Annotated in this window: 51 protein-coding genes (1 of these 51 cut by a window edge); 36 read left to right on the top strand and 15 right to left on the bottom strand. The window is 52.3% G+C overall.

Translation table 11 applies throughout. The features are described 5' to 3' along the window. Positions 1–6 precede the first annotated feature (6 nt). A complete protein-coding gene (locus tag BMX22_RS10840; RefSeq protein WP_074742467.1) occupies positions 7–1,638 on the top strand; it encodes a recombinase family protein in 1,632 nt (543 codons plus the stop codon). 183 nt (positions 1,639–1,821) lie between these two features. On the opposite strand, the gene BMX22_RS10835 is transcribed toward BMX22_RS10840, so the two are convergent. The 6 genes from BMX22_RS10835 to BMX22_RS10810 all read right to left on the bottom strand — a co-directional run bounded on the left by BMX22_RS10835 (position 1,822) and on the right by BMX22_RS10810 (position 8,086). Then, the gene (locus BMX22_RS10835) at positions 1,822–3,879 is read right to left on the bottom strand and encodes a cellulase family glycosylhydrolase (protein ID WP_081349173.1); all 2,058 of its coding nucleotides are present in this window, start codon (positions 3,877–3,879) and stop codon (positions 1,822–1,824) included. Between the two features lie 179 nt (positions 3,880–4,058). Then, positions 4,059–4,400, bottom strand: coding sequence for a phenylpyruvate tautomerase MIF-related protein (locus BMX22_RS10830; RefSeq protein WP_074742466.1), 342 nt, complete (start codon positions 4,398–4,400; stop codon positions 4,059–4,061). A gap of 12 nt (positions 4,401–4,412) precedes the next feature. After that, on the bottom strand, positions 4,413–5,186 hold the full coding sequence (locus tag BMX22_RS10825; protein ID WP_074742465.1) for a type III pantothenate kinase: 774 nt from the start codon (positions 5,184–5,186) through the stop codon (positions 4,413–4,415). A 101-nt stretch (positions 5,187–5,287) separates the two neighbouring features. Beyond that, positions 5,288–6,961 (bottom strand): ATP-binding protein, encoded by a 1,674-nt coding sequence (locus BMX22_RS10820; protein ID WP_074742464.1) that lies wholly within the window; start codon positions 6,959–6,961, stop codon positions 5,288–5,290. Then, positions 6,954–7,631 (bottom strand): response regulator transcription factor, encoded by a 678-nt coding sequence (locus BMX22_RS10815; protein ID WP_074742463.1) that lies wholly within the window; start codon positions 7,629–7,631, stop codon positions 6,954–6,956. The genes BMX22_RS10820 and BMX22_RS10815 overlap by 8 nt, the downstream gene beginning before the upstream one ends. Positions 7,632–7,651: 20 nt before the next feature. Further along, on the bottom strand, positions 7,652–8,086 hold the full coding sequence (locus BMX22_RS10810; RefSeq protein WP_074742462.1) for a GNAT family N-acetyltransferase: 435 nt from the start codon (positions 8,084–8,086) through the stop codon (positions 7,652–7,654). 565 nt (positions 8,087–8,651) lie between these two features. Here BMX22_RS10810 and BMX22_RS10805 point away from each other — a divergent pair. The 7 genes from BMX22_RS10805 (at position 8,652) to BMX22_RS10775 (ending at position 15,117) form a co-directional block, all read left to right on the top strand. After that, complete coding sequence (locus BMX22_RS10805; protein ID WP_074742461.1) at positions 8,652–9,578, top strand: magnesium transporter CorA family protein; 927 nt, start codon at positions 8,652–8,654, stop codon at positions 9,576–9,578. Positions 9,579–9,676: 98 nt separating this feature from the next. Further along, a complete protein-coding gene (locus tag BMX22_RS10800; protein ID WP_074742460.1) occupies positions 9,677–11,134 on the top strand; it encodes a spore germination protein in 1,458 nt (485 codons plus the stop codon). Further along, positions 11,127–12,137 carry a hypothetical protein gene (locus BMX22_RS10795; RefSeq protein ID WP_074742459.1) on the top strand — a complete coding sequence of 337 codons (1,011 nt, stop codon included), beginning with the start codon at positions 11,127–11,129 and terminating at the stop codon, positions 12,135–12,137. The genes BMX22_RS10800 and BMX22_RS10795 overlap by 8 nt, the downstream gene beginning before the upstream one ends. Then, entirely contained in the window at positions 12,124–12,654 is a 531-nt protein-coding gene (locus BMX22_RS10790) for a hypothetical protein (RefSeq protein WP_074742458.1), read from the top strand. The genes BMX22_RS10795 and BMX22_RS10790 overlap by 14 nt, the downstream gene beginning before the upstream one ends. 37 nt (positions 12,655–12,691) lie before the next feature. After that, positions 12,692–12,874, top strand: coding sequence for a DUF6472 family protein (locus BMX22_RS10785; protein ID WP_074742457.1), 183 nt, complete (start codon positions 12,692–12,694; stop codon positions 12,872–12,874). A gap of 73 nt (positions 12,875–12,947) precedes the next feature. Then, complete coding sequence (locus tag BMX22_RS10780; protein WP_318259730.1) at positions 12,948–13,217, top strand: sporulation transcriptional regulator SpoIIID; 270 nt, start codon at positions 12,948–12,950, stop codon at positions 13,215–13,217. A gap of 334 nt (positions 13,218–13,551) precedes the next feature. Further along, a complete protein-coding gene (locus BMX22_RS10775) occupies positions 13,552–15,117 on the top strand; it encodes a sodium/proline symporter (protein WP_074742455.1) in 1,566 nt (521 codons plus the stop codon). 486 nt (positions 15,118–15,603) lie between these two features. Here BMX22_RS10775 and BMX22_RS16505 read toward each other — a convergent pair whose 3' ends face one another. Further along, entirely contained in the window at positions 15,604–15,747 is a 144-nt protein-coding gene (locus BMX22_RS16505; RefSeq protein ID WP_177173016.1) for a hypothetical protein, read from the bottom strand. Between the two features lie 583 nt (positions 15,748–16,330). Here BMX22_RS16505 and BMX22_RS10770 point away from each other — a divergent pair. The 8 genes from BMX22_RS10770 to BMX22_RS10735 all read left to right on the top strand — a co-directional run bounded on the left by BMX22_RS10770 (position 16,331) and on the right by BMX22_RS10735 (position 31,766). Then, positions 16,331–16,846: a GtrA family protein gene (locus tag BMX22_RS10770; RefSeq protein ID WP_074742454.1), complete on the top strand. Its 516-nt coding sequence runs from the start codon at positions 16,331–16,333 to the stop codon at positions 16,844–16,846. Next, a complete protein-coding gene (dusB, locus tag BMX22_RS10765; protein ID WP_074742453.1) occupies positions 16,839–17,855 on the top strand; it encodes a tRNA dihydrouridine synthase DusB in 1,017 nt (338 codons plus the stop codon). The genes BMX22_RS10770 and dusB overlap by 8 nt, the downstream gene beginning before the upstream one ends. A 207-nt stretch (positions 17,856–18,062) precedes the next feature. After that, on the top strand, positions 18,063–19,334 hold the full coding sequence (locus BMX22_RS10760; RefSeq protein WP_074742452.1) for a CapA family protein: 1,272 nt from the start codon (positions 18,063–18,065) through the stop codon (positions 19,332–19,334). Between the two features lie 437 nt (positions 19,335–19,771). Beyond that, positions 19,772–20,653 carry a cohesin domain-containing protein gene (locus BMX22_RS16875; protein ID WP_074742451.1) on the top strand — a complete coding sequence of 294 codons (882 nt, stop codon included), beginning with the start codon at positions 19,772–19,774 and terminating at the stop codon, positions 20,651–20,653. Between the two features lie 113 nt (positions 20,654–20,766). Then, positions 20,767–22,419, top strand: coding sequence for a dockerin type I repeat-containing protein (locus tag BMX22_RS10750; protein WP_074742450.1), 1,653 nt, complete (start codon positions 20,767–20,769; stop codon positions 22,417–22,419). Positions 22,420–22,474: 55 nt separating this feature from the next. Further along, positions 22,475–27,931 carry a cohesin domain-containing protein gene (locus BMX22_RS10745; RefSeq protein WP_074742449.1) on the top strand — a complete coding sequence of 1,819 codons (5,457 nt, stop codon included), beginning with the start codon at positions 22,475–22,477 and terminating at the stop codon, positions 27,929–27,931. A gap of 493 nt (positions 27,932–28,424) precedes the next feature. Next, positions 28,425–30,641, top strand: coding sequence for a cellulose-binding protein CttA-related protein (locus BMX22_RS10740; protein WP_074742448.1), 2,217 nt, complete (start codon positions 28,425–28,427; stop codon positions 30,639–30,641). Positions 30,642–30,740: 99 nt separating this feature from the next. Beyond that, positions 30,741–31,766 (top strand): NPXTG-anchored protein, encoded by a 1,026-nt coding sequence (locus BMX22_RS10735; protein ID WP_074742447.1) that lies wholly within the window; start codon positions 30,741–30,743, stop codon positions 31,764–31,766. A gap of 43 nt (positions 31,767–31,809) precedes the next feature. Here the strand turns inward: BMX22_RS10735 and BMX22_RS10730 are convergent, their stop codons facing one another. Next, positions 31,810–32,550 carry a tRNA 2-thiocytidine biosynthesis TtcA family protein gene (locus tag BMX22_RS10730; RefSeq protein WP_074742446.1) on the bottom strand — a complete coding sequence of 247 codons (741 nt, stop codon included), beginning with the start codon at positions 32,548–32,550 and terminating at the stop codon, positions 31,810–31,812. Between the two features lie 265 nt (positions 32,551–32,815). Here BMX22_RS10730 and BMX22_RS10725 point away from each other — a divergent pair, with 265 nt between their 5' ends. The 6 genes from BMX22_RS10725 to BMX22_RS10700 all read left to right on the top strand — a co-directional run bounded on the left by BMX22_RS10725 (position 32,816) and on the right by BMX22_RS10700 (position 38,430). Next, entirely contained in the window at positions 32,816–33,325 is a 510-nt protein-coding gene (locus BMX22_RS10725; RefSeq protein ID WP_074742445.1) for a DUF2500 family protein, read from the top strand. Between the two features lie 55 nt (positions 33,326–33,380). After that, positions 33,381–34,052, top strand: a complete 672-nt coding sequence (locus BMX22_RS10720; protein WP_074742444.1) for a uracil-DNA glycosylase — start codon at positions 33,381–33,383, stop codon at positions 34,050–34,052. 10 nt (positions 34,053–34,062) lie between these two features. Continuing rightward, positions 34,063–34,923, top strand: a complete 861-nt coding sequence (metF, locus tag BMX22_RS10715) for a methylenetetrahydrofolate reductase [NAD(P)H] (protein ID WP_074742443.1) — start codon at positions 34,063–34,065, stop codon at positions 34,921–34,923. Further along, a complete protein-coding gene (locus tag BMX22_RS10710) occupies positions 34,920–35,597 on the top strand; it encodes a vitamin B12 dependent-methionine synthase activation domain-containing protein (RefSeq protein ID WP_318259728.1) in 678 nt (225 codons plus the stop codon). Before metF ends, BMX22_RS10710 begins: the two co-directional genes overlap by 4 nt. A gap of 322 nt (positions 35,598–35,919) precedes the next feature. Continuing rightward, entirely contained in the window at positions 35,920–37,323 is a 1,404-nt protein-coding gene (locus BMX22_RS10705) for an ABC transporter substrate-binding protein (RefSeq protein WP_074742442.1), read from the top strand. A 153-nt stretch (positions 37,324–37,476) separates the two neighbouring features. After that, positions 37,477–38,430 carry an NAD-dependent epimerase/dehydratase family protein gene (locus BMX22_RS10700; RefSeq protein ID WP_074742441.1) on the top strand — a complete coding sequence of 318 codons (954 nt, stop codon included), beginning with the start codon at positions 37,477–37,479 and terminating at the stop codon, positions 38,428–38,430. Between the two features lie 368 nt (positions 38,431–38,798). Here the strand turns inward: BMX22_RS10700 and BMX22_RS10695 are convergent, their stop codons facing one another. The 6 genes from BMX22_RS10695 to BMX22_RS10670 all read right to left on the bottom strand — a co-directional run bounded on the left by BMX22_RS10695 (position 38,799) and on the right by BMX22_RS10670 (position 43,242). After that, positions 38,799–39,041 (bottom strand): RNA-binding S4 domain-containing protein, encoded by a 243-nt coding sequence (locus BMX22_RS10695; protein ID WP_031559902.1) that lies wholly within the window; start codon positions 39,039–39,041, stop codon positions 38,799–38,801. 48 nt (positions 39,042–39,089) lie between these two features. After that, complete coding sequence (locus BMX22_RS10690; protein WP_074742440.1) at positions 39,090–39,398, bottom strand: HU family DNA-binding protein; 309 nt, start codon at positions 39,396–39,398, stop codon at positions 39,090–39,092. A gap of 1 nt (position 39,399) precedes the next feature. Continuing rightward, the gene (gene mazG, locus BMX22_RS10685; protein WP_074742439.1) at positions 39,400–40,209 is read right to left on the bottom strand and encodes a nucleoside triphosphate pyrophosphohydrolase; all 810 of its coding nucleotides are present in this window, start codon (positions 40,207–40,209) and stop codon (positions 39,400–39,402) included. Between the two features lie 144 nt (positions 40,210–40,353). Further along, positions 40,354–41,355 carry a tryptophan--tRNA ligase gene (gene trpS, locus BMX22_RS10680; RefSeq protein ID WP_074742438.1) on the bottom strand — a complete coding sequence of 334 codons (1,002 nt, stop codon included), beginning with the start codon at positions 41,353–41,355 and terminating at the stop codon, positions 40,354–40,356. A 12-nt stretch (positions 41,356–41,367) separates the two neighbouring features. Beyond that, on the bottom strand, positions 41,368–41,883 hold the full coding sequence (locus tag BMX22_RS10675; RefSeq protein WP_318259727.1) for a hypothetical protein: 516 nt from the start codon (positions 41,881–41,883) through the stop codon (positions 41,368–41,370). Positions 41,884–42,048: 165 nt separating this feature from the next. Then, entirely contained in the window at positions 42,049–43,242 is a 1,194-nt protein-coding gene (locus BMX22_RS10670; protein ID WP_074742436.1) for a PLP-dependent aminotransferase family protein, read from the bottom strand. Positions 43,243–43,534: 292 nt separating this feature from the next. On the opposite strand from BMX22_RS10670, the gene BMX22_RS10665 reads away from it, so the two are divergent. From BMX22_RS10665 to BMX22_RS10655, 3 genes are all read left to right on the top strand, one after another. Beyond that, entirely contained in the window at positions 43,535–44,509 is a 975-nt protein-coding gene (locus tag BMX22_RS10665) for a dockerin type I domain-containing protein (protein WP_074742435.1), read from the top strand. A gap of 257 nt (positions 44,510–44,766) precedes the next feature. Beyond that, the gene (locus tag BMX22_RS10660; RefSeq protein WP_074742434.1) at positions 44,767–46,371 is read left to right on the top strand and encodes a polysaccharide biosynthesis C-terminal domain-containing protein; all 1,605 of its coding nucleotides are present in this window, start codon (positions 44,767–44,769) and stop codon (positions 46,369–46,371) included. A 74-nt stretch (positions 46,372–46,445) separates the two neighbouring features. Beyond that, entirely contained in the window at positions 46,446–47,045 is a 600-nt protein-coding gene (locus BMX22_RS10655; RefSeq protein ID WP_074742433.1) for a DUF4352 domain-containing protein, read from the top strand. A 66-nt stretch (positions 47,046–47,111) separates the two neighbouring features. Here BMX22_RS10655 and BMX22_RS10650 read toward each other — a convergent pair whose 3' ends face one another. Then, on the bottom strand, positions 47,112–47,282 hold the full coding sequence (locus BMX22_RS10650; protein ID WP_074742432.1) for a DUF362 domain-containing protein: 171 nt from the start codon (positions 47,280–47,282) through the stop codon (positions 47,112–47,114). Positions 47,283–47,550: 268 nt separating this feature from the next. On the opposite strand from BMX22_RS10650, the gene BMX22_RS10645 reads away from it, so the two are divergent. The 11 genes from BMX22_RS10645 to truB form a co-directional block, all read left to right on the top strand. Continuing rightward, entirely contained in the window at positions 47,551–48,954 is a 1,404-nt protein-coding gene (locus BMX22_RS10645) for an ABC transporter substrate-binding protein (protein ID WP_074742431.1), read from the top strand. 209 nt (positions 48,955–49,163) lie between these two features. After that, positions 49,164–49,748 carry an Ig-like domain-containing protein gene (locus BMX22_RS10640; RefSeq protein ID WP_074742430.1) on the top strand — a complete coding sequence of 195 codons (585 nt, stop codon included), beginning with the start codon at positions 49,164–49,166 and terminating at the stop codon, positions 49,746–49,748. A gap of 241 nt (positions 49,749–49,989) precedes the next feature. After that, positions 49,990–50,466, top strand: a complete 477-nt coding sequence (gene rimP, locus BMX22_RS10635; RefSeq protein WP_074742429.1) for a ribosome maturation factor RimP — start codon at positions 49,990–49,992, stop codon at positions 50,464–50,466. A gap of 55 nt (positions 50,467–50,521) precedes the next feature. Next, positions 50,522–51,697 carry a transcription termination factor NusA gene (nusA, locus tag BMX22_RS10630; protein WP_074742428.1) on the top strand — a complete coding sequence of 392 codons (1,176 nt, stop codon included), beginning with the start codon at positions 50,522–50,524 and terminating at the stop codon, positions 51,695–51,697. Beyond that, entirely contained in the window at positions 51,687–51,965 is a 279-nt protein-coding gene (gene rnpM / locus BMX22_RS10625; protein WP_074742427.1) for an RNase P modulator RnpM, read from the top strand. Before nusA ends, rnpM begins: the two co-directional genes overlap by 11 nt. After that, positions 51,934–52,248, top strand: a complete 315-nt coding sequence (locus BMX22_RS10620) for a L7Ae/L30e/S12e/Gadd45 family ribosomal protein (protein ID WP_031559883.1) — start codon at positions 51,934–51,936, stop codon at positions 52,246–52,248. Before rnpM ends, BMX22_RS10620 begins: the two co-directional genes overlap by 32 nt. A 61-nt stretch (positions 52,249–52,309) precedes the next feature. Then, positions 52,310–54,970 carry a translation initiation factor IF-2 gene (gene infB / locus BMX22_RS10615; protein WP_074742426.1) on the top strand — a complete coding sequence of 887 codons (2,661 nt, stop codon included), beginning with the start codon at positions 52,310–52,312 and terminating at the stop codon, positions 54,968–54,970. A 147-nt stretch (positions 54,971–55,117) separates the two neighbouring features. Continuing rightward, entirely contained in the window at positions 55,118–55,504 is a 387-nt protein-coding gene (locus tag BMX22_RS10610; RefSeq protein WP_177173014.1) for a hypothetical protein, read from the top strand. A 12-nt stretch (positions 55,505–55,516) separates the two neighbouring features. After that, positions 55,517–55,855 carry a 30S ribosome-binding factor RbfA gene (gene rbfA, locus BMX22_RS10605; RefSeq protein ID WP_074742425.1) on the top strand — a complete coding sequence of 113 codons (339 nt, stop codon included), beginning with the start codon at positions 55,517–55,519 and terminating at the stop codon, positions 55,853–55,855. A 184-nt stretch (positions 55,856–56,039) separates the two neighbouring features. Further along, positions 56,040–56,990, top strand: a complete 951-nt coding sequence (locus BMX22_RS10600) for a DHH family phosphoesterase (protein WP_074742424.1) — start codon at positions 56,040–56,042, stop codon at positions 56,988–56,990. Next, positions 56,990–57,671, top strand: partial view of a tRNA pseudouridine(55) synthase TruB gene (gene truB / locus BMX22_RS10595; protein WP_074742423.1) — the 5' portion only. 212 nt of this gene lie beyond the right edge of the window; the window shows 682 of its 894 coding nt (coding positions 1–682); its start codon is at positions 56,990–56,992; its stop codon lies beyond the right edge, outside the window. The genes BMX22_RS10600 and truB overlap by 1 nt, the downstream gene beginning before the upstream one ends.

The raw sequence follows: 57,671 nt of genomic DNA, 5'->3' as shown, positions 1-57,671 counted from the left end.
TAAATTATGACAGACAAGATCACAGCATTATATTGTCGTCTGAGCCAGGACGATATGCTTGATGGCGAGAGCAACAGCATCACCAATCAGAAAGCTATCCTCCGGAAATTTGCTGATGATAACGGGTTCCGTAATCCGGTTTTCTACGTTGATGACGGAGTTTCCGGAACGACGTGGGAGCGTGAGGGCTACAAGGCAATGATGGCTGATGTGGAAGCCGGAAAAGTCGGAATTGTAATCACGAAGGATTTGAGCCGTCTCGGTCGTGACTATCTCAAAACGGGTGAACTGATTGAAATGGTATTCCCCGATTATAATGTCCGCTATATCGCCATCAATGACAATGTAGACACGGCAAAGTCCGAAAATGAGCTGCTTGCGTTCAAGAATATTTTCAACGACTGGTATGCCCGTGATACAAGTAAGAAGATCCGGGCGATCTTCAAAGCGAAGGGACAGTCCGGAAAGCCCCTATCCAAGCCGATCTATGGCTACAAGACATCTGCCGGGGACAAGCATCTCTGGGTCATTGATGAGGAAGCAGCCGAAGTTGTTCGCAAGATTTTCCGGCTCTGTATCGACGGATATGGACCGGCCCAGATCGCCAGGATTCTGACTGAGCAGGGTATCCCCACGCCGACTGCCTACGCATTGTCGCAGGGCAGGGACAACGGTCACAAGAATGCTAACCTTAATCGTTGGGGTATGGAGACTATTTCGGGTATTCTCGAAAAGCCAGAATATGCAGGTCACACTGTCAACTTCCGTACTCATGTGAAGTCCTACAAAAACAAGAAGCGTGTGAATAACCCAAAAGAGGATTGGCTGATTTTCGAGAACACTCATGAAGCTATTGTCACTCAGCAGGAGTTTGACTTGGTTCAGGAGCTTCGCAAGAACAAACGCCGCCCGACAAAGCACGAAGAAGTCAATCCGTTTTCAGGCATCTGTTACTGTGCCGACTGTGGAAAGAAGTTGTATCTGTGCCGAGCGACAACCATGACTGCCGACCAGGAACATCTGAAATGTGGAACTTACGCCAAGGATAAGAATGGCTGTACTATTCACTTCATCAGGACGATCGTGCTGAAAGAGATCATACTCGGTGAACTGAACAAGATGATTTCCTTTGTCAAGGAGAATGAGGACGAGTTTGTGCAGGCAGCGATGGATAATTCCGTTCGGAAGCAGTCCTCAGAACTTACCAAATCCAAGAAAAAGCTGAAAGAAGCAGAGAAGCGTATTGCAGAACTGGATCGACTGTTCACAAGGCTCTACGAAGACAATGTATCTGGCAAGATATCCGATGAGCGCTTTTCTATGATGTCCACAGGATATGAGGACGAGCAGAAAAAGCTGAGAGCAACCGTAGCAGAGCTGACTGCTTACATTGATACTGCCGAACAGAAATCCGCCGATGTGTCAGCTTTCATAAGGGCAGTACAGAAGTATGAGCATATTACGGAGCTGACACCTGAGATCATGCACGAACTGATTGAGAAGATAGTCATTCACGCTCCCGACAAGAGCAGTGGGCATCGTACTCAAGAGATTGAGATTCACTATCGTTTCGATGCTGCTGTAACGACTGCCGTTGCAGACAGTATGAAGTATGACAAAAAGAGAAAGGCTGCGTAACCGTATTGGTTACGCAACCTGATCTTCAAATCATAAAAACTTCTTTATTAGTACCCGCCTTTATGCAGTACTCACATATATTATAGCACGGTATTTATTACCTGTCAATAAAAGAAAAATCCCGCTGTAAAGCGGGATTTTTTATTGTAGTTTAAAGTCATCTCTTACATGAAAACAATATTCTTACCAATCACCATATTCAGAAGAGTCTTCAGGAGGCAAGACGATAGGTGGTTGATTAGCATAAACTGGAAGCTCACTGATGTTCTTTGCATCGAGCATCTGTATCGCAAGGGCGTCCTTGGCAGTAACGCCGTCGCCTACATTGTAGCAGTCCGCGTTCTTCTTAGCTTCGTCTGTGAGCTTGAACTTGTCACCGTTAGCGATGTTCTGGAGTATCGCTACCGCGTCCGCGACCGTAACTTTTTTATCAAGATTAGCATCCCCGTACAGAACAGTACCAACAGAAGGAGTATCATTGCTGCTGCTACTACTGACGATACCTGCGGTGGTAGTAGATGTGGTAGTTGTTTCGGTAGGGTCGGGAGCTCTCGTGCCGATGTAAGCGCCGTTTTCGTAGCACTCTTTACATACGGGGAATCCGAGAGGGCCGTAGATAGCCTCAGATTTGAGTATCTCCTTGCCGCAGTGCTCGCAATTCACCTTATCCTCACTTATAGTAGTAGTTGTTGTTGCTGTGGTAGTAGATGCAGCAGTTGACTTAGCGGAAGCAGTAGTGCTGCTTGCGGGGTCAACGCTTATGGGAGTACCGCTGCCCTTCTTGCCGCCGTCGAGGTTGCTTCCCTCGGTGTTTGCGTAGTTGGAGTAGAAGTCGTTGAGGGAAATACCGTTCTTGCCGAGAGCGACCTGATGGTCGAGACCGATGTACTTGCCCGAAGAAGCGGTCTGCCAGAGAGCCTCCTCAAAGAGCTTATACTTGGGCTCGTTCCACTTGATGGATGTGCCGGAGCCCTGTGTGAAGCCGAGGCTGTCCCAAAGTCCGCCCGTATCGCCGGAGTTGGTGTTGAGGCACCAGAAAGTGTGGTTGATGTGGTGCTTTATCATATAGTCGCGGAGGAGAGTCATCCATTTCTGGTTCTCGGCACCGTCCATGTGACCGCCCCACTCGCCGATGAGCTCGGGACCGATCTCCTCAGCGTTGATGTAAGCCCATGTATCGTACCAGTAATCGTCGAGAAGGGTCTTCTCGGAGAAGTCCTTGTCGAACCATGTCTGCGCATAGACCGACGGACCGTAATCGTGCGGAGAGTAAACTATCTGTGAAGTACCCTGCTTGGGCTTGATGGGATACTTTCTTGCGCCGCGGAAGTTACCGCCCCACCATGCGCCGATGTAGGGGGAGTTGTCACGTCTGTCGGGCATACCCCAGTAGTCGCCCTCCATAGCGCCGCTCATAGACTGCTCAACACCCTCTACGAGGATAAGCGCCTTGGGGTTAACGTCGAGGATAGCCTCGGCGCACTTAGTAGCCGCATAAGCCCAGTTGTTCTCGTCGGTAGAGCCGTCCCACTTGGCAGCGTCCTTGCCTTCCTGACCCTTGCCGTGAGGCTCGTTCTTTAGGTCGAAAGCGAGGAGCGTGTCATCGTTCTTGTACTTGTCGGCGAGCCATACGAGTGAGTCTATCCACACATCGGTGGTGACGCCTGCCTTGCCGTACCAGAGGTTGTAGTTATGACCCGAATTGTCGGTATGCGGGCTGTGGATATCGATGAAAGCCTTGATACCGTGCTCCTTACACTTCTTCATCATGATGTCGAAGACCTGCATGGAGTCAACGGGGGTCTTGCCGTCCTCCGAGCAGAAGTCGGGGTTGATAGTGAAGGACGGGTCGTTGTTGCAAGAGAAGCTGCTTACTGCATTGGGCTTGCCTTTCATCCAAGAAACGATGAGTTCGGTGGATATCGGGAAGCGAATGATGTTGATACCGCGGTCGGCTATCTCGGTGAGACAGTCGTCGGCGTCGGCACTCCAGAGGTAGTGCGGGCACGCTTCGTTGCAGTTGAAGCCGAACCAGTTAGCGCCCGTGAGCCAGACCTCGTTGCCGTTCATGTCGTAGAGACGGCTGCCCTCAGCGTGGAGCCAGTCGTCGTTTCCGTCATCCACCGCGGACGCCGTCACAGCGGGCGATGACAGGACTGCCTGAAAGCTCGAAGCGGCGCCTGAAACGGTCAGCGCGCCCGCCGAGGCAACGGCAGTCATTGCCTTGAATAATTTCTTCATGGTTAATTTCCCCTCTCGTGGACGCCGAGATATTTTTGTGCAGCGTCCTATCACCTTCATTGTAACATCTGAGAGCGGAAATGTCAACAAAAATATGCAATATTTCCGCATTTTTTCATCTTTGTCCACGCGATAAAAAAGGGGCGGTGTCAACATCGCCCCATGGTGTTTCGCTTTTATCAGAAATTCGAGCCGTTCCAGCCCCAGCTCTCGGTTTCGATGTATTTGACATAGACTCTGTCGGTGGATATGCCGAGTTCATTGGTGAGTATGCCTGTGATATGGCTGGTGAGAGTAGTCTTGGCGTTGTGCGAAGCTCCGCCGTAGAGGCTCACGTCCACCATTGCAGCGGGCTCGTTGGTGCCCTTGAACCAGAGCAGGTAGTCGGGCTCGATACCGACCATGAGCCAGTCCTCTGACTTGCCTGGGATAGCGGTGATAGCCTGACCGAGAGCGGACTTGATATCCGAAGCGGCGTCGGGAGAAACGGACACATTAGTTTTAACATTTATGAATGGCATAGTGATTACCTCCTATTTTTTCTTGTTTTTATTGTAGATTATCGCAAGTCCCTTTATGAGGAGGTCCTTGTCGAGGATGACCTTTTTATTGCAGAGGGGAACAACTACCTCCGCGAGACCGCCTGTGGCGACTGCCGTACAGCTCTCACCCATTTCAGCCTCGATACGCTCGATGATACCGTCGAGAGCGCAGGCGTTTGAGTAGAGCGAGCCGCTCTTCATGCAGTCGATAGTGTTCCTGCCGATGATATTGGGCGGGAGCTCAAAGTCTATCTTCGGGAGCTGTGCGGTGCGGTTGATGAGAGCATCGGTGGAGACCCCCATACCCGTGAAGATAAGACCGCCCAGGTAGTTTTTGTTGCTGTCAACGACCGATACCGTCGTAGCGGTACCCATGTCGATGATTATCAGGGGAGTGGGGTACTCGTTTATGGCGGCTACAGCATCAACAGCCTGGTCGCTGCCGAGCTGGCGGGGATTGTCGATGAGGATATTCAGTCCCGTCTTGACACCGGGGCCTGCCATCATTACCTCAACGCCGAAGAGCTTGCGGATAGCCTCCTTGACGGTATTTGTCACGGACGGCACGACTGACGACATTATCGCGTCGTGGATATCGCCGCACATGAAGTCGTTCATTTCGAGGATATTGCGGATAAGAACAGCATACTCGGTGGCGGTGGCGTTGTGGTTGGTGGAGATGCGCTCGAAAACGAGTATCTTGCCGTCGTTATCCACACAGCCGAAAACGATGTTTGTGTTGCCTATATCAACTGCTAAAAGCATGGTCAACCTCCTTTGGCAATTACTGTAAGCATATTATATCACAGAATTTCGGTAATAGCAAGAGTAATTTCCGTTTTAGTCAGCTTTTGACGCGGCACACCTCATGTCCGTCTTTTTTCTATTGGTATCTCCACAGTGAAAGCCGTGCCTTTGCCGACGGTGCTGTCCACGCGGACCGTGCCTCCGTGGTAGCTGACGCCGTGCTTGACTATCGAAAGTCCGAGACCCGTCCCCTTTATCTTGCGGGAGCGGCTCTTGTCCACGCGGTAGAAGCGCTCGAATATACGCCCGAGGTGAGCCTCGGGGATACCCGTGCCCGTATCGCTGACAGTGACTATCGCCTTCATCGGGATATGCGACACTTTCACGGAGAAGCTGCCGCCCTCGTTGTTGTATTTGATAGCATTGTCGCAGAGGTTATAGATGACCTCGTCGAGAATGGTGCGGCTGCCGGATACGGTAACGTGGTCGCCTGTGAGCTCTGCCGTTACGTGCTTCTCGTCCGCGCTCATTCTCAGGCGGGAGATAACGTCTGCGGCGAGGTCGTAGAGGTCGACTTCCTCGTCCTGTCTCGGAGCGCACTCCTCCTCGTCGAGTTTGGAGAGCGACACGATGTCGTTTATGAGTGTGATAAGGCGGTCAGCCTCGTGGCGGATATCGCTGCTCAGCGCGGTCACATCCTCGGACTTGACCATGCCGTTTGCGAGCATATCCGATATGCCGTAAATAGTGGTGAGCGGAGTCTTCAGCTCATGTGACACGTTCGAGGTAAACTCGCGGCGCATGGTTTCAAGCTGCTGCTGCTCGGTTACGTCGAGGATGAACACGACTATACCGTTGACGGTGTCGGGGCTGTTCGCGGGGGAGGCGATGACCCTGCGCTCTCCGCCGTCGGTGCTGATGAGGCATTCCGCACGTCTGCCGCCCATTGCGTTCTGTATGCAGTGTCGGAACTGCTCCGTTCGGCAGAGCGAGAATATGGTGTGGTCGCTTTCATTCTTTTCTGTCCCGAGGAGAGCGTACGCGCTGGAGTTGCTTGTGAGGATATTCGCCTTCTGATCGGCTACGACGAGTCCCTCGCTCATGCTCTCGGTGATGAGGCTGAACTGCTCACGGCTCTGTCGGAGCTCTACCATCTGACGGTTGATCCTGCCGTTCTGCTTGCGGAGCTTTTTCAGCAGCGGAGCGAGCTCCTTGTAGCTTTTTTCGGTCATGGGACGGTCGAGGTCGATATTGTTTATCGGGCGGACGATATGACGCGAGATAAGTATCGCCGCCGCCAGAGAGCACGCCCACAGCGCAGTCAGCATCACCGCGAGGGGCTGAAGATTTTTCAGCAGCAGTGCCGTGAACGACCGCTGAACGCCTGATACGCGAATGACGGAGCCGTCAGAGAGACGCCGTGCTCGGTTGACGGTCTTGGTCATAAGGGTGTCCGAATAGCGTTCCGACTCGCCGTTCCCCGAGCGCATAGCCTCCTCGACCTCCTGTCTGTCGGAGTGGTCGTCGAGCTTTAGCGGGTCGTGCTGGGAGTCGAAAATGACGCGTCCGCTGTCGGATATCCACGTAACGCGGAGGTCGCCGAAGTCGGTCTCATCGAGGTATTTCCTGCCGCTGTGCTCGACCGCTGAGGTTATCATCGTGCAGCTCTGCCGCAGGTGCTCGGAGGATGTCTCTTCGCTGTACTTGTAGGAAACACCCGTAAGCAGGAATATTGCCGCCGCAGCTGCCAGAAACGAGACGAGCATAATGCTCAGGAATATTTTTTTAGTCATTTGCGTCACCTATCCTGTAGCCCACTCCGCGGACGGTTTCTATAATATTACCGCTCTCGCCGAGCTTTGCGCGGAGGGTGCGTATATGCACGTCGAGGGTTCGGCTCTCGCCCGTGAAATCGAATCCCCACACGCTTCTGAGGAGCTCATCGCGGGGTATGACCCTGCCACTGCTCTTCATCAGCGCAGCGAGCAGCTCATACTCCTTGAGCGTCAGGGATATGCGCTCCTCACCGCGCAGCACCTCTCTCCGCGAGGGTATCAGTGTGATATCGCCCGCAGTTAGCGAGCTTCCGCTGTCAGAACTGCCGACACGTCGGAGCAGGGCGTTTATGCGGGATATTAGCTCGATAGCACCGAAAGGCTTGGTGATGTAGTCGTCAGCGCCGCTGTCGAGCCCGTTTGCCATATCGAATTCGGTCGACTTGGCGGTTAGCATGATTATCGGCAGCCTGTGCGTTTCATTCGAGGCGCGGAGCTTTTTCAGTATGGATATGCCGTCCTCCTCGGGCAGCATGATGTCGAGCAGGAGCAGGTCGGGCAGCCGCTCGCTCATCGCCCTGCGGAATGCGGACGGGGTCTCGAAGCCCTCCGCCTCAAAGCCCGAGCTGCGCAGTGCATACAGCACGAAATTCTGAATGCCGCTGTCGTCCTCAAGCAGGTATATCATGGTATGTCACCTCCGTGGATTTACAGCCACTGTATGAATGCGGTCTTGTCGTTTCTGTTGTAGCCGGCACGCTCATAGAAGCGGAGAGTGCTCTCCTCCTTCGAGCCTGTGAGCAGCATCATCTTGTAGCAGTTCTCACGGCGGGCAATATCGCGCGCGAAGCCGAGGCAGGCAGTCGCGAGCCCTCTGCCGCGGTATGCGCTGTCGGTGACGACGTTCTCGATGAAGGCGTAGGGACGCTGCTCGTGAGTGAGGTTTGGGATAATGACGCACACGCAGGTCGAGACTATCTTCCCGTCCTCTTCCGCGACGATGATGTGGTGGTTCGGGTCGGCGAGAATACTGTTCCAGACGCCCATAACACGTTCGTCCTTTTCGGGGAAGGGGTTGCCGTGGAGCTGGTCGTACAGAGTCATCAGCCCGTCGAAGTCTGCTGCTGTTATCTCGCGTATCATATTGGAGCCTCCTATTGATTTTATCATATATAGTATAAGCGATTCGGACAAAAAATGCAAGCACCCCGCAATCGGCTGCGGATACGTTTGTAGGGGCTGCCTTTGGCAGTCCGTGTTATTATGCACGGGTATTATTTTGCGCGGACGCCCAAAGGGCGCCCCTACACAGCAAAATGTGACCGAAACATATCGTAGGGGACGGCGTCTTCGACGTCCCGCGAATTTGTTGGTAATTATTGGGCGCACGGATAAGCAGCACACCAAATCTTCGATTTGGATTGTGATGCTATATGCAGCTTTGCTGTAATGCGCCCCTACATTTGATGTTGAAAAAAATATCGTCCGCCTGTTGCATTCTTTAGGTAAGTGTGGTATAATAAATATACTTTGATTTTGGAGGTGCATTTATGAGTTCAGACCCTTATGGGAATTGTATGGATCATCCCATGCTGCGAAGAGCTGTATGCGTGCCTCCGTTTTTGTGCCCTGACGCCTGATCTCCCGCGCAGGACAGCACGGCGGTGAAGCTTCTTCGCAGTAAATACTGCGAAAGGAGATATATCCGATGATAAACTACTACACCTCCGATAACGGCAGGCTCGACCCTTTAGATTCCATTGAGAGCGGCTGCTGGGTATCGGTGATAGACCCGTCTCCGCAGGAGATAAAGATGCTTATCGACGACTTCGGGCTCGACAGCGGCTTCGTCAAGTCGTCACTCGATGAGGAGGAGTCTTCGCGTATCGAGCGCGAGGACGACCAGACCCTCATCATCGTAGACACGCCCGTAGCCTCGACCGAGGAGGACGAGACGAAGGTGTTCTACACCATGCCTATCGGCATAATAATCACAGATGAAAACGTGTTTACGATATCGCTGCACGCTACGCAGATAATCGACGAGGCGGTGCGAGGTACGATACGCAACCTACGCCCGACGTTCAAGACGCGTTTTGTATTGCAGCTCCTGCTGAGGATAGCAGCGCTGTTCCTGTACTACCTGAAGCAGATAGATAAGCTGTCATCCGCAGCCGAGCAGCAGCTTCACGACGCGATGAAGAACGAGCTTCTCATGCAGCTTCTGGCGCTTGAGAAATCCCTCGTATATTTTTCGACTTCATTGAAGGCGAACGAGGCAACGATAGAGAAGATATTCCGCGGGCGCGTCATCAAGCTCTACGACGAGGATCAGGATCTTCTTGAGGACGTACTCATCGAGATGAAGCAGGCGATAGAGATGTCGAGCATATATTCGGGCATTTTGTCGAGTATGATGGACGGCTTCTCGTCTGTAATATCGAACAATCTGAACATCGTGATGTGGCGCCTGACTATCGTCACCATTTTAATGGAGATACCGAACATCATCTTTGCGCTGTACGGTATCAACACAGTGGACCTGCCGCTGCCATTCACATGGTTCCCGATATCGCTGGCAGTGTTCCTGACGGCGGTCGCAGCTGTGATACTGATAAAGTGGAAGAAGAAATAGCTGTTAGGGCGGATATTATCCGCCCTTTTTACTTGTCGCAAGGCATACTTTACGGATAATATCCTCATCTCGTAGCATACTACTCTCGAGGTGAGAAAATGATACGGAATGAATGCGAAAATCAGCCGATAGAGTCGGTGCTTCGCGAAAATATCGCAAGGATAAAGCAGCTTTCGGGCGGCTCGTCGGATGTGCTCGTCAACGAGTTCACGACGGGCGGGATAGCCTGCGCACTGATATGCTGCGAGGGCATGATGTCGTCGCAGACAGCCGCTGAGCTGGTACTTGGTCCGATAACGGGCATAGCTCCGCAGGGCAGCGCAGCCGCCTTGTTTCACTATATACAGACCGAGCTCCTGCTCTCGACCGACCGTCCCGAGGCACATGATTACGACACTCTCTTCCGCCTGCTGAATTCGGGCTTTGCGGTGCTCATTGCCGAGGGAGCCGACCGAGCGCTTGCTTTCGGAGTGCAGGGATATGCCTCCCGCGGGATTCAGGAGCCCTCGGGTGAGGGCAACATCATGGGCAGTCACGAAGGCTTCACGGAGACAGTGCGGACGAATATGTCGCTGATACGGCGGCGGCTGAAGTCCCCCGAACTCGTAATGGAGCTGTCGGTCAAGGGCGAGCGCTCACGCACGGACATCTGCCTTTGCTATATGCGCGACCGCGTGCCGAAGCGTCTGCTCGACCGCATACGCCGCTCTCTCGCAGATATCAGGCTGGAATCGGTGCTCTCGACGGGCTATATCCGCCCGTTTTTAGAAAAGCGCAGCTTTGAGCTGTTCAGCTCGTCGGGCATAACCGAGCGTCCCGATGTTCTCTGCTCGAAGCTGATAGAGGGCAGGGCAGCCGTCCTGATAGACGGCGTACCCTACGCGATAACGGTGCCGCGGCTGCTGTGCGAGAGCTTTCACACGCTCGACGACTACGCCTACAAGCCGTACTACGCGGTCTTCGGACGCTGGCTGAGGTACGGAGCTTTCATCATCGCGGTGCTGCTGCCCGCGGTCTACACCGCGATAGTCATGCACCACCCCGAGCTTCTCAACAGCACGCTGCTGATGCTTCTTGCGGACGCGGAAAAGAGTGCTCCGCTGCCTATAATGGCGGAGGCGCTCATCGTGCTGATGATGTATGAGATGATACGCGAGGCGGGAATACGACTGCCGAAGCCTGTCGGCGGAGCTGTCAGTATAATCAGCGGACTTATCGTCGGCGACGCTGCCGTAAAATCTGGGCTGGTGAGCACTCCGCTGCTGACGATGACGGCACTTGCCGTACTTGGCGGACTTGTCGTCCCCGACCTTGCACCGCAGGTTACGGTGCTGAGGCTCGCCTTCCTTGTATCGGGCGGTATCATGGGTGTTTTCGGTATAAGTCTGCTGGCGTGCGCCGTGCTGACCAACATCTGTGCGACCGAGGACTACGGCTTCCCGTTTACAGCTCCGCTTTCGCCGTTTACGGCGGCTGGGACGGGCGACACGGCAGTACGGCTCGGTATGCGAAGGATGCTGCGCCGCGGATTTACGGTGGAGGCTTACCATGAATAGGATAAGTAAGCTCCAGCTCGCGGCTCTGCTGCTCATCGGGGACGCATTTGCGCTATTCTGCCTGCACGGCAGGATATGTGTGATGACGGCTGTCGGTTTCTCGGCGGGCAGCCTTATGCAGCTGTTTCTCGCGCTCCCGCTCGCGAGAGCATACGACCGCGGACGCACACTTGCGGACTGCGGCACGATTGTCCGCCTTGTACTGCTCGCCTGCGTGCTCATGTGGGGCGGAGCACTGTTCGCCATGCTGCGCGAGGCGAGCGAGGTCATCTATATTCCCTATGAGCGCACAGGCATATTCGGGCGGCTCGCGGTCGCGGGACTGGTCGCGTCGGTGTGCGTGTATGTCTCGTCCTCGGGGATAAAGGCACTCGCGAGGTCCGCCGTCATCGCGGCTGGGCTCGGAGCGGTATGCGTGGTGATAGTGACCGTCAGCGCGGCGTTACAGTCGGACATGGGAAACGTCATCCGTCCCGCGGGGAGCAGTCTTTGGCGCGAGCTGATACGCGGCTTCGGAGCAAGCGGCGGTCTTGGCAGTTTTGCCGTGCTGCTCGGCTTCACAGCCGACGACAGGACTGACACCGCCGTCCTCTATTTTACGTGCAAAGCGGTGCTCTCGGGGGTGGTGCTGTTCACGGCAGTGCTCGTGACGGGCGGTATCATGGAAGTGCTCGGCTTCCCCGTGATATCGGCGGCTCAGCTCTCGCAGCCCTTCCCCGTACAGCGCACAGATTCGCTGTTTCTTGTTGTGTTCTCGGTGTTCGCTGTCTACACTGCGGCGGTGCAGGCATCGGCTGCGGAGTACCTTGCCGCGCGGACTTTCCCGAAACTGAAGCGCTTCCGCTGTACGCTCGCACTTGTGATAATGGCGGCAGCGGGAGCAGTAATGAGCGCTCCCTCGCGGAATACGGAGCTGTACGCAGCGGCGTCACTCACAGCGCTGCTCATCGTGCCCGCAGAGGGATTGCTGAAGGGAGGTGTCCGCAAGCGTGAAAGGGCTTAAAATAGGGCTCGCGCTCATGGCAGCGGGTCTGCTTGCGAGCTGTGCGTCCGACGGAAATGTCAGCGACAAGAGTTACCTGCGCGTGGCAGTTATCGGAGCTGATTCCGTGACGATGTCCTTCTTCTCGGAGGAGGACGAGGTCGTGACCGTCAGCGCAGATTCGCCCGAAGAGGCACTTTCCGCAGCTGAACTTCGCGGCGGGAAAAAGATATTCACGGGCTATACCGAGCTTGTACTGCTCGACGGCTGCGACTGCACCGACACACTTGAGCGAATGCTCCGCGAGTGGAAGGTGTCGCCGTCGTGTATCGTGGCTTGTCCGCGTGGGAGCGGTGCGGGATTCCTCGCTGCGAGGACAGCGGAAGAGCTTGAAGGAGCGGTCAGAGTCGCGCAGGAGCAGGAGCTTATCGGCAGGTGCGACATCGTGACCGTCCTCGGCGAGCTGCTCGGAAGCGGTAGCGCCGAGGTTCCCGAGCTGTCGCGTGACGGCTTCATCGGAACGGTATATATCGGATAAACGGGACGGTATGTCCCGATACATAAGGAGGATACATATGAAAACTGCAACAAACTGCGAGACCTGCACCAATTACGTCTACGACGACGACTGCGACTGCTATGTATGCATGGTCGACCTCGACGAGGACGAGATGGCGCGCTTTATACAGGGCACAAACTATGCCTGCCCGTACTATCGCCTCGACGATGAGTACGGAGTAGTACGTCACCAGAACTGACAAGATACGTTATTTTCTTCGCCTATCCTGCATATATATTATTGTCCGCAGAATAGACGAAGGAGTGATGCGTTTGAAAATACCACCCGCTCAGCGGGCTGTGACACTCGGACGGTACATACTCGAGAAAAAGGCGACCGTCCGCGCCGCTGCAAGGCAGTTCGGCATATCCAAAAGCACGGTACACAAGGACGTCAGCGAGCGGCTGAAACGGGAAGATCCCGAGCTGTACTCGCAGGTCAAGGACGTACTCGAGATAAACAAGCAGGAGCGGCATATCCGCGGCGGGCTCGCTACCCGCGAGAAATACAGGGAAATCGCAAAACACAAGCGGGGATACTGAGGGGAGCCCCTCGGGCAGTTTCGTGGGTCACTGAGTTCAGAACGCAAGTTTGAGGCTCGGTGACCCGCTTTTTCGGTCAAGGAAAGCGTACAGAGGGGAGCCCCCTCGGGCAGTTTCGTGGGTCACTGAGTTCAGAACGCAAGTTTGGGGCTCGGTGACCCGCTTTTTTCGGTTAAGGAAAGCGTACAGTGGGGAGGCTCTTCCTCGATTAATACTCCGTATTGCTTCTGTATCGCAAGTTTTTCGCCGCGTCCCCTTGCTATTTATATAAATATATGCTATAATCAAAGAAGCTTTTTGCCGAAAAATAACAGAAAAGGAGTAAAAATCTGGCATGACAAACATCATCATTATCGGAACGATAATCGCCTATCTTGTTGTTATGGTCGCAGTAGGCTTTATCTTTTCCAGGAAAAACGACAACGTCGGTGACTTTTATCTCGGCGGACGTAAGCTCGGACCGCTCGTAACAGCTATGAGTGCAGAGGCTTCCGATATGAGCAGCTGGCTCCTGATGGGACTCCCGGGTGTTGCCTATCTTACCGGCGGTGCGGAGGCTGGCTGGACCGCTATCGGACTCGCTGTCGGAACATATCTCAACTGGCTCTTCGTTGCAAAGCGCCTGAGGGTATACAGTCAGCGCTGCGGTGCTATCACTATCCCGGATTTCTTCTCGGTGCGCTACAAGGACAAGAGCAGGATACTTATGGGCGTTTCGGCTCTGATAATCCTCATCTTCTTCGTACCTTACACAGCCTCGGGATTCTCGGCGTGCGGCAAGCTTTTCAGCTCGCTCTTCGGCTGGGATTATCATTTTGCAATGATAATCAGTGCCGTCATCATCATCTCCTACACCTGTACAGGAGGTTTCCTTGCAGCAAGTACGACTGACCTCATTCAGAGCATCATTATGACTATCGCTCTTGTCAGTATCGTTATCTTCGGCATCAGTGCTGCCGGCGGACTCGGAAACGTTATCGACAATGCTCAGTCGCTCGAAGGCTACTTCTCGCTCAGCAATATCCATAATACCGAAACAGGCGGCGCAGACAAGTACAGTCTGCTGACTATCGCTTCTCTCCTTGCATGGGGACTTGGCTATTTCGGTATGCCTCATATCCTCCTCCGCTTTATGGCTATCGAGGACAAGAACAAGATAAAGACCTCAAGAAGGATAGCTTCCGTATGGGTAGTTATCTCAATGGCTGTCGCAATCTTCATCGGCTTCATCGGCAACGCACTCACAAAGAGCGGAAAGCTCGAGGTCCTCACGAGCAGTGATTCCGAAAAGGTTGTTATCAAGATAGCTCAGTATATGAGCGAGCACCATTTCGGTCTTGCGGTTATCGCAGGTCTCGTTTTCGCAGGTATCCTTGCCTGCACGATGTCAACATCGGATTCACAGCTCCTTGCGGCTTCTTCCTCAATGTCCGAGAATATCCTCAAGAGCGTGTTCAATATCAAAATGACCGACAAGTCATCTATGATAGCGGCGAGAGTCGTTCTCCTCATCATCGCTGCACTCGGTGTTGTACTTGCATGGGATCAGAACAGCTCGGTATTCAGAGTCGTTTCATTTGCGTGGGCAGGCTTCGGCGCGACCTTTGGTCCGGTAATGCTCGCGGCACTCTTCTGGAAGCGCTCGAACAGGTGGGGCGCTATCGCAGGTCTTGTAGTCGGTGCTGTGATGGTATTCCTCTGGAAGTACGCAACAGAGCTTGCAGACTTTGCCGGCATCGAGCTCTCACAGAGCATCAGGGACCTCTTCTCGATATATGAGCTTCTTCCCGCCTTCCTGTGCGCATTTGCGGCTATCATTATCGTTTCGCTCGCAACAGGTGCTCCCGAAAAGGAGATAACCGATGAGTTTGACAGAGTAAAGGTCGAGCTCGGAGAATAACAAAAAGAAAAAAGGCTGTACCGCTTAAGGACTGTACCTATACGGAAGCATTACGGGACATATATCGGGGGAAACCTTTCTGAAGAAAGGTTCTCCCCCGAGCCCCTTTCCAAAGACTTTTAGTCCAAATTTTGCCCCTATGGGGTGCTCTCCTTGTATGGAAAGAGTTAGTCTTTTTTTTTCATGAGAGTACCCCATAGGGGCAAAATTTAAATTGAAAGTTTTAGGAAGGGAGTTTGAGGGTGACTCCCCGCAGTGCGGGGAGATGTCGCGAAGCGACAGAGGGGACCGCCGCTGTTAGCGGAACCCTTTTTCAAAAGGGTTTCCCTCAATAAATACTCCGTATTACTTCCGTATAAGTACAGCCCTTTTCCGTACTTCTGAAAGTCCCTCCTTGAAGAAGCCGTTCGGAGTTCCGTCAAGGAGGGCACACGAGGATAGCTCCCCTCGGACAGTTTCGTGGGCTGCCGAATACGCAACGCAGTGTCACGGCTCGGCAGCCCACTTTTCGTTAAGGGGAGCGCACAGATGCATCCCCTCAATATTATATCTCAAAACGGCAGTCTGACAGCACTCCGCCTCTGCGCAGCTATCCGCGGGCAGCACCGATGCATCATTGACGTCAGCCACTCCGCAGCGACCGCTGCCGCACTGTCGTTTACTTCTATTTTATGCAGAAATCCTCAAAAGGCAACAAAGAAAATTTAGGCAGCGGGAAATTTAATTGATTTAGCTATTTGTAGGGGCGAGTTCCGCTCGCCCGTGTATACCGCACGTTATTCTGCGGGCGCACGGATAAGCAGCACACCAAATCTTCGATTTGGATTGTGATGCTATATGCAGCTTTGCTGTAATGCGCCCCTACAAGGCGATATTTCCCCGTCTGTCACCGTTGTAGCTGTTTTGTAACTGCCGTATACCGAACTGTATTCAAACTTTGACCCGCCTGTTATTGCATTTGTACGCCGTATAGGATATAATGAGATCACAGAACAGAGAGATTTACATATAGCTAACAACCGATTCAGCGCTCATATACCTCCGAGCGTTTTATAAACACACCTTTTCAGATAAGAGCGGCTGCCGTGGGAATACCTGCGGCAGCTGCTCTTTTTTTGCCATTTATTGTGAACTTTTTTAAAATCACTTGAAAAATGCGGCAAATGCTGTTATTATTATAGAGTATCGCATTTGAAAGGACAAGATAATCAGAATGAAAAATCTTATCAGAAAAATCGTATCGGTCTTCCCGAAGCCGATACGCGACCTGTACTTCAAGTATGAGGACAAGTGGCTCTACATCTTCTTTGGCGGCCTGACTACCGTCGTCAGCTTCGTTTCGGCAGGTTTCGCGAAGTGGGTGCTCGAGAAGTGGGGCGGTTTCGGTACAGATGCAATAAGCGACATCAGCACGGTGTTCTCATGGGTGTGCGCGGTGACATTCGCCTACCTCACCAACAGAGTATGGGTGTTTGATTCGACCACCAAGGGCGCAAAGAACCTCGTTGTGGAGGGTGCTAAGTTCTACGGCGGACGCGTATTCACTCTCGGAGTGGAATGGGTAGTAATGCGCGTCGGATTTGCGTGGCTCGGCATCAACTACTGGGTAGTAAAGGTACTGGCGAACGTCATTGTGCTGATACTCAATTACGTCATCAGCAAGGTGTTCGTCTTCAAGAAAAAGGACGAGCCTGCGGCTGCGGCAGAAACAGAGGGCTCGGATGAGTGAGAACGTTAAAATTGGCGGAGTCGGGATAAAGCGCACAGCCGCGCTCGCACCCATGGCAGGAGTCGCGGACAGGGCTTACCGTCTCATGTGCAAGCGATTCGGAGCTGCTTATACGGTAAGCGAAATGGTCTCCGCGAAGGGGATATGCTACAGCGACCGCAAGACCGCGGAGCTGTGTACGGTAACGGACGGCGAGCGCCCCATGGCAGTGCAGCTCTTCGGCAGCGAGCCCGACTTCATGGCGGAGGCTGTGAAGATAGTGCTCGAATACAAGCCCGACATCATCGACATAAACATGGGCTGTCCCGTACCGAAGGTAGTTGGTACGGGCGCGGGCTCGGCGCTGATGAGGGACGTGAAGCTTGCGGCGGACATCACCGAGGCAGCCGTCAGGGCAGCAGGAGACGTTCCTGTGACGGCTAAGATACGCAGCGGCTGGACGGCGGAAACGGTCAACGCAGCAGAGATGGCAAAGGCTCTCGAAGCAGCGGGAGCGGCGGCGATAGCCGTCCACGGACGCACCCGCGACCAGTTCTACAGCGGAAGTGCCGATTACGGAGTGATACGCGACGTCAAGCAGGCAGTGAGCATACCTGTCATCGGCAACGGCGACGTCACGGATGCAAATTCGTGTATAAGGATGTACCGAGAGACCGATTGTGACTTGGTCATGGTCGGACGCGGCAGCTACGGCAAACCGTTCATCTTCGAGGAGATAGAGGCTGCACTCGAGGGCAGGGACTACACCCCGCCGACAGTCGAGGAGCGTATGCGCGTGATGCTGGAGCATATACGTCTTATGCTGGAGCTGAGTCCAAAGAGCGAGGAAATGGCTATGCATGAGGCTCGCAAGCACGCGGCGTGGTACATGAACGGCTTCTACGGCTCGGCAAAATTCCGCGGAAGGTGCTATCAGCTGAGTTCATACAGTGAGGCTGAAAGTCTGGCAAACGAGTTCATCGAGCTCCAATACAGCAGAATAAACAAAAATATTGAAGAAAATTCGTGAAAACTAACAAAGAGCACTTACAGCGTGATATATCAGTAGCTCAAATGGCTATAAATAGGCGAAAAGTCGCCTTAATCCAATTAATTAGCAAATAAAACTGCCTGTAATTATGCAGTCTAATCATACAATTAGTAATTGCATTTGGAAAAACAATGTGATATAATATAGTCGCGGAGGTATCCCTTCGCGCTGAAAGGGACGATTAAGATGAAGCTTAGAAAAGGTCGTGCCGCAGCTGCACTCGCAGTGCTGGCGGTCATTCTTGTATCGGGCGTGAGCTGTGCAACAAGAGTAGTCGGCGGAGGAAGCTCGGAGGAGAGCAGCTCTGAAAAGAGCACTGTCCCGCAGACCACTGAAGCTCCGACTGAGGAACCCACTACAGAGCCTGTCCCCGAGGACAAGCGCGTCCACGTGATAGCGGCGGGCGATAACCTCATACACTACTCTGTATACAAGAATGCAGAAAAACTTGCAGGTCCGGGCGAAAACTTTGATTTCAAGCCCCTCTACAAGAACGTGAAATACCTTATTGAGGACGCTGACGTTGCTATCCTCAATCAGGAGACGATAATCAGTCAGAGCAACGAGATACGCGGCGCAAACGGCGGCGCACTCCTGTTCAATTCGCCTCCCGAGGTCGCAGATGCGGTCATAGACCTTGGTTTCGACGTTTTCACAATGGCTAACAACCACCTGCTCGATTTTGGTTCGGATGCCCTTGAGGAGTCCATAAGGTTCTGGAATCAGAAGGCGGAGGAAAACGACCTCACGGTGCTCGGCGCCTACCTCAACGAGGAGGACGCCAACAACATACGTGTGCGTGAGGTCAACGGCGTGAAGATAGCCTTCCTTGCGTATGCAGAGCATATCAACGGCTTCGAGTTCCCCGCGGGCTGCCCCCTCAGAGTTGTTATGAACTATGAGGAGGATGTTATCGAGAGGCAGATAAAGGAAGCCAAGGAAAAGGCTGACGTAGTCATCGTATCGGCTCACTGGGGAGTTGAGGATACACACCTCGTCTCCGAGGACAGGATAGAGCTCGCGAACAAGATGGTAAACTGGGGCGCAGACGTTATACTCGGCTGCCATACACATACTGCGGAGACAATGGAGTGGATAACCCGCGACGACGGTACAAAGGGATTTGTGTTCTACTCCATGGGCAACTTCATCTGCTGTCAGACTGACAACTTCAACCTCGTCGGTGAGATGCCTGATTTCGACATCGTAATGGACAGCGAGACAGGCGAGATAACCCTTGAAAATGTGGGGGCGATCCCGAACATCATCCACTACGAATCCCCTGATTTTGCTAATCTCGGGGTCTATCCGTACAGCAAGTACACCCCCGAACTTGCAGCGGTACACGGAGTTCCGTATGCGATACCTCAGGGCAGTTCCACAAGCTTCAGCTGGGATATACTCAATGATATAATTAACGAGAGTATGCCGGCTGAATTTCAGAAGCTGGACAAATAATAAATTTGTTCACATTTTGTTCATAAAGACAATTTCTCGCGGGATTTCAGACAAATTCCCGATTGTGCAAACCGCGCAAAAATCAGGTTGAATGTTTAGATAAAATACCAAAAACGGAATAAACCTATTTACATTTGCTTTGACCTGATATATAATGAAATCATGAATAAATATGGATTTTGGGATTAACATCTCGTCACGGCAGTGTGATGCGTCTTACAGTTGATCACTGTAGTACGCCGGAGGGGCTGACGCGCGTGTGGTGTGTACATACTCCGCAAATTGTACGTACAGCTTTTGCCCGACGTCTGACTGTGTTTGTTCATGTCGCGGTTTATCCCGACAAGCAGCCACGGGCTGCACTTTAAGACACGATATAATAAAAGGGGCGTTCGTTCCTTTGTTATATAACATTAATGAAGAAGGAGGAAAAAATCATGAAGACAAAAAAGATAGTCATCGGAGCTATGGCTGCAGCTATGCTTTCACTTTCAGTATGCTCGATCGCTCCCGCTGTTGCGGCTGACGAAACAGTGCAGATTTCCGCCAGTCAAACAAGAGCTGAGGCAGGCAAGGAGTTTACAGTGGAGGTATCTCTGTCCGACATTCCGAGTACTGGTCTCCAGTGCTGCAATTTCGCTATCGAGTACGATTCAAAGGTTCTCAAAATCACTGACATTAAGGCAGGTACGCTGGCAGGGAGCGTGAGCGGTGATTCATCATCATCCATGCTTCCCAATTTTGGCAACTATTCAGCAGAGGGGCTTATCAGCGTAGCATGGTCGACATCAGTTGATGATTCGTCCAAGTGGCTGAAAGGTGAAGGTACATTTGTTACTATCAGCGGTACTGTTGCAAACGATGCTGCTGACGGAACAGTTTCCAAGATCAACATCGTTCCTACTGACCGCGAGACATTCTCTGGTTCAGGTGTGCAGAATGACGAGTTTGACTGCGGTTACCTTAAAGATGGCGTTAAGGTCAACTTCAATGTCAAGGCTAATGCAGGAAGTGTTACAATTGGTAGCGAATCAACGACAACTACGACAGTAACTACCGAGGCTACGACTACTGCTGCAACAACAACACAGCAGGGCGGCTCAACCCCTGAAGTAAGTCTCAAGGGCGACGCTAACGTAGACGGCAAGGTAACAGTTGCTGACGCAGTGGCTATACTCCAGTCTATCGCAAATCAGGACAAGTATGCGCTCAAGCCGCAGGGCAAGGTCAACGGTGATGTTGACGGTGCAGGCGGTATCACTGCAAATGACGCTCTGATGATCCAGAAGCTCGATGCAGGCGCTATTTCATCACTCTAAGCGATAGTTCTTGAATCCGAAGATTATCTGATTTGTCCCCCTTACAAAGGAATACAAACCCAAATCATAAGTTATTAATAGGCGTAAAAACCTAAAGAAAGGAATTATTACAAATGAAGAAACTTATTTCTGCAGCTGCTTCACTTGCTATGGCTGCATCGATGGTAAGCTCAGCTGTTCCTTTTATGACAGGTGCTGCTGACTCCAAGGGCCTCGAGCTCCGCACATATCTTGATGCCAATGGTAAAGAGGTAAGTTCAGAGATCTCTGCTGATGCTATCTCTGCCGGCGATGTTACTATCCCTGTAGGTCTTTTCCTTACAGAGGGCGCTAACGATTCCCAGACAATTTCCGCACAGTGGACAGTTAAGTCCTCTGACGGTGATGCTTCAAATACTTATGTAACTTTCAAGAAGCACAAGGTTGGTTCCGACTACTTCAAGGAGGCTAAGGATGTTACCCTGGCTGACGGAAGCAAGGGCAAGACAACTTCTCTTATCGGCTTTGCAGGTAAGATCGTAAACGATGATGAGGACGGCGATTACTTCTCGTCTTCAGTTGCAGGTCAGGAGTTCGCTCTTGAGAATTCTACTTCTGCAAACACACCCAATGCTTTCGCTTCACTTGCTTACACAGGTCCTACAAGCGGTTCCTACAAGTGGTCAGGTTCCAAGTCTGATGACTATCCTGTATACGTTGTAGACGTTATCTTCGCTAAGGGCACACCCGCAGGTACTTACACTCTCGACTTCTGTGACTACGCTCCCGATGCTGATTATCCGGACAATCTGTCCAACATGATCGAGACAGCAGGCGGCAAGCTCACTTCCAAGAGCGGTCTCACACTCAAGAGCCTCGATATCACAGTAGGCGGTGCATCAGCTGGTACAACTGCTACCACTTCAACAAATACAACTCAGACAACAACTCAGACAACAACAACTCAGACTGTCGGCACAACAACTCCTTCAGACTCCGAGATCGATGACAAGTTCATCATCACTCCTGCTGATGTTGAAGCTGCTCCCGGTCAGACAGTAAGAGTTGCTATCAACTGCGAGAACGGTAACAACCGTAAGGCTGGTCAGTTAGTTGCTCAGGTAATCGACGCTAATCTTCCTATCAAGGGCGCTACAGCTACAATGGAGAAGGTTAAGTGCTCTGCTGTTGAGGGCGGCTGCGAGTACAAGCTCATAGGCGACACATGGTACTGCGATACTCTCGATTCTGGTGAGCCGCAGGAGATCAATACTTCCAAGGCTATTGCTACATTCGATATCACAATCCCTGCTGATGCAGAGCCCGGCGTGTATGAGTGGAAGCTTGACAGATTCCACGTTGTTGAGAGCGGTTACGACGGAATCGAGTTCGACGCTGTTCTCAAGACAGGTAAGATCAATGTTATAGGTGACGGCACATCAACTGCTTCTGAGACTGATACAACAACAACTTCTGAGGCTACAACAACAGCTACAGAGACAACAACAACTGCTTCTGCTGGACAGACAACAGTTACACCCGGCACAAAGCTCTACGGCGATACAAACTGCGACGGTAAGGTAAACATCGCTGACGTAGTTGTTCTTAACAAGTACCTCAACGACGCTTCTTCTTACGACATGAAGGCACAGGGCAAGATCAACGCTGACTGCTGCGACGCTAAGGACGGCGAAGGTCTTGACGCTAACGACTCTGATGCTATCATCAAGAGCATTGTTCACCTTGTAGACATTTCTAATGGCTGCACAGCTGCTGATCTTAAGTAATCAACAACTGAGTACACAATAAAATAGAGCAATTGCTCGGAAAGGAAATGCACAAATGAAGAAACTGCTTGCGGCAGTTACGTCTTTCGCAATGAGCGCATCGCTCATGACGAGTGCATTTGCTTCTTCCTTTAATGTTAGTGCTGCCGGCAGAGTATCTGCTGTGCAGCCTAACGTTAGTATAGGAGAAGTTGCAGACGTTGCTGTCAATAAAACTGCTCAGGCTGACTTCGTTGTAACTCCTGAAGAGGTTTCTGTTAATCCGGGTGAAACTGTAAAAGTCAAGATAACTGCTGATGCAGGCTCTCACAAGGTCGCTACATTTATAGTAGGTCTTGATGATTCGGATCTCCCGCAGGGCATCACAGCTGATGTTGCTGAAGCTGATCTCCGCTGCAAGGCTGTAGACGGTCAGTTCACCTTTAAAGAACTTAACGGAAGATATTACTGCGATACGCTCGATTCGGGCGAGCCTATGGAGGTCATCTCCGGCAAGGCTGTAATCGCATTTACACTCTCTGTCCCCGCTGACGCAAAACCCGGAGATTATAACTATAATCTCTCACATTTCCACGTTGTTGAGGACGGTTATAACGGCGTTGAGTTTGACGCAACGATCAAACCCGGCATCATCCATATTCTTGGTGACGGAACAACAGCTCCTGTTACAACAGGCGCACCCACAAACACAACATCTCAGGGCGGAGATGTAAGCGTTGTCGCTACAACTAAGACTCCCGATCCGAGCCTTAATATTGACGACGGCTTCATCATCAAGCCCGAGGATGTAGAAGTAAATGCAGGCGAGACTGCCAGCATCAAAGTCTACGCTGAGAACAACAGCAACCGCAAGGTAGCTCAGTTCGTAGCACAGATAATTGATGAGAATCTTCCCATCAAGGGTGCTACTTCAACAATGTCAAGGACAAAGTGCTCTGCTGTTGAGGGCGGCTGCGAGTATAAGCTCTTAGGCGGCACTTGGTACTGCGATACTCTCGATTCTGGTGAGCCGCAGGAGATCAACACCGATAAGGCTGTTGCTACATTTGATATCAGCATCCCCGCCGGTACAGCTCCCGGAACATACACATGGTATCTCGACAGATTCCACGTTGTTGAAGACGGATACAACGGCGTTGAGTTCGATGCTACTATCAAGCCCGCTACTATCACCGTTCTTGGCGGTGACGGTACGACTACTGCACCACATGGCGCTACTACTGCTGCAACTACAGGTACAAAGCCCGCTAATGTTGACGCAGATTTCATCATTACTCCCAAGGACGTAGAGGTCGCTCCCGGTGAGGATGTAACTATCGACCTCATGTGCGAGAATGGCAGCAATCGTCTTGCTGGTCAGTTCGTTGTAAGAGTTGACGATGAGAACCTTCCCATCGACGGCGCTAAGGCAACAATGACAAGCCTCAGATGTACTGCTATCCCCGGTTCTCCCGAGTATAAGGAGATAGACGGCACTTGGTACTGTGACTGTCTCGACAGCGGTGACCCGCAGGAGATCAACACATCCAAGCCCGTAGCTAAGATCACTATCTCTGTACCTGCTGACGCAGAGCCCGGCGAGTACACATGGGCTCCCGACAGATTCCACGTAGTTGAAAACGGCTACGAAGCTATCGAGTTCGATGCAAACATCAAGTCCGGTAAGATAGTTGTTACAGGTGGTACAACTACATCTTCCGATGTAGCAACTACAACTTCAACTATAACTACGACCGCAGAAGAGATCCCCACGACCGCTGCTACAACAGTTACAGCTGCTGCGGGCGGCGTAGAGTGGAAGATACCCACAGTAAAGGCTAAGGCTGGCGAGACTGTAACAATGGATGTAGTCGTTAACGGCGACTCCGACCTTGCAGTTGCAGGCGCACAGTTCAAGATCACCCCCGCTTCAGGTATCGCATTTGCAGGCGTAAACGCAACATCTGCTGCTTACAAGGCTGATATCCAGAACAACGCTTCCACAAACGAATTCGCATTCGCTGAGGGCAAGGGCGGTGCTACAGCTGCTGCTGACGGCGCAGTTGTTCTCTCACTTTCCTACAAGGTTCCTGCTGATGCAAGCGGTACTTATGCAGTTAAGTGGTCCGACGCTTTTGTAAGCGACACAAACGGCAATGCTATCACAGATAAGGTAACACTCACAGACGGTGCTATCGTCGTTGACGCTCCCGTTGACGGCAACATCTCTTGGGAGATACCTACTGTTCACGTTCAGCCCGGCAAGACAGCTACTCTCGATGTAGTAGTAGTAGATCCCAAGGCTGAGGCACTCGAGGTTGCAGGCGCTCAGTTCAACATTGACGCTAAGGCACCTGTTGAGTTCAGCTCTGTAAAGGGCTCTGACGCATACAAGTCAGACATCGTAAACAACAAGAATGAGTTTGCATTCGGCGAAGGCAAGGGTGCAGGCGTAGCTGCTGCTGACGGCGCTACAGTAATGACCCTCAAGTTCGACGTTCCTGCAGACACAAAGGCAGGTACATATCCTGTTGAGTGGTCCAAGGCATTCGTTTCCGATACAAACGGCAACGATATCACAGCTAACGTAACTCTCATCGACGGTGCTATCATCGTTGACGGTAAGACTGACGGTGGTGTAACTTGGACAATTCCCGAGAAGCACGCTGTTCCCGGTGAGACAGTCGAGCTCGATGTACTCGTTACCGTAAACGGCGAGAATCTCGCTGTAGGCGGTGCTCAGTTCAACATTGACGCTAAGTCTCCCATCGCATTTGATTCCGCAAAGGGTTCTGACGGCTACAAGGCTGAACTCACCTATAATAAGGATACATACGAGTTCGCATTCGCTGAAGGCAAGGGCGCAGGCGTTGAGGCTGCTGACGGTTCTTCCGTTCTCAAGCTCACATACACTGTTCCCAAGACTGCTGAGCCCGGCACATATCCTGTTGAGTGGTCAAAGGCATTCATCAGCGATACCGACGGAAACGAGATCACAGCTAACGTAGAGCTTGTTGATGGTGCTATCATCATTGATTCCATTGATTCAACAACATCGAACGTCGTATCTTCAACTGAGGATACAGCGACAACTACAGCAGGTACAACACTTCCCGAAGGTTCTGACACAGGCGATGTTACTGAGACAACACCTGTTGTAACAGTTCCCGACGGCGCGATCATCTGGCAGATCCAGAGAGTTGAGGCTGCACCCGGCGAGACAGTTACAGTTCCTGTACTCGTTCTCGATCCTAACGGCGTAGCTCTTCCCGTAGGCGGTGCACAGTTCGGCGTAACAGCTGACGCTCCTATCGCTTACTCATCCATCTCGGGCTCTTCTGACGCATACGGTGCAGACGTTGTTGCAAATCCCGCAACATACGAGTTCGCATTCGCTGATGCTAAGGGCGGCGAGAAGGCAGCTGCAAACAATGCAGCAGTATTCAACCTCACCTACACAGTTCCCGAGGGAACAGATGACGGTGAGTACCCTGTAAAGTGGACAGGCGGCTTCTTCAGCGCAGCTAACTCCAAGGGCGAGGATATCTCCAATTACATCATTTGCATGGACGGCGCTATCATCGTTAAGAGCGGGACATCCACTACTACAGGTGAATCAACAACAACTGCAAACACAGAGACAACTTCCGAGCCTGTAACAACAACTGCACTCACAGTCGCAGAGGGCTCTATCATCTGGCAGGTTCCCACTGTTAAGGCTAAGCCCGGCGCAGAGGTAGCTCTTGATGTAGTTGTACTTGATCCTAACAACACAAAGCTTGAGGTCGGCGGAGCACAGTTCCTCGCAGTTGCTGAGGGCGACGTAACGCTCGTAGGCGGCGCAGGTTCCGATGCTTACAAGGCTGACATCGAGTCCGGCAAGGACGGCAACGCTAATGAGTTCGCATTTGCTCATCCCAAGGGAGAGGGCATTGCAGCTGAAAACGGCGCAAAGGTGATCACTCTTACCTACAAGGTTCCCGAGACTGCAAAGAACGGTGACAAGTATCCCGTAACTCTCAGCGAGCTTAACGCTTCTGACACGAACGGTCTTGACATCACATCGCACATCCTCGTGCTTGCAGGTGCTATCCTTGTTGAGGAAGAGACTCCTGTTTCTACAACAGAGTCTACAGCAACAGGCACAGAAACAACTACTGCTTCTACAACAACTGAGGCTGCTGTGACAGCTCCCGAGGGCGCTATCATATGGCAGATCCAGAGAGTAGAGGCTAAGCCCGGCGAGACTGTAACAGTTCCCGTACTCGTACTCGATCCTAACGGAGTAAAACTCCCGATAGGCGGTGCACAGTTCGGCGCAACAGTTAAGGCTCCCATCGCATACAGCGCAATTTCTGCTACATCCGAAGGCTACGGTGCTGACATCGTTGCAAATCCCGCAACATATGAGTTCGCATTCGCAAATGCTAAGGGTGCTGAGATGGCAGCTGAAAGCGGTGCTACAGTATTCACCCTCACCTACACAGTTCCCGAGGGAACAGCAGCAGGCGAGTATCCTGTAGTTTGGACAAAGGACTTCTTCAATGTATCTTCTTCTGACGGCGCTGATATGACAGGTCAGATCATCTGCCTCGACGGTGCTATCATCATTCCGGAGGAGACTTCCACAACAACAGGCGAAGGCACATCAACAGGTACTGATACAGAGACAACTACTGCTTCTGAGACAGGTACAGACACAGAGACATCTACTGCTTCTGAGACAGGTACAGACACAGCTACTGCTTCTGAGACAGGTACAGGCACAACAACAGCTTCTGAGACAGGTACAGAGACAGGCACTGTTACAACAGGCACCGAGTATGTACTTCCTTCGGGCGCTAAGCTCGTAGCAGAGGTTACAGCTGTTGACGGCTTCTACTTCAACCACGATCCGAGAACATTCAATATCGGTCACGTTGACGGCATGAAGCTCACAGAGGTTCTTCCTGACGGTACTGAGAATGCTCTGAATGTTGATCTTACACAGATCACCTTCAAGGAGAAGGAAAGCGGCAAGGATAATCCTATGGACGCTTACAGAGAAGAGCAGACAAACTTTACTTACATCGTTGAAGTATTCTACGCAGGCAATCCTGTAGAGGATAAGGACGGCAAGCCCGTTTCCTTCAAGGCTTACATCGGTGTAAAGGGCGACTCTAACCTTGATAACAAGGCAGACGCTAAGGATGCTACCAATGCGCTTACATTCTATGCTAAGGCATCTACAAAGGCTGAGGGCGAAAGCACTGATACAATCAGACTCAATCCTGAAGCTAATGAGGTGATCAATAACTATCCCGATCTTGACCTCGACCAGTTCGGCGCATTCCTCGTAGACGTTGATAAGGACGTATACGACGCAGACAACTGGAAGACAACAAAGAGCGGAAGAGTAATCGACGCTAAGGATGCAAGCTGGATCCTGTCATACTACTCGAAGATGTCTACTGACTATACTGATCGTCAGAAGGCATGGAACGATACGGTACTTGGCAGAGAAGAAAAGATAGCTGATTTCCTTATAAAGTAAGTCAGCTTCTATAGCAGAAAGACAAGTCGGACCTCGTGTCCGGCTTGTTTTTTTCCAATAATTTCATATTGACTTTGCAGACGCGTTATACTATAATAATAAATGCCGAGCGATGACCGTATTGATTGGTAATATGGCTTTACGCACCAATAGGCAGCAGATCGCGCGGGTCAAAGTTGTAGCTTTTGACGGGACAAGTCAGTAATATAAACACAAAATATTACAGAGAGGCAAATTATTGATAAAATAGCCCGTTATAGGTTTTACTGATTGTGAAATACGTACAAAAAAGATGATAATTAATCGTCAATTATTTTTTAGAAAATAACGTTGTTTTTCTTGACTTATTCGGTATTGTGTGATAAAATGTAGTTATGAATTTTCGGGGGGGTTATAGGCTAATTGCCTTTATTCGCCGAAAATGCAAGCTGAAATGCCGTCGTGTAAAACGATAAGCTGTTTCAGACAAAATATGTTAGAGAGGTATAGAACAATGAAGAACTCATTATTCAAGAGAGCTATCGCAGTAGCAGCTTCTGCTCCGCTCGCTCTCACTCAGTGCCTGACTGTTGCTAATGCTGCAAGCATCAACAACGCTGACATCGCGGCGGTTGCTAATGAGACATTCACAGCAGACAAAACAGTTAAGCTCAACGGCACAGACGGTCTTATCTACATTGAGCCCGGCAAGGACGACAACGATAAGGACTACTACATCACAGATGGTAAAGCACTTGCTGACATCGAGGAATTCACAGCTGATGAGTACACCATCACAAAGGATTCCGCATGGAACGAGCTCGTTTACGGTAAGCTCACATCAGAGGCTGGCAAGTCCGGTTCGTTCTCTGCGCAGGATATCCTTGCTGATGCAGCTAAGAAGGCTGGCAATTATAAGGACATCACAAGCAGAATCGCAAAGTATGTCGGCGATGTAAAGTATACTATCGCTGATAACGGTGATATCACACTTACCTGCGACCTTGCAAACATCGCTCCCGAGTTCACAAAGAGCGATAAGGTAGAGGTTGCCGGTACATTCACAGCTGTTATCAAGGCTTCCGCTCTTGAGGATGGCACAAAGGTTGAAGGCACTCTTACATTCAAGGCTGCTGACGGCAAGGAGTACAAGGGTACAGCGATCGCTGACTACTTCCTCGCTAAGATAGCTGAGGTTGAGGAGAAGTTCGGTACGGACACTCAGTACGCAGACGCACTCAACTACTACAAGAAGCAGCTCAACAGAGCTAAGACATGGTCCGCTAAGGCTCAGTCCAAGACAACAGAGCTCAAGGAGTACGGTACATTCGGCGAGGCTCTTGAGGCTGCAAAGGCAAGCAGATTCGGCAAGAAGCTTGAGGATAAGCTCAACAAGGATATCCCCGCAAGCGGTTCCGAAGCTGCGAAGGATGCTACAGCAAACAAGTACTTCGATAAGGCTATCAAGCTCATCGAGGACAACACAGCATTTGATGTACAGATCACATCTGCTGAGCTCGGTTCGTTTGCTGATTCGCTCACAAACATCACAGCACAGCTCCTCGGCGGTACTGCTACATTCAGCGCTCAGTTCGACGACGCTGAGCAGGATGCAGTTGCTGAGTACCTCCTCTCAGAGTATGGTCTCCAGCTCACAGACAGCTACAAGACCATCGACATCACAGCTGATTACTCCGCAGTAAACAACGGTGAAGCTTCTGTTGATGTTAAGATGCAGAGAATCGTTAAGGCTGTAACAACAGCTTCTACAACATCTACATCTACTGAGACAACATCTACATCTACTGAGACTGAAACAACGTCTACAGAGACTGAGACAACTTCTACAGAAACTGAGACAACTACAGCTTCTACATCTTCTGATGAGGGTACAGGTTCATCCACAACAACAACCAAGGTTGTTAAGCTGGCTGCTAACTACTATGTAACCTCCAAGACAGGCTTCTACCTCAACATAGATGAGGAGTTCAACAAGGAGCAGTTAGAGTCTGTATATGTAAGCTACGACGAGACAGAGATCTCTTACGGTGAAGCAATGGTTAACGGTCAGAGAGAGGTTGTTAGCCAGAAGGTCCTCACAAAGGGCAAGGGCGTCAACGTAACAGACAAGGTCGGTTTCGGTACACAGACACCCGCTAACGTATTCGTTAAGGGCGACTACAAGTTCTCTCACGAGCTTGCACTCTACGCTACAGAGGATATCGTTGTTAAGGATTTCGACGGCAACGACGTTATAGCAACAGCTTCCGGTGCTGCTCTTACAAATGCTGACGGTGCAACAGCTATCACAATAGCTTACGTTGGTGTCAAGGGCGACGGCGACCTCAACTACATGGCTGACGCTAAGGATGCTTCGCTCGTACTCGTATGGTATGCTAAGATGTCCACAATGGACGATCTTGATGAAAGAGCTGCTGAGGTATTCTCCAACAGCGACCAGATCACAGAGTTCGACGAGAACGGCGAGAGAGTTATCAGAGAAGAGTATGACAAGAACCTTGACCAGTTCGCTGCATTCCTCTGCGATGTTGACAACGAGAACGCTGATGACAACTGGTATGCTCTCAAGAAGGTAAGAAAGATCGACGCTAAGGACGCTTCCTTCATCAAGGTAATGTACTCATGGTCTTCTACAGGTGAGAATCCTGACAGAAAATCATGGAACGAGGTTCTCGGCGATTTTGCCAAGAAGGCAAAGACAGAGGCATAATCCCTCATCATAAGTTATCCAATATGCATTGTTAGGTCTGCCGTCGATACGGCGGCAGGCTAACATATAAATCTAAATTATCTGAAAGGAATAATCAAAATGAAGAAGAATTCATTTAAGAGAGTAGCATCTGCTCTCGCTATCGCAGCAGTTGCTGCTTCAGCATCTTCAATGGCTGCATTCGCAGACGAGTACAACGGATTCACAATGGATCAGATCAACAACTCAGAGACAAAGCCTGTAGTTTCCATCTCTGTTGATGGCAACGACAAGGGTGTTGTTTACAGCGCTGACGAGGCTAAGGGCAAGACTGTATCAGTTTCTGTTAAGGTTGACGGCGCTCAGCTCAAGTACGCTTCTACAGGTTTCCACATCTACTACAGCGATAAGCTCGAGCTTACAACTGATCCCGATTTCGGTACTATCAACGTAAACGCTGGTAAGGCTATCACAAAGCTTTCACCTGGTACTCCTAAGGAAGACCCCACAGCTGGTACAGGCTTCAAGGGCGTATTCGTTTGCACAGCAGGTGATTCCAACCTTGGTATCAACGGTGAGATGTGGAACCTCGAGTTCAAGCTCCCCGCTGACGCTGCTGAGGGCGATGTATATCCCATCGATATCATCTACAAGTCCAACGAGAATGCTGAGGACCTCTTCGTAAACACAGAAGTTAACCAGGCTGGTCAGCTCATGCAGGCTTACACATTCACAAAGGGTATCTACAACGCTAAGGAGAACAACACATTCGCTGCTGCTGCTTCTGACGTTCAGAAGTGCGCTGCTCTTGGCGACATCGACAAGAGCTACGATGGTTACATCGCTGTAGCTGGTGGTACAACATCTGCTGAGACTTCTGCTTCAACAGAGTCTGAGACTTCTACATCTACAACTGTAACAGAGACAGAGACTACAACAGCTTCTTCTTCTGTTGCTACATCTTCTACAACAAAGTCTTCTACAACAGGCACAGGCTCTACAACTAAGGGCTCATCCACAGCTTCTGGCACAGGCACAACAAAGAATCCTAAGACAGGCGTTTCGGGCACAGGTGCTGCTCTTGCAGTAGCTGGTCTTGCTGCTGCTGTTGCTACAGCATTTGCTCTCAGAAAGAAGGAGGACTAATTTAAATTAGTCACCATTCTGAATGAATAATTAAAGGCTCCCTTCAAGGGAGCCTTTTTTTGTCCTGTTTTATACCCCAGCCGTCGATATCTCCGCGGACCATAGCCCCGAAGAGACGGTCCTTGATACCGTTATCGTCGTGTTCAAGCTGAGCGATGAGGGCTTTTGTCCGCTCGCGGTTTGTATGACCGTCAGCAGGGCAAGCAGATTTCACAACAGGCAGCCCGCAGCGTCTTACGGCGCGCCGTATCTCGCGCTCCTCCGCAAGAACGAGAGGGCGTATCACAGTGATATCCCTGTCCTCAAGCATAGTCACGGGCGAGTAGCAGCCTATCCGCCCCTCCGTAAAAAGGTTCATGAGGAAGGTCTCGACAGTGTCGTCGTAGTTGTGACCGAGAGCGATTTTGTTGCAGCCGAGCTCAGCCGCCGCATTTGTGAGAGCACCGCGGCGCATACGCGAGCAAAGGCTGCAAGGATTCGGCTCCTTACGAACATCGAATACAATCTCTCCTATCTGAGTGGGAATTATCACGTGCTCGACGCCGAGTGTCCCGCACAGCTCGGTAACAGGCGAGTAATCGGTCGGAACTCCTCCGAATGCTGAGTCAATGGTCAGAGCCGTGACCTTGAAATCAATGCCGATGAAACTGCGGAGGCGAGCCAGACCGACGAGCAGAGCAACGCTGTCCTTGCCGCCCGAAACTCCGACAGCAATGCTGTCTCCGTCGCATATCATGAGGTACTGTTGAATAGCCTTTCGCATATGTCCGAGGATTTTCTGCATATTTTTGCTCCTGTAAGGTAAAAAATTTATTTATTGGTACAATAGGGAATGCGGCGCGCAAATACCGCAATAATAAAGGATCTGTGCTTCCCGAACGAAGTCAGGAACAATAACCTCCTGACAGCTGTTATCGAGAACAAATTAATTATACCGTAAAAATGAGAAATTTGCAAATATATCTTGCAAAATTTGAAATAATTTGATATAATATAAGTTAGCATATTATGGCAGGGCGAACCTTGCCTTAACTGAAAGGAAGCAACATATGACAACCCAGATAGGAACAATATTCGCGGTCACTCCGCAGATGCGCAACCTGCTCATCATGCTCGGCGCGATCGCTGTTATCCTTGTTCTCGTCATTCTTCTGTTCGGCGGAAAAAGTCCGTTCATGCGCTTCATGAATTTTTTCCTCGAGGAGAACGGAGGACAGGGTGCAGGAGCTCCTCCGACGCGTGAGGGACGTTATTCTCGCAGACCCGCCCGCGAAGATGAGCAGACACAGAAAAAGACCTCAGAGCCCATCGTTGAAATGGCTACGCTTGTCCGCAAGTCCGACGACAGACTCAGAGTTATCGAGAGCACAGGTCAGCAGAAGCTGCTCGACGAGTATTACGAGCTCCAGTTCGTAACGCGCAAGGGTCAGAAGCTGAAGATCGAGTGTTCACGCGAGGCATACGAAAAGATCCCGTTTAACCAGCAGGGCTCGCTTACATATAAGCGCAATACCCTCGTAAAGTTCAAATATTACGAGGACACGATATACAATAACTAAGGAAAGCAAAAATGGGGCAGCTTCTGCTGTCCCAAATTTTGTTTGGGAGAAAGCTATGGTCAAATTCGAGAACGACTGGGACGACCTGCTAAAGGACGAGTTCACGAAGGAATACTACCTGAAACTGCGGAAATTCCTTGTGAGCGAGTACAAAACACAGCGCATCTTCCCTGGAATGTACGACATATTCAACGCCCTGAAAATGACGTCCTACAACGACGTGAAGTGCGTCATCATCGGGCAGGACCCATACCACGGCGAGGGACAGGCTCACGGGCTGAGCTTCTCGGTGCGGAAAGGTATAGCGCCGCCGCCGTCGCTTGTGAACATTTTCAAGGAGATACGCGAGGACGTAGGCGTGGATAACACGGGCAAGCACGGCGAGCTCACCAAATGGGCGCAGAACGGCGTACTGCTGCTGAATTCCGTGCTGACAGTGCGTGCGAATCAGCCGCGCAGTCACCGCGGAATGGGCTGGGAGCAGTTCACTACCGACGTTATAGAGCTCCTCAACCTCCGTGAAAAGCCGATGGTGTTCATGCTCTGGGGCAGTGACGCCAAGGCAAAGCAGCAGTTCATCACGAATCCGAATCACCTGATACTCCGCGCAGCCCACCCGAGCCCGCTGTCTGCGTATAACGGATTTTTCGGGTGCAGACACTTCTCGCAGGCAAACGCCTTCCTACGCAGCAAAGGCATGGAAGAGATAGACTGGTCGATAGACTGAAAGGAAAAACATGAAAGTAAGAGATATATTCAAGGAAAAGATGGTATTCTCGTTTGAGGTCTTCCCGCCGAAAAAGACGAGCACCGTCGACGTCATATACAATACCCTCGACGAGCTGAGCGGACTGAAGCCCGATTTCATCAGCGTAACATTCGGTGCGGGCGGCAGCGGCAACAGCTTCTTCGCGCTGGATATAGCCTCCCGTATCAAGGAGAGCGGGCTCATTCCCGTACTACATCTGCCGTGCATCAACTTCACACGCGCGGAGATAGACTCCACTCTTTCGGAGGCTCAGAAGCGCGGCGTCGAGAACATCCTCGCGCTCCGCGGAGACATCAACCCCGATATCCCGCCTGTCAGGGACTTCGAGCACGCCAGTGACCTCATCACCTACCTCCGCGGCAAAGGCGACTTCGACATCGCGGGCGCCTGCTATCCCGAGTGCCACCCCGATGCTGAGACGCTTGACGAGGACATCGCCAACCTCAAGATTAAGGTCGAGGCGGGCGCAGACCACCTCATCACGCAGCTCTTTTTCGACAACGACAGCTTCTACGACTTCCGCGACAAGGCTGCCGCAAAGGGTATAAATGTACCGATAGAGGCGGGAATAATGCCTGTTGTCAACAAGAATCAGATAGAGCGCATGGTCACGACCTGCGGAGCTTCTCTGCCGCGCAAATTCGTAAAGATAATGCAGCGCTACGAGCACAATCCCGAGGCTCTGCGTGATGCAGGCATAGCCTACGCGATAAATCAGATAGTTGACCTCGCAGCGAGCGGTGTCGACGGAATACACCTCTACACGATGAACAACGCCTATGTTGCGCGAAAAATAAGCGAAGCCGTCAGCGGCATAATCGAGGCATGATGACACTCGGCATCATCTCAAAAGCCGAAGCCGCGCGTTATATGGGCGTGAAGGGCGAGCCTGACAAGGCTGTGCGTGAACTGCTTGACAAGTACGAGCCCATAGTCCGTGCGAAGCTCCGCCCTGCCTATGTTTACCGTGAGACAGAGGTAAGCTTCACGGCTGATGGAGTGCAAATCGCGGGCATGAATGCCGTCCTCACGGGTGAGGACATACGCCGCCACCTTGCGGGCTGCGGACGTGCAGTGCTGCTTGCGGCGACAGTCTCCGCGGAGGCTGACAAGCTCATCCGACAGACGGCTGTTACGGATATGGCGGCAGCTCTTGCAGTGGACTGCCTTTGCAGCGCAGCAGTTGAGCAGGTCTGCGAGCACGCCGAGGAGGAGATATTCTCCGAGGTGGACGCGCCGTTCAGGACGTGGAGATTCAGTCCGGGCTACGGCGACCTGCCGATCGCGCTCCAGCGTGACTTCCTGCTCGCTCTGAACGCACAGAGACGCATCGGGCTGACGGTCACCGAGAACTCGCTGCTGGTGCCGTCGAAGTCGGTGACGGCGATAATCGGCATATCGCAGGCACCGTCTGCTCAGGAGCTGAAGCGTGGCTGCGAGAGCTGCAATATGCGCGGAAGGTGTGCATTCTCCGAGAACGGAGGCTGCGGAAGAAAGAACTGAGGCAAAGGGAAGTTTACAGCTGCCCTTTGCCTTGTTTTTTTGCGCTGACCGCAAGTTGACAGATGATTTTTTATCAGTGAGGTATGGTGTGTTGAAAACTGTTCATATTTTTGTAACTATTCAGCCCCGAAATACAGCAATATCACAAGAAATCGCCAATATTTATATTGATTTTGGATATTGACAGGCGTTATTTTAAAATGATATAATATATGTGCAGCATTGATAATAGGATAATTGCGGTCATTTGCAGACCGCCGGCATCAGTAGAATACACCCACAGCCTGCCGCGTGCAGGCAATTACAAAAAGGAGTTAATCAGATGAAAAGGACTATAATATTCATTTCTGCTCTTCTCATGGCGTCTGCTACCCTCTCGCTGACTGCCTGCGGAGACGGCGGCTCATCGTCCAATCCCTACGCAGACGTCGACGTAGACCAGAGCGTCAGGGACGAGGTGAATGCGGCTGCTTCAAACAGCGACCTCCTCGAGGATACAGAGCTTGAGAACAAGACTATCAAGTGGATGGCTACATGGGACATCAACCCCGATGCCACAGGCAAGAACAAGCCCACAGAGCTCGTTGTGTTCGAGGAGAAGTACGGCGGCAACATCGAATATCATCAGGTCACATGGGAGAACCGCTACGAAAAGCTCGCTGAGGCTATCAGCAGCGGCGAGGGCATCGACTTCTTCTGGGCAGGTGATATGGACGCCTTCCCCAAGGGCGCGGTAAGAGGAATGTTCACCTCCGTCGATGACTACATCGACTTCAGCAAGCCGCTGTGGTCGGATGTAAAGGAAATGAACGACAGTATGCTCTGGAACGGCAAGCACTATCTCGCTATCGTGCAGTCTACAGGCGATAAGGTAGGCGTAGCATACAACAAGAAGACTATCGAGGAGGCAGGTCTCGACGACCCTGCCGACCTCTACTACGACGGCAAGTGGGACTGGAACACATTCGAGTCCATGCTCCAGAGTTTCGTCGACGTGGATAAGCAGCACTACGGCATTGACGGCTGGTGGTTCGAGTTCGGACTCATGAACACCACAGGCGTTCCGCCCGTAGGCATCAAGGACGGCAAGCTCGTCAGCAATATAGGAGACCCCGCTATGGAGCGCGTTCAGAACTTCCTGTATGACCTCAACCAGACGGGCTGTATCGCTATCGGCGTAGGTGACTACGGCTGGACTGCCCACCCCGAGTTCGTCGGCGAGGGCAAGGTGCTCTTCTATCCCGTTGGTCTGTACGAGTTCTACACCGAGCCCAAGCAGTGGAAGGAAAAATTCGGCGACGAAGCCTTCTTCGTTCCCATGCCGAAGGACCCCGAGTCTAAGGAGTATTATGTTCCCGTCGGCATGGAGGCTTACACCTTCGTAAAGAACGGCGGCAATCCCGAGGGCGTCGCCAAGTATCTCGACTGCAAGCGCTTCTCCATTATGGATGAGGATACAAAGGCAGTTTCCGACGAGCAGTTCCGCTCTGACTACGGCTGGACTCAGGAAATGGTAGATATGCAGCACGAGATGCAGGAGCTTGCAGACGATAATGCATTCTTCGACCTCTCGTCGGGTGTATCGAAGGACTGCGGAGACCTTCTCGACCAGAACCTCCGCAACACTGCAAGAGGTACACCGTGGAACGAGACCTACGACGCTATATACGCAACAGTCCAGACATATATCGACGAGGTCAACGAGAATCCCATAATCAGCGAGTGAATCTGACGGCATTTGAACATCAGCCGCAATATTCGAGCTTATATAATTGTAAGAAATGACTAACATTATGAAAATGTCTTGCAAATTAACAAATACTATGATATAATAATTAAGTCATGAAGAGTATGTTTGTCAGAAAGGAGGGTATGAAGTATGGAGACAGTTCTTGTAACGGGCGGCTGCGGACTCATCGGTCAGCATATCTGCTCGGGTCTGCTCAAGAAAGGCTTTGCCGTGGTTTGCGCTGATGTAGAGGCAAACCCATATAATGAGGGAAAACTGAATTACACATTTGTACAGGTAAATCAGACAGATAAAAATGGCTATGCCGAGATATTTGAGAAATACGAGATAAGTGTTCTGATTCATGCCGCTTGCACAGTTGATAACGATTTTGGTCCTATCGTTACAGATAAAGAGCTTGATATAGCAAAACAGTGCGACAAGTTCATATATCGTTACGCTATGACGGAAAATGTGCGAAAGGTCGTGCTCATAAGCACCTATCAGGTATATGATTTTCCCAAGACCCGTGAGCCTATCAGAGAAGACTCCGACTTGAAGACCAACACCAACTATGCGGTGCTGAAGTATAACTCCGAAAAGACTCTCATATCCGAATTGCAGCACCACAAGGAAGTTATGTGCTGTATCACGAGAGTTGCTCCGGTGTATACACTGAATTTCACCGATAACCTTGTGGCGAAGATAACCGACCCCAAGGACGGTACGAAGTTCGTATCGGGCAAGGGCCAGTACGGCTTCCAGCTCTGCTGTGTACACAATCTGGTAGACTTCATCCTCTGCTTTGTAAAGAATGCCGACGATATGAAGGACGCAGGCATATACAATATCAGCGACAAGCTGCTGACTACTGCTGCGGACATCATAACGTTCATGCGAGAGAATCACCATCTCGGCACAGTTGTTCAGAAGTCGGGCGGCGGAGCGATGTCAAAGCTGAAGGGCATCTTTGGCGGCAGTAAGGACGAAAAGACGAATTACCGCTATCTGGATATGGCAAAGCTCGAGTATAACAATATGCTTGATACCACGAAGGCATCGAAGCTGACGAGCTTCCGCTGGGACATACACAATACCAAATAATGCAAAAGCCGCTTCATAAAGACTGTATTCATACAGAAGCAATACGGATATTAATTGAGGGAAACCCTTTTGAAAAAGGGTTCTCCCTCAAACTCCCTTCCTAAAACTTTCAATTTAAATTTTGCCCCTATGGGGTACTCTCATTGAAAAGAAAGACTTACTCTTTTCATATCAGGAGAGTACCCCATAGGGGCAAAATTTGGACTAAAAGTCTTTGGAAAGGGGTTCGGGGGAGAACCTTTCTTCAGAAAGGTTTCCCCCGATAAATATCCCGTAATGCTTCCGTATAGGTACAGCCCTTATGAAGCGGCTTTTTGCGGTATAGTTTCAGCGTGCGGACGCAGGCATCCGCCCATGTGGCTCAAGTGTTATTCCACCACCGTGTAATTATCGGCGGCGTTCTCTTTTGTTGCGTGCTCGGTGACGCTGAGCACCTTGACCTTGAGCGGCTTAGTGCCCATATTAATCTCGATGATGTCGCCGACCTTCACGTCGTAAGAAGCTCTCGCGGCTTTGCCGTTGACGACTATCTTCTCGGCATCGCACGCTTCATTTGCAACAGTGCGGCGCTTGATGAGGCGCGTTACTTTCAGGTATTTATCGAGTCGCATAGTATTCCTCCAAAATAAACGGGGCGGAAAAAATCCGCCCCCGATATATTACTTCTTCTTTGAAGATTTCTTAGCGCCCTTCTTAGCGTTAACAGCCTCCTTGAGGCCCTTGCCTGCCTTGAAAGCAGGAGCATTGCTGGGCGGGCAAACCATCTTCTCCTTGGTTCTGGGGTTGATGCAAGTCTTCTTTTCTCTCTTGCGTACCTCGAATGTACCAAAGCCTGTGATAGCGACCTTATCGCCCTTTACGAGAGCTTCCTCGATTGCTGAGAGAGTAGCCTCGAGAGCAGCAGCAGCGTCCTTCTTAGTGCAGTTTGCTTTATCTGCGATTGAATTGATGAGTTCTGTTTTAGTCATTTTAGTGTTCCTCCGTTATAATTTTTTTAGCTTTGTCCCAGTAAATATCCAGCTCTTCGATAGGGAGGTCCTTCATATCGTGCCCCTCCTCACTGACCAGCTGCTCTGTTACAGAGAACCGCTTGATAAACTTGTCCGTGGAAGCCTTGAGAGCGAGCTCGGCATTCACGCCGAGGTGACGGGCAGCATTCACACACGAGAAGAGCAGGTCGCCCATTTCTTCCTCGATATTCTGCGTATCGCCCGCGGCAACAGCTCTTTCGAGCTCTGCCTTTTCACTGTCTATGCAAGCCATAGCGTCCTTGGCGCTGCGGAAGTCCATACCTGCGCGCATTGCACGTTTACCGACCTTCTGCGCCCTCATGAGCGACGGAAGAGACTTAGCGACCTGATTCAGTGTATCGGTATAGGTCTCCTGTCCCTTTTCGTCCATTTTGATAGCGTCCCAGTTCTTCAGCACCTCTGCGGTGGTATCGGCTTTGACCTCGCCGAAAACGTGGGGGTGACGGAGAATGAGCTTCTTGCATATCTCGTCACAGACGTCGTCGAACCTGAACGAGCCTGCTTCCTCCTCTATCCTGCAATGGAAGACCACTTGCAACAGTACGTCGCCGAGCTCTTCCCTGAGCAGGGAGGTATCTCCGAGATCGATAGCTTCTACAGCTTCGCAGGTCTCCTCAATGAAGTCGCTTCTGATAGAGCTGTGGGTCTGTTCTCTGTCCCAGGGACAGCCGCCTTCGCCCCTCAGTAACCTGACGATGTCGAGCAGATCGCTGATAGTGTAGTTATCCTTCTGCTGATATTCGACCATGGGATTAGCACTCCTCTAATAATACCCCAAAATTCGCGAAAAATCAATATATTTCGCAAAAGTTTGTGCTTTTTGCAGAATTTGGGATTAATTTTTTATATGTTTTGCCTAAAGTATCCGCGCATTTAGGCGGTTTCGGCGGATTCAGAAGGGTCTGTCGACGAATCCGACCTTGTGATACGCCTTGGAAACGATGCGGCTTGATATCTTCATCGCCTTCTCGGCGCCCTTTGTGTAGCAGTCCTTGAGGTAAGCCTTGTCGTTTATGAGGCGGGCGAACTCGGTGCGGACGGGCTCAAGGCTGTCTGCAACAGCCTCGCCAACCGCGAGTTTGAAGTCGCCGTAGCCCTTGCCTGCGAATTCAGCCTCGATAGCGGCGTAGTCCTTGCCTGTGACGCAGGAATAGATAGACATAAGGTTGTTGATGCCGTCCTTGCCCTCGCGGAAAGCGACCTCCGCCTCGCTGTCGGTGACAGCGCGCTTGAACTTGCGAACGATAGTGTCCTTGTCGTCGAGTATGAGGATGCAGGCATTCACGTTCTCATCGGACTTGGACATTTTCTTTGTCGGGTCCTGAAGCGACATTATCTTCGCTCCGACCTCGGTGATGTACGGCTCGGGGAGCTTGAAGAAGTCGCCGTAGCGCTGGTTGAAGCGCTGAGCGATATTTCGTGCGAGTTCGAGGTGCTGTTTCTGGTCAACACCAACGGGCACGAGGTCGGCGTTGTACGCGAGGATATCCGCCGCCATAAGGGACGGATAGGTAAACAGACCCGCGTTGACATCGTCGGGGTGCTTCTGGCTCTTGTCCTTGAACTGGGTCATGCGTGAGAGCTCGCCGAACTGCGTGTTGCAGCAGAGCAGCCAGTTGAGGTCATTGTGGGTGTGAGCGTGGCTCTGGATGAAGAGGATAGACCTCTCGGGGTCAAGACCGCACGCCATGAGCAGAGCGTATGCCGCGAGAGTATTCTGGCGGAGCTTTGCGGGCTCCTGTTTAACGGTTATAGCGTGGAGGTCCGCAACGCAGTAAATGCAGTTGTACTGTTCCTGAAGCGGGCCCCAGTTTCTTACAGCGCCGATGTAGTTGCCGAGTGTGAAAGTACCTGTCGGCTGTATTGCGCTGAAAATGAGCTTTTTATCGTCCATATGGGGTACTCCTTACTTATTTGCCTTGCGGGCTTCCATATCATCTCTGAGCTGACAGTTCCTGAGCTCAGCGAGCACGCGCTGATAGAGCACGTAAAGCGTGCGCTTCTCGGGCTCTGTTTCGGGGATAAGGCCGGGCTGGAACTCCACCTTGTAGGTGCCGTTCTTGGTGAGGAGATATACGAACTGTGTCCTGCCCTTGGGGAGGTCGAACTGCTTTGTCTTGGTAGCCTTGGGGATGATCTGAGCTGCATTGACTACAAGAGCATTTGCAGCCTGTACAAGGCTTCTGTACTTCTGAGAAGCGCCGACGTACTCGCCGCCGTTGTTGAAGTAGAGGTTAGCGGCTCCGTTGATGAAGCAGACCATGGTTGTGAGGATATTGCCGGGCATGGGCATATCAATGACCACGCCGTAGACGTCTTTCTTGCCGAACTTCATTTCAAAGAAGTTAGCGGGGAAGCTGAGAGCCTGAGCTCTTGTCATGAGGTATTTCTGAGTAACGGGGTATCTGTCTGAGGTTGCCATATTTGTGATTCCTTTCAGTTTGGTAGTTATATTTGTGAGCCGTTAGCTGTCAGCCTTTAGCCTTTAGCTCGCGGTATCGCCTTATGGCGATGATATCTGAATATGTCCGCGTCAGCGGACACCATAAGCTAACGACTAATGGCTAAAGGCTAACGGCTCGGATGATTAGTCGAGCATCTCGCGTGTCATGCGGGCGAGTATCTCCATGCCCTTTTTGATCTGCTCGTTTGTGGGGGTCGAGTAGTTGAGGCGGAATGAGTGGCTTACCTCGCTCTCCTTTATGTTGAACGAGTTGCCGGGAACGACCGCGATCTTGTATTCCTGAACAGCCTTGGTGCAGAATGCGTTCATATCCGCGCTCTCGGGGAGGGTACACCATATGAACAGTCCGCCCTGCGGTCTGACATAGCTTATCTTTTTCGAGAAGCCGTCATCAATGAAGCTGCACATAAGGTCGCACTTTTCCTTGTATATGCCGCGCAGCTTGTTGAAGTGAGCCTCGCGGTCGATAGTGGTCATAAAGCGGTGGCAGAGCACCTGTGCCCATATATTCGAGTGAACATCGGATACCTGCTTGCATACGACTATCTTCTGAATTATCGGAGCAGGCGCCGAAACGAAGCCTGTTCTGAAGCCGGGCGAGATGAGCTTTGAGAAGGTGCTGGAGTAGATGACTCTGCCCTCTGTATCAAGGCTCTTTATCGTGGGAACGTTCTCACCTGCGAAGCGGAGCTCGCCGTAGGGGTCATCCTCGAGGATGATGAAGTCATACTTGCAGGCAAGCTCGTAAACAGCCTTGCGCTTAGCGAGCGACATCGTGCGGCCCGTGGGGTTCTGGAAATTAGGGATAAGGTAGAGTATCTTTACATTCGGCTGAGTTTTGAGAGCGTCCTCGAGCTTGGCGAGGTCGATGCCGTCATCCTCCATATCAACGCCGACGAGGTTGACGTTGTAAGAGCGGAAAGCGTTGAGAGAGCCGATGAAGCTCGGCGACTCACACAGCAGGGTATCGCCCTCGTTGAGGAGCACCTTGCAGGAGAGCTCGTTTGCCTGCTGACCGCCCGACGTGATGATGAGGTCGTCGAACTCCTTGTGGAAGCAGCCCTTTTCGGTCATCCAGCCCTTGAGAAAATCGCGCAGGGGAGTATATCCCTCGGTGACGCTGTACTGCATAGCGAGGATAGGGTCATCGCGCAGGAGCTCAGCGGAGAGCTCGGCTATCCTCTCCTTGGGGAAAGCCTCGGGAGCAGGATTGCCCGCCGCGAATGAAATGACCTCGGGGTCTGCGGTGAACTTGAGTATCTCACGAATAGCGGAGGCTTTCAGACCGCTTACCTTGTCGGAAAATTTATATTCCATATATGATTCGTCCTTTCGATTAGTCTTAAAGCAAAATAAGCTAACTAACATTATACCATATAATTACAAAAAAAGCAACAGCCGCGGGGGAGAAATTTCCGTTTGGTTTATGTATACCGCGAAATCGGCAGTGCTGACACCGCACTTATACCATAATAGGAAAAGCAACAGTAACGGTATAATTTTGCTTCACTGCTGATAATAAGCGGAATATCGGCAAAAGCTCTTGATTATTCAAAGCTTGTGGTGTATAATGTATTAAAATACCATATGAGGAGGTCATGCGGTGAGAATGAAAAAGCTGCTCTCAGCAGCGCTTTCGCTTGCAATAGCGGTCGCAGCTTCGGAATATTACTTCATTAGGAGCTCTGTACTGTCAGGCGGCGGACAGACTGCCTATGCCTATAATGAAGGTGCGGAAAATCCGTATAATAAACAGGATGATAAGATAGTTGAGTATGACGGCAAGAAATGGGTCCAGCCGAATGAGTGGAACACCCAAAAGATAGATCCTCGTGACTATGAGGGCGGCATAATGCTCTTTTTCGATAAGATAGGTCTCGAACCCGAATACGCGAAGGGAAAGGTACAGCGTGTATATTTCAGTGTGGTCGGCGTGGAGGAGCCTGTCAATATGATGCGCTTTCATTTCTTCTATGATACGCGCCTGAAGGTGCGTGAGAACTCCAAGGGCGAGGTGGTTACGGCGGGTACTTCGGTCGAGGGCTTCACGACTGGCTCGGCAATGGTCGAAGAGGGGCAGCTCGCATTCTACGCCTACTCGGAGGAGAGATCGGTACAGAATGGCAGTATCTTCACGGTGGACTTCGTAGTTCCCGAGGACGCCGACAGCGGCGAGGTCTACCCATTTGGGCTCGTCTATGTGGTCGACGATGTAGGAAAAGACTTGTTCATCGACCGCTCCCAGAGCGGAGCGGGCAAACTGCAAATGACCTATGTGTTCACGAAGGGGCTGCACAGCGGCTGGATAAAGATCGCGGGCGAGAAGCCCAAACCCGCTCTCATGCTCGGCGACCCCAACGGCGACGGGAAGGTCGACGCGAAGGACGCCACCTTTGTTCTCGGCGAGTACGCGCTGCGGTCGACGGACGGAGTCACGGAGCCGCTCCCGCCCGAGATAAAGTCAGCCGCCGACGTCAATGAAGACGGCATGGTCGATGCAAAGGACGCCTCGTCTATACTGGCGTACTATTCGTTCATCTCGACGGGCGGAACGGGCACAATGGAGGATTTCCTCGCAAAATAAACAGGTATGCTGTGTAGGGGCGCTTTACAGCAAAGCTGCATATAGCATCACAATCCAAATCGAAGATTTGGTGTGCTGCTTATCCGAGCGCCCGCAGACCAATATCAAGCTACAGTTGATTTATAAAACGACGGGCGAGCGGAACTCGCCCCTACAAAAAATTAGGTAGGGGTGTTTTCGGGCGTCCGTTTTCCTTTTGCCTCATAATTTGCTGCCGCGCGGCATATCCTGTATGGAATACGGACGGGAGGCGCGCGATGAAGAAGCAGAACATACTGAAAGGCTCGATAATACTGATGATATCGGCGGTAGTGGCGAAGGGCTTCGGAGCGCTGTTCAAGATACCGCTGACGAACCTGCTCGGCGGCGTGGGAATGAGCTATTTCAGCTGTGCGTACAGCCTTTTTCTGCCTGTTTACGCGCTTACGGCGACGGGCTTGTCCTCGGCGGTGGCGCGCATGACCGCACAGAGCTCCGCCCTCGGAATGTACGCGAATATCCGCCGCATACGCAGCACCGCCCTGCTGCTTTTCACGGGAGTGGGTCTCCTCGGGAGCGCCGCCGTATACCTGCTCGCATACCCGTTCAGCCTGCTCTCGACGGGCGGCACGGAAGCGGTCCCCGCGCTGATGATGATAGCTCCCGCGGTGCTTTTCGGCTGCATTACAGCGGTGGAGCGCGGCTATTACGAGGGCATGAGCAATATGTACCCGACCGCACTCTCTCAGGCGGCGGAGGGCGCGGTCAAGGTTGCCGCGGGACTGTGGCTGTGCGGCTTTGTGGACTCTCACGGCAGCGCGATAATGGCTCATTTCCCCTCCGTGACCGATACACGTGCGCTCTCGGCGGCGGCGGGCATACTCGGAGTATCGCTGTCCTCGCTCGGAGCGGTGCTGTTCTTTGTGGTAATGGCGCTTTTCCGCCGTACTTTCCGCGGAGGCGAGGAGCATATTCAGTCCCGCCGCGAGATAGCCCGCGAGCTCGCACTGACGGCTCTGCCCGTGGGAGTGAGCTCTGTCGTCACGAATCTGACTTCACTTGTGGATATGTGGACGGTCATCGCCTGTATATCGCGGTTTGGCTGCGGCAGGGGAGTACCCGCGGCGGTCGCGCCCGAGGATGTCCCGAACTTCGTGTACGGCTCGTTCGCAGGGATAGCGCTGACGGTGTTCAACCTTGTGCCGTCGGTGACGAATATGCTCGGCAAGGGAGCGCTCCCGACGATAACGGCGGCGTGGTCATCGCGGGACAGAGCCGCCCTCGAAGCAGGCACGGCGCAGGCGCTCGTGACAGCGGCAGCGATGGCAGTGCCGTCGGCATTCGGGCTGGGAGTCCTCGCCCCCGAGGTACTGCATCTGCTGTTCCCGCTGCAAAGCGACGAGGTAGAGCTGTGCATATCGGCTCTGCGGCTGCTTATGGCTGGAATGGTCTGCCTGTGCTTGTCATTCCCTGTATTCAGCCTTTTACAGGCGGTCGGCAGGTCATCTGCGCCGCTGAAGATAATGCTCGCGGGAGCAGCCGTGAAGCTCGTCGGCAATCTTGCGCTTGTGCCTCTCCTCGGAGCTGACGGAGCGGCGATATCGACCTCGCTCTGCTACGCAGTGATACTGGCTGTCTCGCTGACCGTATACATCCGCGTCTCGGGAGCAGCCCTGCCTGTCGGAGCACTGTTGAAGGTGCTCTATGCGGGAGCTATGTGCGGCGGAGCAGCCTATCTCGCGAAAGGCATATGCACGCGTGCAGGAGTGTCAGGGATAATTTACACGGCAGTTTCCGCTGCGGCAGGTGCAGTGATGTATCTTGTCTCACTGGGACTGCTCTCGCTGAAAAGACCGAAGAGGCGGGCGCTGTGCGATACTTGACACGAGCGGCTCTGTTGTGGTATACTAAGGGAGCGCAGATCGCGCCTATCCACATCTGAACGGAGGCTCATACAATGAGAATATATAAGATCGCCGCGCTCATCCTGTGTGCGGCTATGGCAGTATCGGCAGCAGCAGGCTGCTCTGACGATTCGGGCAGCAGGTCTATGTCTGTGGCATCGCAGGCTACCACCGTAAATCAAAGCAACGAGGGACGAGCAGACCACGAGGTCAGCGCCGCTGTTTCCGAGAAGGCGAGCGCCAACAAGACTGGCTTCACGCTTAACAGGGTCATCGACGCGGACAACCGCAACGAGAAAAACGAGCGCTTCATCTATCTCGATGTCACAATCGACAACACCACCGACAAGGAGTACGAACTCAACATACTCAACAACTTCTATCTGCTTCTCAGCGACGGCAGCGAGATACATTACCATGTAGGCAGCCAGCTCTATGCCACGAACAATCTTGACGGCTATATCCCCAGCCCGTTCACAGTTCCCGCGAACGGACAGTTCAGCGGGATAGTCGGCGGCTTTGCTGTAGGAGAGGACGTGAAGGACTTCACGGTATGCTTCTTCCCGACACTCAATGAGCCTGACAAGACACCCGACGTCATCAAGGTGAACGTTACCGAGAGCGATATCACGGTACTGACTCATTCGACGTGACAACAAACAAAAGAAAAACGGCTATCCGAAAGGATAGCCGTTGATTTTTCATGTATCGTGTCAGAATTACTCAGCAGAAGGAGCGCCTACGGGGCAAACACCTGCACAAGCGCCGCACTCTACGCAAGCGTCAGCGTCGATAACGTATTTTCCGTCGCCTTCCGAGATAGCGCCTACAGGACACTCACCTGCACAAGCACCGCAGCTAACACAATCGTCTGAAATCTTATATGCCATAATTAAAGCACCTCCGTAGAATATTCGGGGAGCTTCCGCTCCTCTTGATTCTATTTTGACATAAAGGCGGCGAAAAATCAAGACATATTTGTTAGCATTACCTTACAAAATATGGATTATAGCCTTTTCTGCATTTTTTTGCTGAAACTTAGACATTTGTCAACCGTTTGTCAGCGGTGCTTGACTTCATCTCTGCGATATGGTACAATATAGGTTGGCTCGAAAGGGTCTGCACGAGCGGACTCTCGGCCATGGAAGGAGCATAACGATGAATGGAATAAAAAGGCTGCTTTCGGCAGTCGCAGCTGCGGCGGTCTTCGGAGGCGCAGCTGTGTCCTGTGAGGACGGCAAGACCTCCGAGGACAGCATAGCAGAAATAACCTCCGAGACTGAGCCGACGACAGAGGCAGCCGCCGATGTAAGCGGACAGACAATAGTATGGCTCGCGGACTACGACCTCAATCCCGCGAATGGCGGTCCGCGTTCGACGGCGCTCTCGCTTTTTGAGGACGTATACGGTGCAAATGTGAAGTATGAATTCACATCTCCGAGCGAGAAGTACGACAGGCTTTCCGAGATGATAATTTCGGGCGAGCAGGTGGATATGTTCCCCTATGAGGAGGGCGCGTTCCCGAACGGCGCTCTCAATGAGCAGTACGCCCCCCTCGACCCGTATTTTGACAGTATGGGCATGGCGGAGGAGGGCCTCTGGGACGGAATGACCGACGTGATAGAAAAGTTCGGGTATAACGGTCAGCACTACGTTGTGCCGTATGCCCTTACCGACCCGCAGGTCATAATATACAGCCGAAACATAATGAGCGAGCAGGAGCTTGAAGACCCGTATCAGCTCTACCTCGACGGCAAGTGGGACTGGAACAAGTTCATGGAGCTCATGGAAGCGTTCGTTGCTAAGGCACCCGAGGGCGAAAAGCGCTATGGCTTATGCGGCAGCTGCGGACAGGCGCTTCTTCAGTCCACTGGCCACACCGTGGTAAACTACAACGGTACCGAGTTTGCAAATAATATCAGCGACCCCGCGATAGAAAAGGCGGAGCTCTTCATGCAGGAGATAGCCTCAAAGGGACTCTACCGCTCCGATTGGGAGAACTATTATCCGACGAGACACGATACGCTCTTTTTTGCTGCGGGAGACTGGGCGCTCGGCGAATCCAATGCGATGAACCCGAATTCGGACATCATGGCAGTACCTTTCCCGAAGGCTCCCGATGCCGACAAGGAATACCTCTGCTGCAACTACGATGCGAAGATGCTCGTCAGGAACTCGACCAAGGGCGCGGCTGTTGCGGCGTATATCAAGTGCGAGCGCATTGCGGCGGCGCAGGAGGAGTACAAGAAGGCTGCGAAGCAGGCAGCTCTTGCGGAGATAAAGACGGCGGGAGGCAAGACCAAGTCCTTCGTTACCGAGGAGCAGTACGACGTATTACAGTCGCTTCTTGACCCGAGCGAGAGGACGCCTCTTATTGACTTCGGCTATGGCATGGGCGCGAGGATGTACGGCGAGGGCGACTATAACTACGAGACCAGCGGCGTTATGAACAAGCTCACGCAGGCGCTGCTCGAGGGCGAGCCTGCGGCGGATTCGTGGGAGACACTCCGCGATTCGTGCAGCGGAGTCATCGACGAAGAGGTCGGAAGATTCAACTCATAAGACCTGCGGAACGCCGCTTTGGCGTTCCGCTTTTAGTTTAGGGCAGTGTGTCACACTCTTTCCTTGTGCAAAATCAACAAATCGCAGAAATAATTTACAGCAATGTGTAAAAATTTCTGAAAGTGCGTGACTTTTTTAAGTGCTTGTGTTATAATGTTATCAAAGGAATGCTCCTTTGTTAAGATATAAACATAAAGGAAGGAAATAGTATGGACAACAGAAGACGTGTTACACGTAAGGTGCTCAGACAAAGACAGTTGGCGGCGCTTGCAGTCATAGCGTTCGTTGTGCTGATGTTTGTCGTGCTTCTCGCTAAATGTACAAAGAATATGGGCGGCGAAAACGGCTCGAAGGCTGAAACTACGACCACGACCTCCACTACCATTGTTGTGACCGAGCCTCCTGCGGAGACTACGACCGTAACTACTACTGCTGCCGTAAATCCCAAGGCTTCCAACGTCAAGCTCTCCAAGCGCGAGCTCTTCCTCGAGGTCGGCGAGACCGACGTCCCGATAATCCAGAGCTATCCTGACGCAGGCACGGGCGAATCCGACGAGGTCTGGAAGTCTATGGACCCCGCAATAGCCGTTGTTAATGCATCGGGCTATATCACGGGCGTATCCAAGGGACAGACATACATAGTCCTCAGCTTCAAGAACTATCCCGATATCGAGATAGAGATAAAGGTCAACGTTGGCGGAGGCGACGCTCCCGCTATCGCGACGACCACCCTTGCCGACGACGACCCTCTCGCGACTACGACTACCACGGTCGCCAATGCGGGACTGGCTTAAAACTGCAAAATCGGTACCGAAAACAGTGTTCGGTACCGATTTTTTTGTCCGATTTGGATAAATACGCGAAAAATTTGAAAAATCTGCGAAAAGCACTTGATTTTTCCATTTCTGCGTGTTATAATACTATATGATGATAGTAAGACTAAAGACCGGAAACCTCCGGTCTTTCGTATTGTATCGGGAGATAGCCTCCCGACGGCTATTGAGATGCTATGGACAGAAAGGAGAAAAGCACCGGATGAAGCTGAAAAAGTTCGGAGGAACAGAGCAGAAGGTATACGACCTCGTCAAGCCGATAACGGACGAGCTCGGCTACTACCTCTGGGACGTCAACTACGTCAAGGAGGGGGCGATGTGGTATCTGCGGATATTCATCGACTGCGACGAGGGCATCACCATCGCGGACTGCGAGCGCGTAAATGCTCCCGTGAACGATATCCTCGACGAGACAGACCCCATTCCCCAGCATTATATGCTCGAGGTCGGTTCTGCGGGACTGGAGAGGGAGCTCCTCAGAGAGGAACACTTCGAGGTCTGCGAGGGCGACAAGGTAAGGGTGCGCCTGATACGCGAGGCGGACGGAGAGAAGGAGATATGCGCCAGCCTTGTCGGAGCCGATAAGAGCGCAGTCACGGTCAGGGACGATGACGGCTCTGAGCGTGTGATACCACTCGAGGACATCGCATTCGTCAAGCTGTGGTTCGATTTTGAATGAGCCGCAGAGATTAATCAAGTTCAACGTAAATATAATATAAACGGAGGAAAACACAATGGAAAACTTTTTCGACGCACTTAAAATGCTCGGCGAAGAAAACAGCGTTGAGACCGACCTGCTCATCGAGAAGGTAAAGTCGGCAATGCTCAAAGCCGCCAAGAGAGCATATCCTCACAGTGAGGACAGGATAAGAGTCGAGATAGACCCTGCAAAGAAGAAATTCGCAATGTACATCGTTCAGGAGATAATCGACGACGAGCCCATCGACGAGAACGAGATAAACATCGACGTTGCAAAGACCATCGACCCGAACGCAATGGTCGGCGGAACGATACTGAAGGAGATAGATATCTCGAAGCTCGGAAGAATGGCGGCTCTCTCGGCAAAGCAGTCGATAAAGGGCGACCTCCGCGAGATAAACCGTGAGCAGATGCTCGGCAAGTTCGAGCAGAAAGAGCACGACTGCATCATCGCGACCGTATCGCAGATAGAGCCGGGCAGGGGCACAGTCACGGTCGAGTATCAGGGCACGGAGCTCTACCTCTTCAAGAATGAGCAGATACCAGGCGAGGTGCTCGAGGAGGGCAAGCAGGTAAAGGTGTACATCACAGGCATCGTCGGCAAGACAAAGAAGCCTATCGTGAAGATATCACGTACACATAAGGACCTCGTAAAGCGCCTGTTCGAGCTTGAAGTCCCCGAGATATACGACGGCACTGTAGAGGTCAAGTCCATATCGCGTGAGGCAGGCTCGAGAACGAAGATAGCCGTATGGTCGAAGGACGACAACGTAGACGCGGTCGGCGCTTGCATCGGACCTCAGCGCTCGCGTATCACTGCTGTAGTCAACGAGCTCAGCGGCGAAAAGATAGACATCATCCCGTGGAGCGAGGATACAGCGGAGTTCATCACAAGAGCCCTTGCTCCCGCACAGGTGCTCAAGACTGTAGTTACCTCCGAGGAGGAGAAGACCTGCACAGTTATCGTGCCGAACAACCAGCTCTCGCTCGCTATCGGCAACAAGGGACAGAATGCAAAGCTTGCGGCTAAGCTGACGGGCTTCAAGATAGACATCAAGCCCCAGTTCGACAACCTCACGGGCGACGAAGCTCCCGAGCTCAGCCCCGACTATGTTCCTCCCGTAAAGGAGACATACGAGGAGGACATCCCCGAGAAGACAGAGGCTGAGGCAGCTGCGGAGGGAACCGCTGAGGAAAATGATGAAGCCTAAGAAGATACCGATGAGAATGTGCCTCGGCTGTAATGAGATGAAGCCGAAGAAAGAGCTCATGCGCGTGGTAAAGTCTCCCGAGGGCGAGATAAGCCTTGATTTTGTCGGCAAGAAGAACGGCAGAGGAGCTTACATCTGCAAGAGCACCGAGTGCTTCGATAAGGCGCGCAAAGCCCGCAGACTTGAAAAGGCATTCTCATGCAGGATAGATGAGAGCGTTTATGAGGTGATGTCCGATGAACTCAGAAAAGAAACGGAAAACGGCTGACCTGCTGACGATATGCATAAAGGCAGGCAGGGCGGTAAAGGGCTTTGACAGCTCGATGGACGCAGTCAGAGACGGCAAGGCATTCTGCGTGCTGACCGCAGCCGACGCTTCACCGAAAACTCTCAAGGAAGTGGATTTCGTGTGCGGCAGATACGAGACCGTACACCTCAGGACCGAGCTCGCAAAGGACGAGATGGGGCGGCTCTGCGGCAAGGAGACCGCAGTGATAGCTGTCTGCGACAAAGGCTTTGCGGACGGGTTCATCAAGAAGATACAGAAATAACACCTCAGAAGTGTTGACATAAATAACTACACTTTTACGATAATTGGAGGTACTGCAACATATGGCAAAAAAGATAAAACTGAGCGACGCAGCGAAGGACCTTAACGTCGCTTCACAGGATATAATTGATTTCTTCGCAGGCAAGGGCGATACGAAGAAGAAGGCTTCCACGGGTCTTACCGAGGACGAGATGAACGTTGTCCTCGAGCACTACACCAAGCTGAACGCAGTGAAGTCCTTCGACGAGTATTTCGCGTCCAAGAGCGACCCGAGACCCGAGCGCAAGGAAGAGCCCAAGCCCGAGAAGAAGACCGTCAAGAAGAAGGACGCCGAAGAGAAGCCCGCAGCCGAGAAGAAGACAGCTGCTAAGGCTGAGAAGGCGGAGAAGTCCGACGAGGCGAAGGCGGCTGCTCCGAAGAAGGAGAAGAAGCCTGCTGCCGAGAAGCCCGCAGCCGAGAAGAAGCCTGCTGCCAAGACCGAGAAGACGGCAGAAAAGCCCGTAAAGGCTGCCGAGAAGCCCGCACCCAAGGCTGAGCCCGAGAAGAAGGCGGAGGCACCCAAGGCTGAGAAACCCGCACCCAAGGCTGAAAAGCCCGCAGAGCCCGTTAAGAAGGAGCCCGCAAAGGCTCCCGAGCCGCCCAAGCCCAAGAAGCCCGAGAAGAAGAAGGAGCAGGTAAAGGCGCGCGACAGAGGCGAGAGCTCCAAGCTCAACACAAGCTTCTCATCCGAGACGGCTTCCACAGCAACACAGCGCCGCACAGTCGATACCCGCGGCAGCTACGTGGACCTCGACAAGTACAACGAGCGCTACGACAACATGGCTTCCTCGAACAAGCACAACGAGAACTACAGCTCGAAGAAGCAGAAGATAAATCAGAAGTCCCAGCAGAGGAACCGCCAGCAGTTCAGCAAGAAGGAGTCCGAGGCAGAGAAGCTCAAGAGGCTCGAGCTCGAGCGCGCAAGAAAGCAGCAGCTCAAGGTAATGATACCCGAGAGCATCACTGTCGGCGAGCTCGCAACACGTCTGAAGGCTACGGCTACCGACGTTATCAAGAAGCTCATGGGACTCGGCGTAATGGCTTCGATAAATCAGGAGATAGACTTCGATACCGCATCTCTCGTAGCTGAGGAGCTCGGCGCAAAGGTAGAGAAAGAGGTCATCGTCACCATTGAGGAGCGCCTCATCGACGACACCGACGACGACGATACGAACCTCCAGCCGCGCTGCCCCGTAGTAGTAGTTATGGGACACGTTGACCACGGCAAGACCTCTATCCTCGACCGCATCAGAAACGCTCACGTTGCCGCAGGCGAGGCAGGCGGCATCACACAGCACATCGGTGCTTATCAGGTAAACGTTCAGGGCAAGGACATCACCTTCCTCGATACTCCCGGACATGAGGCATTCACATCAATGCGTGCAAGAGGTGCGAACATCACCGATATCGCTATCCTTGTAGTTGCCGCAGACGACGGTATCATGCCGCAGACAGTTGAGTCCATCAACCACGCGAAGTCCGCAGGAGTGCAGATAATCGTAGCCATAAATAAAATGGATAAAGAGGGTGCAAACCCCGACAAGATAAAGGAAGAGCTCACCAAGTACGACCTCGTTTGCGAGGACTGGGGCGGCGACGTTATATGCGTACCCGTTTCGGCAAAGACGGGTCAGGGCATCGACGAGCTCCTCGAGAATGTGCTTCTCGTTGCCGAGGTGCAGGAACTCAAGGCTAATCCCGACAGACTTGCAAAGGGTACAGTCATCGAGGCACGTCTTGACAAGGGCAGAGGTCCTATCGCGACCCTCCTCGTTCAGAACGGCACTCTCAGACAGGGCGACGTCCTCATCGCAGGCACAGCCGTAGGACGTGTCCGCGTAATGACGAACGACAAGGGCAGAACAGTCAAGTCCGCAGGACCGTCCGTACCTGTTGAGATAACGGGACTTGCAGAAGTTCCGAGTGCAGGCGACATCTTCAACGCAGTTGAGGACGAGAGGCTTGCCCGCGAACTCGTCGAGCAGAGAAAGCACGAGCAGAAGCAGGAGCAGTTCAACCAGTACCGCAAGGTAACGCTCGACAACCTGTTCAGCCAGATAGCCGAGGGCGAGATAAAGGAGCTCCCGATAATCGTCAAGGCGGATGTACAGGGCTCTGTCGAGGCTGTAAAGCAGTCGCTCGAAAAGCTCTCGAACAACGAAGTAAGAGTAAGAGTCATCCACGGAGCAGTCGGAGCAGTCAAGGAGAGCGACGTAATGCTCGCGGCGGCATCAAACGCTATCATAGTAGGCTTCAACGTACGTCCCGACCCTGTTGCGGCTGAGAATGCCGAGCGCGACGGCGTAGACGTCCGCCTCTACCGCATCATCTACGACGCTATCGAAGAGATATCCACAGCTATGAAGGGTATGCTCGCACCTAAGTTCCGCGACATAGAGCTCGGACGCGTAGAGGTCCGTCAGGTATACAAGATATCGAATGTCGGCATGGTAGCGGGAAGCTACGTGCTCAGCGGCAAGGTAACAAGAGGCTGTCAGATACGAGTAGTGCGCGACGGTATCATCATCGCGGACGACAAGATATCGGGTCTGAAGCGCTTCAAGGACGACGCGAAGGAAGTCGCGGAGGGCTACGAGTGCGGTATCAGCCTTGAGAAGTTCAGCGACGTCAAGGAAGGCGATATCTTCGAGGCATACACCGTAGAGGAGTACCGCGAAGACTAAGGAAAGAGAAAAATCGCAGACCCGAAGGGAATTGTTTCCCTTCGGCAGGGTGCGGGACGGAGTCCCACGAACCAAGGATAATGAAATAATATAGGGATAAACCAAAAAGAAAGCCGAGCATAACTCGGCGGGAGGAGGATCACATCAATGGATGCAGAGAGAATGAGCAATGCCGATATGATACAGTATTGTGATGAAGCGCTGGCTTGGGAGGATTTCGGACCGATAGACATTTTCTTTTTCGAGTCCGTAAAAAAGATCCTGCTCGGTCAGTGCAGTCCCGTGGAGCAGGAGGAGGATTTCCCCAACGACCTCATGGGAGTGGAAAGACCTGTGCGTGATGTCGAGCTCGAGCCGGAATACGACAAATTCGCAGACATATACTACGAGGAGGGCGACGAAGAACTCCCCGACTATACAAAGGTGGAAGCGGACGTAGAGGAAGCCAAGGCGGGCGAGTACTTCGATGGCGAGGAAAAGCAGGAGGCGCAGCACGCCGAGACCGAAGACGGCGGCTTCACCGTAAATATCTGAGAGAGGTAAGCTATGCCTAATTTTAAAAACAGCCGTATGGCAGAGGACATAAAACGCGAGATGACAGCTATCCTGCGCGAGCTGAAAGACCCGCGCATAGACAAGCTGCTCACCATAGTGAGAGCTGACCTGTCGGGGGATATGTCAAACTGCAAGATATATGTCTCGAGCCTTGAGGGCATGGAGCGTACAAAGGAGTCGGTCGCGGGACTGAAAAGCGCGGCGGGCTTCATAAGGAGAGAGCTTTTCCACCGCCTGAAGATGAGGAAATCTCCCGAGCTGACGTTCGTGGCGGACAACTCTATCGAGAGAAGCGCGGAGATAAGCAAGAAGCTTAATGATTTGTTGTGATTGATACACTGCGGATATGCGTTGAGCCTTTAGCTATTAGCCTTTAGCCTTTAGCTCGCGGTATCGCCTTCGGCGATATTATTTAAATAAGTGAGCGAAGCGAACACATAGAGCTAATGGCTAACGGCTAATGGCTTAATCGAAGCTGTCCGCATTTAGCCATTCAACTAAAAGGAGTGCATTTATGTATATTGGTTTCAGTGAGACAGAGACCTTCCTGCGCAACTGCCAGGACGCGGTCATAATCACTCACCAGAGTCCGGACGGCGATTGTATCGGCGCGGGATTCGGACTCAAAGACATTCTTGCGGAGCTGGGCATACGCAGCCGCGTAGTGTGCAGCGACGTTTTCCCCTCGCGCTATGACTTTATGACGAGCGTGGGAGCGGGCGAGGAATTCGAGCCCAAGACCATCATCGCCGTTGATATCGCGGACGTAAAGCTCATGGGCAAGTACGCCGAGATATACGGAGACAAGGTACAGCTCTGTATCGACCACCACGAGTCCAACAGGGACTACGCGGAAAAGACGCTGCTGCGCGAGAAGGCGACGGCGGCGTGCGAGATAATCTACGACCTCGGGAAGTATATGGGCGTGAACATCACCAAGCACTGTGCAATGTGCCTGTATACGGGGATAGCCACGGATTCGGGCTGCTTCCGCTACGACTGCACGACTCCGCGCGCACATGAGATAGCGGCGGAGATGAAGCGCAGCTATGACATCAACTTTGCGAGGATAAACCGCTATATGTTCGAGGTGAAGTCGCTCGGCAGGATGAAGCTCGAGGCAAAGGTCTCGGAGCTCATGGAGGAGCATCTCGGCGGCAAGCTCGCCGTAGTCGCGGTAACGCAGGATATGATGCGTGAGCTCGGCATCAGCCCCGACGAGCTCGAGGGCTTTGCTCCTCTGACGATACAGCTCGAGAACACCGAAGTCGGCATACTCATGCGCGAGCGCGAACCGAACGTGTTCAAGTGCTCGTTCCGCTCGGCAGACGCGGTCAACGTCTCGACTATATGTCAGACGATAGGCGGCGGCGGTCATGCGAAGGCAGCAGGCTGCACGGTCGAGGGCGAGCTGGAAGAGGTCAAGAAAATGCTGATAGAAACCGTCAGAAAGGCGCTCGGCTGATGAACGGCATACTGTGCGTGAACAAGCCGCAGGACTTCACATCGTTCGACGTAGTCGCGAAGCTGAGAGGCATACTGCGCGAGCGCAGGCTCGGTCACGGCGGCACGCTCGACCCCATGGCTACGGGAGTTCTTCCCGTGTTCGTGGGAACGGCGACAAAGGCGTGCGACATCATGCCCGACAACACAAAGAGCTACCGTGCAGGCTTCCGTCTCGGCGAGAGCACGACTACGCAGGACATCACGGGCGAGGTGCTTACCCGCTCGGATATGGCGGTCGGCAGTGAGGCGCTGAGAGCAGCGATACCCGAGTTTATCGGCGATATCATGCAGCTTCCGCCGATGTATTCGGCAGTGCAGGTGAACGGACAGAGGCTCTACGACCTCGCCCGCAAGGGAGTGGAGGTCGAGCGCGAGCCGCGCCCGATAACGGTATACGGCATCGAACTCGTCAGCTACGACGAAGGCTCGCGTGAGGGAGTCCTCGACATCTCATGCGGCAAGGGCACGTATATACGCACCATAATAAACGACATAGGCGAAAGGCTCGGCTGCGGCGGAGTTATGACCTCGCTTGTGCGGACGAGCTCGGGCGGCTTCACGCTCGCGGACTGCTTCACATTCGAGCAGATACAGCAGGCGCGCGACGAGGACAGGCTCGCGGAGCTGATACTCCCGATAG

The organism is Ruminococcus sp. YRD2003, assembly GCA_900109435.1.
Taxonomy (GTDB): domain Bacteria; phylum Bacillota; class Clostridia; order Oscillospirales; family Ruminococcaceae; genus Ruminococcus; species Ruminococcus flavefaciens_G.
Note: the sequence above shows the minus strand (reverse complement) of the source record. Positions and strands in the feature narration are given on the sequence as shown.

Excerpts from the sequence above, each read along its gene's own strand:
- BMX22_RS10840 (WP_074742467.1), top strand. The coding sequence starts at position 7 with ATGACAGACAAGATCACAGCATTATATTGTCGTCTGAGCCAGGACGAT.
- BMX22_RS10835 (WP_081349173.1), bottom strand. The coding sequence starts at position 3,879 with ATGAAGAAATTATTCAAGGCAATGACTGCCGTTGCCTCGGCGGGCGCG.
- BMX22_RS10830 (WP_074742466.1), bottom strand. The coding sequence starts at position 4,400 with ATGCCATTCATAAATGTTAAAACTAATGTGTCCGTTTCTCCCGACGCC.
- BMX22_RS10825 (WP_074742465.1), bottom strand. The coding sequence starts at position 5,186 with ATGCTTTTAGCAGTTGATATAGGCAACACAAACATCGTTTTCGGCTGT.
- BMX22_RS10820 (WP_074742464.1), bottom strand. The coding sequence starts at position 6,961 with ATGACTAAAAAAATATTCCTGAGCATTATGCTCGTCTCGTTTCTGGCA.
- BMX22_RS10815 (WP_074742463.1), bottom strand. The coding sequence starts at position 7,631 with ATGATATACCTGCTTGAGGACGACAGCGGCATTCAGAATTTCGTGCTG.
- BMX22_RS10810 (WP_074742462.1), bottom strand. The coding sequence starts at position 8,086 with ATGATACGCGAGATAACAGCAGCAGACTTCGACGGGCTGATGACTCTG.
- BMX22_RS10805 (WP_074742461.1), top strand. The coding sequence starts at position 8,652 with ATGATAAACTACTACACCTCCGATAACGGCAGGCTCGACCCTTTAGAT.
- BMX22_RS10800 (WP_074742460.1), top strand. The coding sequence starts at position 9,677 with ATGATACGGAATGAATGCGAAAATCAGCCGATAGAGTCGGTGCTTCGC.
- BMX22_RS10795 (WP_074742459.1), top strand. The coding sequence starts at position 11,127 with ATGAATAGGATAAGTAAGCTCCAGCTCGCGGCTCTGCTGCTCATCGGG.
- BMX22_RS10785 (WP_074742457.1), top strand. The coding sequence starts at position 12,692 with ATGAAAACTGCAACAAACTGCGAGACCTGCACCAATTACGTCTACGAC.
- BMX22_RS10775 (WP_074742455.1), top strand. The coding sequence starts at position 13,552 with ATGACAAACATCATCATTATCGGAACGATAATCGCCTATCTTGTTGTT.
- BMX22_RS10770 (WP_074742454.1), top strand. The coding sequence starts at position 16,331 with ATGAAAAATCTTATCAGAAAAATCGTATCGGTCTTCCCGAAGCCGATA.
- dusB (WP_074742453.1), top strand. The coding sequence starts at position 16,839 with ATGAGTGAGAACGTTAAAATTGGCGGAGTCGGGATAAAGCGCACAGCC.
- BMX22_RS10760 (WP_074742452.1), top strand. The coding sequence starts at position 18,063 with ATGAAGCTTAGAAAAGGTCGTGCCGCAGCTGCACTCGCAGTGCTGGCG.
- BMX22_RS16875 (WP_074742451.1), top strand. The coding sequence starts at position 19,772 with ATGAAGACAAAAAAGATAGTCATCGGAGCTATGGCTGCAGCTATGCTT.
- BMX22_RS10750 (WP_074742450.1), top strand. The coding sequence starts at position 20,767 with ATGAAGAAACTTATTTCTGCAGCTGCTTCACTTGCTATGGCTGCATCG.
- BMX22_RS10745 (WP_074742449.1), top strand. The coding sequence starts at position 22,475 with ATGAAGAAACTGCTTGCGGCAGTTACGTCTTTCGCAATGAGCGCATCG.
- BMX22_RS10740 (WP_074742448.1), top strand. The coding sequence starts at position 28,425 with ATGAAGAACTCATTATTCAAGAGAGCTATCGCAGTAGCAGCTTCTGCT.
- BMX22_RS10735 (WP_074742447.1), top strand. The coding sequence starts at position 30,741 with ATGAAGAAGAATTCATTTAAGAGAGTAGCATCTGCTCTCGCTATCGCA.
- BMX22_RS10730 (WP_074742446.1), bottom strand. The coding sequence starts at position 32,550 with ATGCAGAAAATCCTCGGACATATGCGAAAGGCTATTCAACAGTACCTC.
- BMX22_RS10725 (WP_074742445.1), top strand. The coding sequence starts at position 32,816 with ATGACAACCCAGATAGGAACAATATTCGCGGTCACTCCGCAGATGCGC.
- BMX22_RS10720 (WP_074742444.1), top strand. The coding sequence starts at position 33,381 with ATGGTCAAATTCGAGAACGACTGGGACGACCTGCTAAAGGACGAGTTC.
- metF (WP_074742443.1), top strand. The coding sequence starts at position 34,063 with ATGAAAGTAAGAGATATATTCAAGGAAAAGATGGTATTCTCGTTTGAG.
- BMX22_RS10710 (WP_318259728.1), top strand. The coding sequence starts at position 34,920 with ATGATGACACTCGGCATCATCTCAAAAGCCGAAGCCGCGCGTTATATG.
- BMX22_RS10705 (WP_074742442.1), top strand. The coding sequence starts at position 35,920 with ATGAAAAGGACTATAATATTCATTTCTGCTCTTCTCATGGCGTCTGCT.
- BMX22_RS10700 (WP_074742441.1), top strand. The coding sequence starts at position 37,477 with ATGGAGACAGTTCTTGTAACGGGCGGCTGCGGACTCATCGGTCAGCAT.
- BMX22_RS10695 (WP_031559902.1), bottom strand. The coding sequence starts at position 39,041 with ATGCGACTCGATAAATACCTGAAAGTAACGCGCCTCATCAAGCGCCGC.
- BMX22_RS10690 (WP_074742440.1), bottom strand. The coding sequence starts at position 39,398 with ATGACTAAAACAGAACTCATCAATTCAATCGCAGATAAAGCAAACTGC.
- mazG (WP_074742439.1), bottom strand. The coding sequence starts at position 40,209 with ATGGTCGAATATCAGCAGAAGGATAACTACACTATCAGCGATCTGCTC.
- trpS (WP_074742438.1), bottom strand. The coding sequence starts at position 41,355 with ATGGACGATAAAAAGCTCATTTTCAGCGCAATACAGCCGACAGGTACT.
- BMX22_RS10675 (WP_318259727.1), bottom strand. The coding sequence starts at position 41,883 with ATGGCAACCTCAGACAGATACCCCGTTACTCAGAAATACCTCATGACA.
- BMX22_RS10670 (WP_074742436.1), bottom strand. The coding sequence starts at position 43,242 with ATGGAATATAAATTTTCCGACAAGGTAAGCGGTCTGAAAGCCTCCGCT.
- BMX22_RS10665 (WP_074742435.1), top strand. The coding sequence starts at position 43,535 with ATGAAAAAGCTGCTCTCAGCAGCGCTTTCGCTTGCAATAGCGGTCGCA.
- BMX22_RS10660 (WP_074742434.1), top strand. The coding sequence starts at position 44,767 with ATGAAGAAGCAGAACATACTGAAAGGCTCGATAATACTGATGATATCG.
- BMX22_RS10655 (WP_074742433.1), top strand. The coding sequence starts at position 46,446 with ATGAGAATATATAAGATCGCCGCGCTCATCCTGTGTGCGGCTATGGCA.
- BMX22_RS10650 (WP_074742432.1), bottom strand. The coding sequence starts at position 47,282 with ATGGCATATAAGATTTCAGACGATTGTGTTAGCTGCGGTGCTTGTGCA.
- BMX22_RS10645 (WP_074742431.1), top strand. The coding sequence starts at position 47,551 with ATGAATGGAATAAAAAGGCTGCTTTCGGCAGTCGCAGCTGCGGCGGTC.
- BMX22_RS10640 (WP_074742430.1), top strand. The coding sequence starts at position 49,164 with ATGGACAACAGAAGACGTGTTACACGTAAGGTGCTCAGACAAAGACAG.
- rimP (WP_074742429.1), top strand. The coding sequence starts at position 49,990 with ATGAAGCTGAAAAAGTTCGGAGGAACAGAGCAGAAGGTATACGACCTC.
- nusA (WP_074742428.1), top strand. The coding sequence starts at position 50,522 with ATGGAAAACTTTTTCGACGCACTTAAAATGCTCGGCGAAGAAAACAGC.
- rnpM (WP_074742427.1), top strand. The coding sequence starts at position 51,687 with ATGAAGCCTAAGAAGATACCGATGAGAATGTGCCTCGGCTGTAATGAG.
- BMX22_RS10620 (WP_031559883.1), top strand. The coding sequence starts at position 51,934 with ATGAACTCAGAAAAGAAACGGAAAACGGCTGACCTGCTGACGATATGC.
- infB (WP_074742426.1), top strand. The coding sequence starts at position 52,310 with ATGGCAAAAAAGATAAAACTGAGCGACGCAGCGAAGGACCTTAACGTC.
- BMX22_RS10610 (WP_177173014.1), top strand. The coding sequence starts at position 55,118 with ATGGATGCAGAGAGAATGAGCAATGCCGATATGATACAGTATTGTGAT.
- rbfA (WP_074742425.1), top strand. The coding sequence starts at position 55,517 with ATGCCTAATTTTAAAAACAGCCGTATGGCAGAGGACATAAAACGCGAG.
- BMX22_RS10600 (WP_074742424.1), top strand. The coding sequence starts at position 56,040 with ATGTATATTGGTTTCAGTGAGACAGAGACCTTCCTGCGCAACTGCCAG.